Genomic DNA, 56,780 nt, shown 5'->3' on the forward strand with positions numbered 1-56,780 from the left:
CCTGGCGTCCGGCATCAGCGGTGAAATCATGTACGTGGACGGTGGCTTCAACACCACGGCCATGGGCAGCATCGAAGAGTAATCTTCGCTCAGCCAAAAAAACCCGCCGCTTTTGGCGGGTTTTTTATGCCTGCGATTTCCCGGACAAACACAGCCCCCCCGTGGGAGCGAGCTTGCTCGCGATTACGGCCTGTCAGTCGACATCAATGGTGAATGTCAGTCCGATATCGCGAGCAAGCTCGCTCCCACAGGGGATCATGTTCAGTCAGCTATCGGCGTCAGGCATTTGGCAAACAACTGCTGAATCGGCTGCATCCGCTGGCTATAGCGCTGCAACAGCACGATCTCCCGATGGAAGGTCAGTTCGCCCAGCGGGACGATCCGCACCCCCGCCCCTTGCTCCAGCCACAGCCCCGCCTCCGGCAACAACGAAACCCCCAACCCACACTCGACCATTTTGACAATGGCCTCCAGTTCATCCAGCTCCAGCGCCACGTGCACCTCGATCTTCTGTTCGCGCAGAAACCGCGTCACCAGCCGCCCGCCAAACGAATTGCGGTCGTAGCGTACATGAGGGTGCTCGGCGAGCAGTTGCAGCGGATCATCGCCGTCCAGGTCCGCCGGTACGATCAACACGAACGGTTCCCGGCGAATGACCTGCGCAGACAATTCCTTGGGCAACTCAAACGGCGGCTTGATCAGGATCGCCAGGTCCACTTCTCCTGTGTCGACCTGACTCAGCAGGTTCAGTGACACACCGGGCACCAGCTTGGGCTCCAGCAAGGGCGCCAGTTGGCGCAAGCGCAGCAGCGCCTGGGGCAGCAGCCCGGTCTGAGCAGTCGCCACTGCGCCGATTCTCAGTTCGCCACGGTACTCACTGACATCGTCGCTGACGGCCATGCGGCTGAAGGTCTCGAGCATTTCCCTGGCCATCGGCAACGCACGTTGCCCCGCCGCGTTGAGCAGCGCCTGGCGGCCGGTGCGGTCGAACAGACGGATGCCAAGGGCTTGTTCCAGGTTGCGAATCTGCGCGCTGACCGCCGACTGCGTCAGGCCGATGTGCATGCCCGCTGCCGCGAACGTGCCGTAACGCGCCACCGCGATAAAGGTTTTCAGTTCGCGCAGCATGGCGGCCTCGATTGATCGAAATAATTTGAGCTCGATGCAAAAATTATCGTCTTTCAATCAAAAAGCACAGGGCTAAACTCGACACATTCCCACCCACACCGAGGTTCGCCTGATGCAACTGTCCCCTTTTCACCTGGCCATTCCGGTCTACGACTTGCCGGCCGCCCGACATTTCTATGGTTCAGTGTTTGGCCTGGAAGAAGGCCGCTCAAGCGATCAATGGGTGGATTTCAATTTTTTCGGCCATCAACTGGTGATTCACCTGGCACCGAAAAACCCCACGCAAGAAGCCGCGCACACCAATGCCGTGGATGGTCACGATGTGCCGGTGCCGCATTTTGGCGTGGTGCTCGGGATGGCCGAGTGGGAGGCGCTGGCCGAGCGGCTGAAGTCGCTGGAGACACGCTTCGTGATCGAACCGGGGATTCGTTTTCAGGGGCTGGTGGGTGAGCAGGCGACGATGTTTCTGTTTGATCCTTGCGGGAATGCGCTGGAGTTCAAGGCGTTCAAGGATATTGGGCAGTTGTTTGCCAAGTAGGCGTTGCCTGTCGGGACGCCATCGCGAGCAAGCTCGCTCCCACAGTCGATTTGTGGCGTTCATAAATCCTGTGGGAGCGAGCCTGCTCGCGAAGAGGCCCGCTAATACAACACCGCCCTAACGGCTCATCACACGCTCGGCCTCCTCCAGCAGTTCCTCGATTGAGTCATGAACAGTGGGGTTATATTCGACCTGGGTAACGCTGAACCGAATGTCATAACTGCGATGCGCCGTGGCGTTGCGCTCATCGAGTATCTCATTGAGTCGCACCTTGATCGCCTCGATCTCAACGGCACTGGATCCGGTCAGCAGCGCCACAAACCGGTCGCCGTCGAGTCGGCCGACCACATCGTTTTCACGAAAGCCGATACGCAGGACATCGGCGAACGTCTTGAGCGCATCGTCACCTTTGGCCCGGCCATACAGATAGCAGATGAGCTTGAATTCATCGAGGCTGAAGTACAGCAGTGTCGCCGGCGTCTCCAGTTGTCGGCAGGCGTCCAGCCCGAGTTGGGCCAATGCGGTGAAACCATGGCGATTGGACAGCAGCGTCAGCTCGTCCATGCTCGCCATCTGCACCCCTGCCAGTTCTTGTTCGGCCTGGCGAGCCAGTTCGCGCAACCGTTCACGTTCTTGCTGTGGCGTGAGCAACGGGTTGGCTGATTGGCCCGGTTTACCTGTTTTGCCTGAGATCAACATCGTTCACTCCCTTGGCGGGTATGTACGTTAGAGTCGCCCGTACCCACATTGACTCCCTGTAAGCGTGCCGCTGGTCAGCTACCTGCCACCGGGCACGGTCCTCCCGCATCGGCCCAGCGCTTGAACTGGGCGACGAAAGTATCGTGGGGCACCGGCACCGGCGCGCGATTGCCGCCTGGGTTCCAGCCCCACAGCACCAGCTTGTCGTCGCTGACGTGCTTGATCAGCGCGGCAAAATCCCGATCGCCGTTGCTGGAGCGATCCTTGATCATCGCGCACAGCCGGTCGGCTGGCAGGCCGATCCAGGCCATGCGGTGCGCGGCCGGTGGCAAACTCCAGTGCGGCGCACCCGGTGGTGCGTGGGGGCCGTAACTGGCCGGCGGATTGCTTTGCGCATGGCAGGTTGCACAGGGCAACCCGGCCGAACCCTTGCCGTCCATGCCACGCACGACATTCATGGCGTGGGGCACGCCGGCATCAAATTGCAGCGGCGAATCCCCAGGAATATGGCAGTTCTGGCAACGGGGGCTCTGGAAGACCTTCTGCACGGTGTCGAACGCCTGCAAGGCCTCGCGGTCATCGGCGAACACGTGCGATGCGTAGGCAATGAGACAGACCAGGATCACCGCCCCAAGCAACCAGTGATGTCGTTTCATCTCACACCCCCGCCAGCTGCAAGGGCAGCTCCCGCAGGCGCTGCCCGGTCAGGGCAAACACCGCGTTGGCCACCGCTGGCGCCATGGGTGGCACACCGGCTTCGCCGATACCACCGGGTTTGTCGCGGCTGGGCACGATATGCACTTCGACCACCGGCATTTCGTTGAGCCGCAGCACCCGATAGTCGTGATAGTTGGACTGCACCACCTGCCCGTCCTTGAGTGTCAGCTTGCTGTGCAAGGCGAAGCTGAGGCCAAAGGTAATGCACGACTCCATCTGCGCTGCGATGCTCTGGGGGTTTACCGCAATGCCGCAATCCACCGCGCACACCACCCGGTGCACGCGGATGGCAAGGTTGTCCTGGGACACCTCGGCCACCTGGGCCACGTAGCTGCCGAACGACTCATGCACCGCCACACCCAGGGCATGGCCGTCCGCCAGTGGCGCCGTCCAGTTGGCCTTCTGCACCGCGAGGTTCAGCACACCGAGATGGCGCGGATGGTCCTTGAGCAAGGTGCGCCGATATTCCACCGGATCCTTGCCGGCCGCCGTGGCCAGTTCATCGATCAGCGACTCCATGACAAACGCGGTGTGGGTGTGCCCCACCGAACGCAGCCACAACACGCTGATGCCGGTCTGCGGTGAATGCAGTTCAATCTGGTGATTGGCCAACCCTTCGAGGTAGGGGCTGTCCGCCACGCCTTCGACGGAGGTCTTGTCGATCCCGTCCTTGACCATGCTCGCTTCAAGCGAGGTCCCGGCCATGATCGACTGCCCGACCATCACATGCTTCCAGGCCAGTGGCAGGCCGTCAGCGCCGAGCCCGATACGCGCATGGTGCAGGAACGCCGAGCGGTAATAGCCGCCGCGGATGTCGTCCTCCCGCGCCCACACGGTTTTCACCGGTGCACCGGCAGCCTTGGCGACATACACCGCTTCGCTGACGAAATCCGACGTCGGATTGGCCCGACGCCCAAAGCCGCCACCGAGAAACTCGGTATGGATCACCACCTGTTCGGGTTTGAGCCCGGTGATTTTCCCGGCGACCATTTGGTCCAGGGTCTGGAACTGGGTGCCGGTCCAGATTTCGCATTTGTCCTTGGTGATGCTCACCGTGCAGTTCAGTGGCTCCATCGGCGCGTGGGCCAGATAAGGCACACTGTATTCAACGTCGATCTTCTTGGCCGCTTTCGCCAGCGCAGCCTGGGTATCCCCCGCCTGGCCTGCGTTCAGGCCCTGGGTGGTGGCGAGTTTGCGGAAGTTCTCCAGCAACGCCTGGCTGTCGAGCCCGGCGTTCGGCCCCGGATTCCACTCGATTTTCAGCGCATCGCGCCCCAGCTTCGCCGCCCAAAAATGATCGGCAATCACCGCGATTCCGGTCGGCACTTGCACCACTTTGTGCACACCCGGAATCGCCAGCGCTTCGGCGCCTTCAAAGGATTTGACGCTGCCGCCGAAGGTGGGCGAACGGGCAACCATCGCAGTCATCAGCCCGTCAAACTGCACGTCCATGCCGAACTTCGCCCGGCCGGTGATTTTTTCCGGAGTGTCCAGACGTTGGGTGGGTTTGCCGATCAGCTTCCAGTCCTTTGCGTCCTTGAGTTTGATCGAGGCCGGGTCTGGCCGTGGCAATTGCCCGGCCTCATCGGCCAGTTCGCCGTAGGTGGCACGGTGCTCACCGGCCATGACCACCCCCGATTCGGTATGAATCTCGGACGGCGCGACGTTGAAACGCTTGGCCGCTGCGTCGATCAACATCAAACGCGCCGCCGCGCCGGCCTGGCGATAGCGGTCGAACTCCATCCAGGTCGAGGTCGAGCCGCCGGTGATTTGCATCCCGCCAAAACCAGGCAGGCCGTAATCGGCGGCCGAAGCCGGTGCATGCTCGACGCGGATTTTCGTCCAGTCGGCGTCCAGTTCTTCGGCGATCAGCATGGTCAGGCCAGTCCAGATGCCCTGGCCCATTTCCGAGTGCCCCAGCAATACGGTGACACTGTTGTCGTTGCCAATACGCAGGAAGGCATTGGGCGCAAACACGTTGCCCTGGTTTTCCGCGCCCATGGCGAAACGGTGGGCACCGGGCATGGCGAACGCGACCACCAGCCCGCCGCCCAGCATGGCACTGCCCTTGAGAAAACCACGGCGCGATAACGCGTTGATGCTGTTCATGGCGCAAGCTCCCTTCAACCCGGCCTCAACCCAGCTCGGCGGCGCGCTTGACCGCCGCGCGGATCCTCGGGTAAGTGCCGCAACGGCAGATGTTCCCGGACAGCGCCTGATCGATGTCGCTGTCGGTCGGTTTCGGAATTTTCGCCAGCAATGCGGCCGCCGACATGATCTGCCCGGACTGACAGTAGCCACACTGGACCACGTCAAGTTCCGCCCAGGCCTGTTGGACCGGGTGCGAACCATCCGCGGAAAGGCCTTCGATGGTGAGAATCTTTTGCCCATGGGCCACGGCCGTGGCCGGTGTGATGCACGAGCGCAGCGGTGCGCCATCGACGTGCACGGTGCAGGCCCCGCATTGGGCGATGCCGCAGCCGAATTTGGTGCCGGTGAGGTGGGCGACATCGCGCAAGACCCAGAGCAGCGGCATGTCGGCGGGGACATCCAGCTCCTGATCCTGGCCATTGATGTTCAGGGTCAGCATGGCGCGGTTCCTCAGACTCAGGGGGATCTGAAGGGGCGTCGCTGCGGCCTTGTAAAACCTGCGCGCGCCTCGGGTTACCCTTCAGCTAAGCGCAAATTTGCCGGCAGGCCGAGGCGCATCGACCACCGGTCACCTGTAGGAGCGAGCTTGCTCGCGAAAAACGTCAGTACAACGCGGTCATTCAGACAGGGCGCGTTATCGTTGACGTCCGTCGCGAGCAAGCTTCGCTCCTACACCCTCGATTTGAACAAAATACCGGTGTAACGCGACAGAAACAGCCCGAATGCCATACACCAAAGCAGCGCCGACATTCCCAATCCCCACCCAGAATAAGGCACCAGCAACACCCGTGACACACCCGCCAGCAACAACAGGGTAAACCCCGCAACGATCGCCTTTGACGGCTGCAACAAGCGCCCGGTGTGCCCCAGGCTGACCCGCGCGATCATCGCCAGAACCAACCCGCCGATGCCGCCGACGGCCAGCGAATGGGTGGCCAGGCTTTGCTGCGGCATCCAGCCCAGGTGCCACAGCGCCATGGCCAGCGTCGCCACCGCGAGCCAGGTGTAAGCCAGGTACAGCGACCACAGCAGCGGCACGCGCCACAGACCGCGATCATGCCAGCGCCACAATCGCAGCAGATGCAAACCGCTGATCAACGCAAACAACAGCGCCAGCCACACACGTGGGGCGTCATTCAAACCGGCGGCAAAAGACACCGCCGCCAGCATCGCGCTGATCAGCAACACCTTGCCCGGCAACGGATGAGCCGCAGGCGTTGCGGGACGGTTCAAGCCGCGCTGGATGAAGAACGGAATCACCCGCCCGCCGATCACGCTCATCAGCGCGCCCACCAGCCACAAAGCGGCCAGCACGCCATGCCGCTGCAGATTCACGTCTTCATTGAAAATACCCAGCAACGTCAGCGCCTGACAGCCTGCCAACAACGTGACCATCAGTAAAACCGGATAATTTTCCCGCTTGCCGGCGGCGATCAAATCCCGTCCCAGCACACACGCCAGCAGCGGCAGAAAGGGCACTTGCAAGGCCAGCAACAGGATGGCGGGCATCGGCATCAACCAGGCCAGCCGAGCGATCAGCCATACCAGCACCAGCCCGATCAGCGGCCACCCATTGAGCCCTGGCCGGCCGGTCCAGTTAGGTACCGCCGTCAACAGAAACCCGGCAATAATGGCCGCGGTAAAACCGAACGGCATTTCATGGCGATGCCAGGCGAGCATGCCACCCATTGGTTGTGCGCCGGGGAGTCGACCGTACAACCACAACGCCCAGACCGCCACCGCGATGGCCGCGAACCCGGCACCCGCCAGAAAAAACGGGCGAAAGCCGAGGGAGAAAACAGGTGCAGCAGCGATTCCACGCATCACGCCACCACCCTGGCCGGAGTTTGGCTCAGCCCGTACTGCGACAGCAGCCGCATGACATAGCCGATTTTCAGCAGGGTCGGGCCGAGGATGGTCATGGCGTGCATCGACACCAGGGCGCCAATCGACAGGTGGCCTGCGTAGAGATAGGCGCCGTAGACTCCGGCGAAAAACATGACCAGGCCAACGCCGAGTACACGACTGGAGAGATGCAGAACGTTTTGAGGGTTGCTGAAGAAATGGGACATTTTCCGTACGCCTGTAGCCGCTCAGTTGTACGTTTGATGTTTCATGTTCCGTGCCAGCTCATGAGCCCTTGTAAACCGGCACCTCCAGATCAACGAAGTCAATTTGACTCAACCCCGACATTGTCCTTATGACAACATCAAGAGTCATTACGACAACAACGTCCTCCAGACACGATTCAATCAACCTAAAAGCAAACCAATATCATTTGCACAGACATGGGCCATTTGCTTTAATCGCGATCAATTCTTATTTACACAAGGACGCGAACCGCCCATGGACATGCGCTCACGATGACGGTTGCCGATTCCTCCTGCGTCCAGACCCTCTACGCCACGCATCACCGCTGGTTGCACGCGCTGCTGCGCCGGCGTCTGAACAACGCGTTTGATGCTGCCGACCTGGCCCATGACACCTTCATCCGTGTGCTCAAGCGCCCTCAGGTGTTCGACGGCGAAACCCACGAACGTTCGTATCTGGCGACCATCGCCCGAGGCTTGTGTATCGATCACTGGCGTCGTCGGCAACTTGAACAGGCCTGGCTGGACACCCTCGCGGCGCAGTCCCAAGCCGTTCACCCTTCGCCAGAGCAGCGGGCGATCATCGTCGAAACCCTGTATGAAGTGGACGCCATGTTGCAACGCTTGCCCCAACGGGTACGTGATGCGTTCGTGTTGGCCCAGTTGCAGGGGTTGCCCTACCGCGCCATCGCCGAAGAAATCGGCGTGTGTGAGCGCATGGTGAAGAAGTACCTGGCCCAGGCACTGATGCATTGCGCCATGCTCGAAGCAGAACTCGATGGCCTGCTGATTCAATGACACAGACCGCATCGAACGCCATCAGCCATGCCAGTCTCGAACAAGCTGCGCAATGGTATGTCCAACTCAACGACCAACAGGCCGGGGAACAAGACCGCCAGTATTGGCAAGCCTGGCTGACGCAAAGTAGCGAGCATCAGGCTGCCTGGCATTATGTCGAGCGGGTTGGCCAGCGCTTTGCCGCCTTGCAGAACGATCATCCGCAAGCGGTCAGCCATGTACTGCGCAACACCGAACGTGCCGCCATCAGTCGCCGCCACACCGTGAAGGGTCTGCTGGTTCTGGTGTCGGGAGGTTTGCTGGGGTGGAGTGCCTGGGAGGAAACCGCCCTGGCGCCCACCCTGGTTCGCTGGCGCGCCGACCTCTCCACCGGCACCGGCGAAACCCGCGAAACCCGGCTCAGCGATGGCAGCCAGATCTGGCTCAATGCGTTGAGCGCGCTGAATGTTCGGTTCGACAGCACACAACGACTGCTGCTGTTGCGGCTTGGGGAGGTGTTGATCGACACCGCCAAAGACAGCCACCGCCCGCTGCTGGTGCACACCGCCCAGGGCCGGATGCGCGCGCTGGGCACGCACTTCAGTGTGCGCCAGGAGGATCGGCAGACATTGCTCAACGTCTACGAAGGCGCCGTCGAAGTCCGGACTGCCCAAGGCCAGGTTCAGGTGGTGGAAGCGGGACGCCAAGTGGCATTCAGCGAAAACCACATTCCGACACCGACCGCCGCCACGGCGACTCGTGAAGCCTGGCGCCGTGGCCTGCTGCTGGCAGACAACCTGCCGTTGGGCCAATTGCTCCAGGAGTTGAGCCAATACCGTCACGGGCATCTGGGCTGCGACCCGACGGTGGCCGGGCTGGCGGTCATGGGTTCGTTCCCGCTCAAGGACACCGATCAGGCCTTGCGCCTGCTGGAAGCGGCATTGCCGGTACGGGTGCAGAAGCCGCTGGACTGGTGGGTCAACGTCGGCCCAAAAGCCTGATGAAGGTTTTTTCTGTCGCGCCGGTTCCCTTTTGCCTTTTTCGTCCGGTTAACCCTTCAAGTACCTCGATTGCCGATTGATCCGACTCCCGGGAACCCCATGCCGCGCGCCACCGTTACCCGCACCCGCTTCGCCTTGCATCCGCTGATGCTGGCTCTGGCGGTTGTCTTGCCGGGCCTGGACGTGTCGCGGACTCAAGCCGCCCCCCTCGTCAACAGCGAACAACCCGGCAGCCAGGCACGCCATTACACCATCGCTGCCGGATCGCTGGTGAGCGTCCTCAACCGCTTTGCCGAACAGGCCGGGATTTTTCTCGCCGGACACAATGACCTCGCGGCCGGCAAACGCAGCCCTGGTCTTGACGGTGTCTACAGCCAGCAGCAAGCGTTGCAACGACTGCTGCAAGGCAGTGGCCTGCAAGCGCAACGCCAGGGCACCGGCAGCTACGTGCTGCAGGCCACAGCCGTGACACAAGATGCACTGGAACTGGGGGCGACGAACATTTCCGGGCAGGCACCCGGGACGATCAGCGAAGACTCCCGCGCCTACACCGTCGGCTCGACGTCTTCAGCCACTGGTCTGCCGCTGTCCCTGCGCGAAACGCCGCAATCGGTCACGGTCATCACCCGCCAACTCATGGACGATCAGGGGGCCACCAGCATTGTCGATGTCCTGCGCCGCACTCCTGGCATCAGCGTGCAAAACTACGACAGCGAACGCTGGGAGTTTTCCAGTCGTGGCTTGCCGATCACCAATTTCCAGTACGACGGCGTCAATACCGACTACGACGGTGTCTACGACTACGGCACCTCGAGCACCGACATGGCACCCTACGACCGCGTTGAGATCATCAAAGGCGCGACCGGCCTGATGACCGGGGCGGGTGATCCCTCGGCAACCGTCAATCTGATTCGCAAGCGCCCGACCCCGGTATTCAAAGCCTCGGTCACCGGCACCGTCGGCTCCTGGGACAACTATCGCAGCGAAGGCGATATTTCCGGCCCGCTGAGCGCCAGCGCAAATGTCCGCGGGCGTCTGGTCGGGGTCCACCAGGACCGCAGCGCCTACACCGATCACTACCGCAGCACCAAGGACATCGCCTACGGCATTGTCGAAGCCGACTTGACCCCGGACACCCTTGTCACCGTCGGTATCGACCAGCAAGACACCCGTTCCCGGGGCGCCAGCTGGACCGGTTTCCCGATGTACTACAGCGACGGCTCGCGCACCGATTTCTCCCGGTCCTTCAACCCGGCCACCGACTGGAGCCGTCGCGACTTCACCAACCAGACGGTGTTCGCCTCCGTGCAGCAGCAACTGGTCAACGATTGGGCACTCAAGGTCAGTTACGACCGCAAACACCGCCAGCACGATACCTTCCTCGCCTCCGCCAGTGGCGGCAACCCGGACCCGGTCAGCGGTAACGGCATGTTCATGTACATGGGCAAGTTCGAGGGTGATCAGGTTCAGGACAACATCGACGTCAACCTGACCGGTCCATTCACCCTATGGGGTGGCGATCACGAACTGATCGTCGGTTTCATGTCAATGAGCACGCGCCAGGACATACCGGTATACGGTTCGGTGTACCCGCCAGTGGACGGCAGCATCTTCGACTGGCGCGGCGAGTTTGCGAAACCCGGGATCCCACGGGTGGGCACCGACGACATTGTCCAGCGCCAGACCGGTGCCTACCTGGCCACCCGGCTCAAGCCCGTCGATGACCTGGCGCTGATCCTCGGCACGCGTGTCAGCGACTTCTCGGGGCACGACGACCTGGATTACAGCGACCCGCACACCGCCGACCTGCGCGACAGCTATCGCCAGAGCGGTGTCGTCACGCCTTATGCCGGGCTTGTCTATGATTTCGACGACACCTGGTCGGTGTACACCAGCTACACCAGCATCTATCAGCCGCAAATGAGCAAGGACGCCAACCGGCGACTGCTCGATCCGGTACAAGGCAAAAGTCTTGAAGCGGGCATCAAGGCTGAATACTTCGACGGGCGCCTGAACGCCAGGTTCGCCCTGTACCGCATCGAACAGGACAACATCGCCGAGTATGTCAGCGGCGTTGATACCGAGTCGGTGTACCGCGCCGTCCAGGGTGCCACCACCAAAGGCTTCGAGATCGAACTGGCCGGCGAGTTGCGGGACGGCTGGAACCTGTCGGCCGGCTACACCTATAACCACACCCGCGATGCCAAGGGTGATTACGTCTACGGTTCGGTGCTGCAAACCACTGCACCGGAACAGGTGGCGCGAGTATTCAGCACCTACCGCCTGCCTGGACCCTGGGACAGGCTCACCGTCGGTGCAGGCGTGAACTGGCAAAGCGAATTCTTTGGCAATGTGTTCCGTCCCGACCCCGCCGATACGGTGAACTTCGGTCAGTACACGACGATCACCCAGCCCGGTTACGCCCTGGTGGACGCGATGGCGCGCTATCGCTTCAACGAGCACCTGAGCACCACACTGAACGTGAAGAACCTGTTCGATAAAACCTACTACACCGGGCTTGGCAACTTTGGCACCGGGTTTTATGGCGAACCGCGCGCCGTACAACTGACCACCCGATGGGCGTTCTGATCGTGGCCTGAAACGGGTGTTTGGCGATCTACGGTACTGCCGAACGAACTCAGGCTGGCTACGCTGTAATCCAGCATGCATAACCTGCCGAGGAGTGCCCGCCATGCAACGTGTACAAAAACTCACGCCCTGCCTGTGGTTCGACAATCAGGCCGAAGAGGCGGCAAAGTTCTATTGCTCGATCTTCGACCATTCGAAAATCACCGCCATCACCCATTACGGCCACGCCGGATTCGAATTCCACGGCCGGCCCGAAGGTTCGGTCATGACCGTCAGCTTCGAACTCGACGGGCAGAGCTTCACCGGTCTCAACGGCGGGCCGATGTTCACGTTCAGTGAAGCGGTTTCGTTTCAGGTCAATTGCCAGAGCCAGGAAGAAGTCGACCATTACTGGGGCCGCCTGTCGGCCGGCGGCGCGCCCGAGGCCCAGCAATGCGGCTGGCTCAAGGACAAGTTCGGGCTGTCGTGGCAGATCGTCCCCGTTGCGATGATGGACATGATCAAAGACCCCGACACGAAAAAATCCCAACGAGCCATGCAGGCGATGATGCAGATGAAAAAACTCGATATCGCCGAACTGCAACGAGCCTTTGACGGCGAGAGCTAATACACTCGGGCACTGACCTGCCGAGGAGCGAGCATGAAGCACGCCGTTGCCAAGAACGCCGACAAGGCCCCGCGCTTCTGGCGCGATGACGCCCTGCCCTTCATCGAAGCCCGCGCCATCGCCGACGGGCGTGAAGTCTGCTACACACGGCACGCCCACGAGCACTTTTCCATCGGGGCGATCACCGCCGGGCGCAGCACCTATCTCCATGAGCAGTCGGCGTTCGAGGTCAGCGTCGGCACTGTCGTGCTGATGAACCCCGGTGACGTCCACGCCTGCAACCCGATCGAAGACCAACCCTGGTCGTACCTGATGCTGTACGTCGATACGCCGTGGCTGACCGATTTGCAGCATCAGCTCGGGTTCTGCGATGACGCGGCGTTTCGCCGCTTTTCAGTGACCCATACCCGGGACGCCAACCTGTTTGCCGGCCTCGCGGGCTTGTATGAGGTACTGGTCGATCCACAGCAAGACGTGCTGCGTAAACACAGCGTGGCGGTGGAGTTTTTCACTGATGTGCAGCAGCGATTGAACCCGATCGATCAGCCGCTGCGCGAACCCAATTTCAAGCTGGAGCGTGCTGCCGATTACATCCGCGACCACTGCACGCAAACCCTCAAACTCGAAGACATATGCGAGGCGGCGCAACTGTCACCGTCCTACCTGATCCGCGCCTTCAAACAGCATTACGGCATGACGCCCCACGCGTTCCTGGTGAACCGGCGCATCCAGTTCGCCCAGGATCAATTGCGCAGCGGCAAGCTGATTGCGGACGTGGCACTGGAAGCGGGGTTCGCCGATCAGGCGCATTTTCAACGGGCATTCAAACAGCACCTGGCGGCGACACCGGGGCAGTATCGGGGCTGAGGCAACACAAAGAGGCTCTTGAGCCTGACTCTCCCCTGTGGCGAGGGGGCTTGCCCCCGTTGGGCGGCGCAGCCGTCGTAAATCCTGCATGCAATGTATGTCTGAAAGAACGTCGGGGGCCGCTTCGCAGCCCAACGGGGGCAAGCCCCCTCGCCACAAAGTGCTCTCTCGCAACAAAACCTGCAGTGACTGCCGTTACGGCAGCAACAGGTACACCGCGCTCACCACCAGCAGCAACGCCATGGTGCGATTGAACAGGCGCATGCCGGCCGGGTTGTGCAAAAAGCCGCGCAGAAACGTCCCGGCATAAGCCCAGCAACCGACCGACGCATAGCAGATCACCAGGTAGATCGCGGCGAATTGCCAAACCAGGCGTGCCTCGCCATCGGCGACAAACGCGCCCATGCCGGCCACGCAGGCCAGCCAGGCTTTCGGGTTGAGCCATTGCATGATGGCGCCATACAGCATCGACGGCGCCTGCGCCGATTCGCTGGTTTGCACCTGCCCATTGTCGGCCGCCAGCTTGAAGGCCATGTACAACAGAAACGCCACGCCTGCCCATTGCACCCCCTGCGTCAGTGCCGGCCATCGTTGCAACAACTCATGCAGCCCCAACCCCATCAGCACCAACAGCAAAACAAACCCCAGGGTGGCCCCGGCCACGTGACGCTGGCTGGCCCGGAAGCCAAACCGCGCGCCGGAACTCAACGCCACAATGTTGACCGGCCCCGGCGTGATGGACGCGACCAGCGCAAACGCTGCCATGGACATCATCAGACTCATTGCACACCTTCTTCCATCGAGTTGAACAAGGCCCTCAAGGTAAAGACCCCACCGGTTCGCGTATTGAAGAAAACTACCCTTCCCGGCCTCGCTACGAGTAATAGCTGACGATGCTTTTCACTTTGCTCAAGGCAGTGCGCAACGAGTCCATGTCCACCGAACCCAACGCCAGGCGTATCGCGTGTGGCACGTGGGCCGAAATCGCAAAAGGCTCGGCCGGCGACACCGACACCTGCTCGCGCATCAGCGCCATGGCGATCTGGTCGGCCCGGGCGTCCTCCGCCAACGGCAGCCAGATGAAGTAGGAATTGGGGTGACTGATGGTCCTGAGCCCTGCCAGCATCTCGCGGGCCAGGGCTTGCCGGGCCCGGGCGTCTGCACGCTTTTGCGATTCCAGTTGGCTGACGGTGCCATCGTCGAGCCAGGCCGTGGCGATGGCGGTCACAACGCCGGGAGTGTTCCAGGTGGTCGCCATGATCGTGCGCTCGAACGCTGCGACCCATTGCGCCGGTGCGGCGATGAAACCGACGCGCAGCCCGGTGGCGACATTCTTCGACAGACCGGACACATACACCGTCCTCTCCGGCGCCAGCTCGGCCAACGGTGGCGGTACGTTTTCAGCCAGGAACGCGTAGGCGGCGTCCTCGATGATCGTCAGGTCATGCCGGCGCGCAATCGCCACCAACTGCTTGCGCTGTTCCAGGTCCATCACCCAGCCCAAAGGGTTGTGCAGGGTCGGCATCGAGTACAGCGCCCGTACCGATCGGCTGCGACAGAGTTTTTCCAGTGCGGGCAGATCAGGCCCGGTATCCGTGACCGGAATGGGCAAGACTTCCAGATGCAGGGTTTCGGCCAGCGTCTTGAAACCGGGATAGGTCAGCGCATCGGCGGCGATCACATCACCTGGTTTGAGCAGCGTCATCATCGCCACCGCCAGGCCATGCTGGGCGCCGCTGACGATCAACACCTGTTCAGCCGGCACGCTCAGCCCCCGATCAAGCAGATGGCGCGCGACCGAGGCCCGCTCGTGCAGGCGTCCTGCGTGAGGCTGATAGCGCAGGAGAGATTCAAGGTCCCCGGACAACGCCAGTTGACGCAAGGCAGTGCGCAACAGGTCGGCCTGACCGGGCAATGACGGGTAGTTGAAATTCAGGTCGATCATCCCCGCCGCCACCACGTGCTGCGAGATGCCCTGCCCCGGCGGCAGCGAGGTCTCCCTGACAAAGGTCCCGCGTCCGGTTTCGCCGCTGACCAGGCCCATACCCTCCAGCTCGGCATACACCCGGCTGGCGGTGACCAGCGCCAGACCGTGCTCGGTTGCCAGTTGCCGGTGAGTCGGCAGGCGCGTACCGGGCGGCAGATGCCCGGAGCGGATGTCGGCGGCAAAGGCATCTACCAGAGTCTTGTAGCGGGATCGAGGCATGTCGAGATGTATCCATGACAATTTTTTGATTGTATCGATACTCGCTCATAGGATGAGTTTCGTGCAATCAGACAATGAGCGTGAGCCAAATGGAACGGACCTCGAACCTGCAACCCCGGACGCTGGAAAACAGCACCAGCGGCTGGATCAACGGCCTGATCGGCGTGGTGATTTTCAGCGGCTCGCTGCCGGCGACACGGGTGGCGGTGCTGGAGTTTGACCCCGTGTTCCTGACGGTTGCGCGCGCGACCATCGCGGCGGTCCTGGCGTTGTGCCTGCTGTGGTTATTCAAGGAAAAACGCCCGGCGCGCCAGCAACTGATTCCGTTGATGATCGTCGCCCTGGGCGTGGTCATCGGCTTTCCCCTGTTGACCGCGCTGGCGCTGCAATACGTGACTTCCGCGCACTCCATTGTCTTCGTCGGCCTGTTGCCCCTGGCAACAGCGGTGTTTGGCGTTCTGCGCGGCGGCGAGCGGCCAAGGGCGGCGTTCTGGATTTTCTCGGTGCTGGGCAGCCTGCTGGTGGTCGGGTTTGCCCTGTCCCAAGGGCTGACCGCCTCCCCCCAAGGCGACATCCTGATGCTGCTGGCCATCCTCGCCTGCGGCCTGGGTTATGCCGAAGGCGCGAAACTGTCGCGCACCCTCGGTGGCTGGCAGGTGATTAGCTGGGCGCTGGTGCTGTCACTGCCGGTCGTGGCCGTGCTCAGCTGGATGCGCATGCCGGCTTCGTTCACCGGCATCAGCACGCCAGCCTGGTTCAGCCTGGCTTACGTCTCGCTGTTCAGCATGCTGATCGGTTTCGTGTTCTGGTATCGCGGCCTGGCCCAAGGGGGCATCGCCGCCGTCGGGCAATTGCAGCTGCTTCAGCCGTTTTTCGGGCTGACCCTGGCCGCCACCCTGCTGCATGAGCATGTCAGCCTCGGCATGCTGGGTGTCACCGTCGCCGTGATCCTCTGCGTCACCGGGGCGAAAAAGTTCGCCAGATAACCCCGTGTACGGTGGTTTGCGCCCATGACTGTATGGGTCTGGCCAAGGGTGAGCCGTGATAAAAATAGCGCTCTTGCTACAGGAGCCCACCATGGACCTCGCCACCCTCACCCTGTTTCTGCCGGCCTGTTTTGCCCTCAACATGGCGCCAGGCCCCAACAACCTGTTGTCGGTCAGCAATTCGACCCGCTATGGCTACCGCACCGCGTGTGTGGCCGGCATCGGCCGGTTGCTGGCGTTCGCCGGGATGATTGCCCTGGCCTCGGCGGGGCTGGCGGTGGTGTTGCAAACCTCTGAGCTGCTGTTCTACGCCATCAAGATCCTCGGCGCGGCTTACCTGTTCTACCTCGCCTGGCAATTGTGGCGCGCAGATCCGGGTGTGGAAAACGTAGTCACCTCAGGGCCCGTGGGCACGCTGGCGCTGGCCCGGCAGGAATTCCTGGTCGCGGCCGGCAACCCCAAGGCCATCCTGATTTTCACCGCGTTCCTGCCGCAATTCGTCGACTCGACCCACGCCATTGCGCCGCAGTTCGTGGTGTTGGGCGCGCTGTTTCTGGTGCTGGAATGGGTCGCCATCGGCGCTTACGCCTACATGGGCCTGCACATGCGCCGCTGGTTCGCCAGGCCATCGGGCAAGCGGATGTTCAACCGCTGCTGCGCCGGGTTGCTGTCGGCGGCGGCTTCGGTACTTCTGATGGCCAGACGCGCCTGAAGTAGATATTTTTCCCATGTGGGAGCGGGCTTGCTCGCGATTGCTGTCTCACATTCAACATTGATGCTGCCTGATACACCGCCATCGCGAGCAAGCTCGCTCCCACATTGACTCGCAGTGTTCAAAGGAGCGAAATTCGCTGTCGATTTTCCGGTGGAGGTCGCCCATGACGCGATCTATGCTGGGCCCATGAACCTACAAAAAACGCTTCTACCGCCCCGTGCCGAGATGGTTCGCGCCATGCTCGAACGAGACACCTCCTACGAGGGGGTGTTTTTCACGGCGGTCAAGACCACAGGCATCTTCTGCCGTCCCGGTTGCACCGCCCGCAGCCCGAAGCCTGCGAACGTCGAGTTCTTTGCCAGCGCCGAACAATGCCTGGCGGCGGGCTATCGCGCCTGCAAGCGCTGCAAACCGCTGGACACCGCCGCCAGCGCGCCGGACTGGGTGCAGAAACTGTTCAAGTCGGTAGACGCCGACCCGGAGCAGCGCTGGACCGACGCCCGGCTACTGGCTGAAGGCATCGAACCACTGAAACTGCGTCGCTGGTTCAAGCAGCACTTCGGCATGACCTTCCACGCCTGGCTGCGCACCCGGCGCCTGGGCATGGCGCTGGGCGGGATCAAACAGGGCGACTCCATCGATGACGTCGCCTTCGATTCCGGCTACGAGTCCCTGAGCGGTTTTCGCGATGCCTTTCAAAAATCCTTTCACATCACCCCGGGCCGGGCGGCCAACAGCGAGCCGCTGCTGTTCACGCGCCTGACCACCCCCCTGGGGCCGATGATCGCCATGGCCGAACGGCGTGGGCTGGTGCTGCTGGAGTTTCTCGATCAGGCCTCGCTGAACCCTTCGGTCCAGGCGCTGCAAAACCGTTTCGGTTATGCCGTGGCACCGGGGCACAACGCGCATTTGCAGCAGATCGAAGAGCAGTTGTCCGCGTATTTCGCCGGTACGCTCACTGAGTTCAGCGTGGCCTTGCACATGCCCGGTAGCGAGTTCTCCCGCCGGGTCTGGGCTGAACTGGCGAAGATCCCTTACGGCCGGACCACCACCTACGGCGCCATTGCGGCGATTCTGGGCAAGCCCGGTGCCAGTCGGGCGGTGGGCCTGGCCAACGGGCATAACCGCTTATCGATTGTCGTGCCCTGCCACCGGGTGATCGGCGCCGACGGCTCGTTGACCGGCTACGCTGGAGGCCAGCCGCGCAAGGCGTTTCTGCTCAGGCTGGAAAACGCAGCGGTGCAGCTCACGGAGCAGCTGGCGTTCTGATCCCCCCACAGTTTTTTCATAAGGAAGGAAACTCGATGGACAGGCTCGACAATCAACTGCACCAACTGCATCACGAGGGTTTGCTGATCCTCACCAACGTCGCCGATGCCGCCGGTGCGCGGCTGGTGGAGCAACTGGGCAACAAGGCCGTCGCCACCAGCAGTGCGGCGGTGGCCTGGGTACATGGCTATCCGGACGGCAACACCCTGCCCCTTGAGCGCCTGGTCTCGACGGTCGAGTCGATTGCCCGGGTCATTTCGGTGCCACTGACCGTGGACATCGAAGCCGGTTATTCCGATGACCTGGAACGGGTGGCAACAGTGGTTGACGCCGTGATTGCCGCCGGCGCTGTCGGAATCAATATCGAGGACGGCTCCTCGCCGCCGGAATTACTGGTACGCAAGATTGAAACCGCGCGCCAGGTGGCCGATCGACGTAACGTGAACCTGTTCATCAATGCGCGCACCGATGTTTATCTTCGGGGTCTGGTGCCTGCCGAAGATCGCGTCGCCGAAACCCTCGAGCGCGCCAAGCTGTATCAGGCGGCCGGTGCCAATGGCCTGTTTGCGGCGGGCGTTACCGCGGAGTACGAGATCAAGGCGCTGTGCCACGGCACCTCGCTGCCGCTGAATGTGCTTGGCTTCCCGGGCCTGCCGTCACCCGAAGTGCTCAAAGAAATTGGTGTGCGCCGCCTGTCCGCAGGTTCAGGCATCGCCGAATTCCTCTACGGTGCCATGGCCGGCATCGCCAAAAGCTTTCTGCAAACCGGCAAGTTCGATACCCACGACCTGAAGGCCCTCACCTATGGCGAAGTGAACGCTCTGCTGAAACCGTCCGGGAAAGCCTGAGCCCATGGCCGACGGCTATCAGGCGGCCAGTGCGTTCCTGGCGACCATCGATGACGACTGGCGCCGCCACATCGACGCCGTCGGCCCGTGCCTGCACCAGCCGCATGCGGCCCGTGATCCCTATGAGTCGCTGGTGCGGGCGATTGCCTATCAGCAACTGCACGCCAAGGCCGGCGATGCGATTGTCGGCCGGCTGCTGGCACTGTTCGGTTCGGGTGCGTTTCCCAAGCCTGAACAGATCGTCGCGACCGATTTCGACCGACTGCGCAGTTGCGGATTTTCCGCGAGCAAGATCGCGACCATTCAGGGCATCGCCCAGGCGGCGCTGGACGGCGTGGTGCCCGATTACGCCACGGCGTTGGCCATGGACGATGAAGCACTGATCGAGCGCCTGATCACGTTGCGCGGCGTGGGCCGCTGGACCGTGGAGATGCTGCTGATCTACAGCCTGGAGCGGCCGGATATCCTGCCGGCCGATGACTTTGGCGTGCGTGAGGGCTATAGGCGACTCAAGGGCCTGGAGGTGCAGCCGACACGCAAGCAGATGATCGAGATCGGATTGGGGTGGAGCCCGTACCGGACGGTGGCCTCCTGGTATTTGTGGCGGGTGCCTGGCCGGTAGACCGCGTTATCGTTCATCGCGAGCAAGCTCGCTCCCACATGGACTCTGTGTACATAAAATCTTTGGCAGACACAAAACCTGTGGGAGCGAGCTTGCTCCGGGCGGCGATCCGACGATGGCGTCAGTAGCGACACCACATCATCCAAAACCAGTCACAACCCCGACTTCAACCGGCTGAACGCCCTGATCAACGCCCGGTTGAACTCCTTGCCATTGTCATTCTTGCTGTACAGCGAAGCCCGGACCGCGGCCGGCGGATACGTCCCCGGATCGTTGCGAATCGCCGGGTCGATCAAGCCGTCCGCCGCCGTAATCGCATTGGCGTAGTGGATGGTGTCGGTGATCGGCGCGATCACTTGCGGAGTCATCAGGTAATCCATCAACGCCAGGCCGGCCTGCGGATGCGGCGCGTCCTTGGGAATGACCATGGCATCGAACCAGATCAACGTGCCCTCCTTCGGAATCCGGTATTTCAGCGAGTACGGCTTGCCCGCCGCCTCGGCCTGGCCCGCCGCGATGGCCACGTTGCCGTTCCACGACATCGCCACGCAGGTGTTGCCGTTGGCCAGGTCGCTGATGTTCAGGTCGTTGTCGAAGTAGCGGATGTACGGACGAATCTTCGCCAGTTGCTGCTCGGCCAACTTCAAGTCATCGAGGTTCTGGCGGTTGATGTCCAGGCCCAGGTACTTCATGACCGCTGCAAACACTTCGTTGGGATCGTTGAGCAAGCTGACCCCGCAATCGGCGAATTTCGAGACCACGGCCGGATCGAACAGCATCGCCCAACTGTCGGTCGGCGCATCGGGCAGGCGCTGTTTGACAGCCTGTTCCTGATACCCCACACCCGTGGTGCCCCAGGCGTAGATCCCGGCATAGCGGTTGCCCGGATCGAACACCGCCATGTGCTGGCGGAACTCCTCGCCGACGCCGGCAAAGTGCGGCAGTTGCTGCTTGTCGACCGTCTGCACCGCGCCACTCTCGATGGCCCGGGACAGGTGCTGCCCCGCCGTCAGCACCAGATCGTAGCCACTGCGGCCGGTGAGCAGCTTGGTCTCGACGGTTTCCAGGGAGTCGAAGTGGTCGACCACCACATGGATGCCGGTTTTCGCTTCAAAATTCTTCAAGGTGTCCGGGGCCAGGTACTCGCCCCAGATGTACAGGTTGACCACCGGTTTGGCGGTGTCGGCAGCCTGCACACACAGGGGTGCAAGCACCAGCAGTATTGCTTGAGTCAGTTTGTGCAGGCCCACGATCACGCTCCCTTTTTGTTGGAGGTGGTGACGGCGTACTGCGGCATGGTGATGCACGCGACGTTGCCGCCACCGAGGAGGATTTCCCGGGAGTTTTCGATGCCGACGATGCTGTGTTGCGGGAACAGCTCGGCCAGGGTCGCCAGCGCCACTTTGTCGTTGCGATCACCAAACAGCGGCACCACGATGGAGCTGTTACCGGCGTAGTAGTTGATGTACGACGCGCAGATTTTCGTCCCGGCCTGGCGGGTATGGGTGCTGTCCTGCCGGTCCAGGCCTTCGGCTTCTTCGGCGGTCCACTCCAGCACATCCGGCTGCGGCAGCTTGTGCACGATCAACTCGCGGCCACGACTGTCGCGGGTGCTGCGCAGGATGTCGTAGGCCTCCTGATAGATTTCCCATTGCGGGTCGTCGCGGTTGTCGGTCCATTGCAGCACCACTTCACCGGGGCGCACGAAGCACGCGAGGTCGTCGACGTGGCCGTCGGTTTCATCGAACTTGCAGCCCCGCGGCAGCCAGATCACCTGCTCGGCGCCGAGGTAATCGGTCAGGCGGCGGGTGACTTCGTCCTTGCCCAGGTGCTGGTTGCGATTGCGGTTGAGCAGGCATTGCTCAGTGGTCAGGATGCTGCCCTGGCCGTCGCTCTGGATACCGCCCAGTTCGGCGATCAACGGTGCGCGATAGCGGTCGAAGCGTTCGATTTCGAGGATCTTGCCGGCGATCTGGTCGTCCTTGTCCCACGGATAGTACAAGCCGCCGTCGAGGCCGCCGTAGGCGTTGAATTCGAAGTCGACGCCGCGCACTTCGCCACTCTGGTCATTGACCACAAAACACGGGCCGCTGTCGCGGAACCAGGTGTCGTTGCAGGTCATTTCGACCACGCGTACTTGCGGCGGCAACTGGCGACGCGCGGTGGCGAACTGTGCCGCCGAGGCGCACACGGTGACCGGTTCGCTCATGGAAATGGCGGTGACGATCTGCACCCAGACTTTCTGCGCCGGCTTGGCACCGTTGCGCCAGACGTCGGTACGCTCCGGCCAGCCGAGCCAGCAACCGGACTTGGCTTCGAATTCGCCAGGCAGGCGGAAACCGTCCTGTTTGGGAGTGGTGTCGAGCAAACGGGCCATGGTCAAACCTCTTCAACTGGGATTGGAATGACCACAGGCTAAGGGCGACAGCGACTGGCTCGCCAACGATGATTATTTCGGAATACTTGAATTCAACTCATCAATCGAGCAACTGATCGTTGAACCATTCCAGCATTTGCGCCACCGCCGGGCGCTCCAGCCGCAGCCGCTCGCACACCAGCGCATATTGGCCCAGCGCGGTCATGCTCGAGGTGAACGGCCGTACCAGCCGCCCGCTGAGCAAATCTTCCTGGGCCGTCAAGTTGTCGCCCATGGCCACGCCCTGCCCTTGGGCCGCGGCCTCCAGTGCCAGCCCGGCGTGGGCGAAATACAATTGACGATCAGGGCGCTGGTCACCGGCATGGCTGGTAAGCCACGCGGTCCAGGTCTTGCCGTCCTGGTCGTCGTGCAGCAGACAGTGGCGGGCCAGGTCCTTCGGGGTTTTCAGGGTGCCCTGGTTGAACAGGCCGGGGCTGCACACCGGGAAGAACTGCAACGCAGGCAGCGGCCGGACGAAATACGCGGTGCTGTCCACCGGGCCGGTGCCGTAGGTGATCGCCAGGTCGATGTCTTCCCCGGGTGCCGTGGCGTCGATCGGCTGTTCGTACAGATGCAAGGTGATGTGTGGGTAACGCGCGTAGAAATCCGTGAGACGACTCATCAGCCACTTTTGCGCCAGCTCGGCGGTAACCGCCAGACGCAATACCGCCAGGGATGAAGGGTCGCGCAGTTCATCGCAGGCATCGCCAATCAGTTCGAAAGCCTGCTGCAAACTTTGCATCAGGCGCCCGGCAGCCAGGGTCGGGCGAATCTGCCGGCCCTCGCGCACGAACAGCGGCACACCGAGTTGTTCTTCGAGTTGGCGAATCTGGTGGCTGACCGCGCTGTCGGTGACACACAACTCGGCCGCCGCCCGACCGAAATGGGCGTGACGGGCGGCGCATTCGAAGGTTCGCAGGGCTGCCAGGGAGGGTAAGCGTCGCATGGGGGTTATGTCCCGGTTTCGAGGGGGACATGCTGACTTGGCCTTGAGTGGGCGTCCAGTGGGACCGCGTTATCGTTCATCGCGAGCAAGCTCGCTCCCACAGGGGATTGCATTCCAAATGTGGGAGCGAGCTTGCTCGCGATGGGGCCAGTATATTCACCATAAATCCACCGCCCTATCACGCTGGCTGATCAACGATGACATGCCCCCGCACCCGGCGCATGTTGAACCCTCAACCGGAGGGACTCGCCATGCTCAACACACTCAAACAGATCAACTCAACCTCGGCCTTCAACCGCTGGGCCGGCTTTGAAGTCACCCGCGCCGAAACTGGCGAAGCCGAGCTCACCATGGCCTTTCGTGAAAACGACATGGCGCAATACGCCGGTTTCCTGCATGCCGGCCTGATTGGCGCGATGCTCGACACCGCCTGCGGATTTGCCGCCGGGACTGTGGCGGGCAACGTGCTGGCCTCGCACTTTTCAGTGAACTGCCTGGCACCTGCGATCGGTGAAGTGTTCATCGCCCGGGGCCGAGTGGTGAAGGCCGGCAAGAAACAGGTATTTGCCCGCGCCGAACTGTTCGCGCAAACAGGCGGTCAATTGAAACTGGTGGCGACCGGCGACGCGATTCTGGTGCCGGTCGAGTAGCCCTTACGGTCTAGGCTGTTCAGGGTACGCTCAAGTCAGCCGGAGGCTCCCATGCATCTCGAAGGTTCCTGCCATTGCGGCGCGGTGTCGTTCAGTTTGACCAGCGCCCACCCCTACCCTTACCAGCGTTGTTACTGCTCGATCTGCCGCAAGACACAGGGCGGTGGCGGCTATGCGATCAACCTCGGTGGCGATGCCGCCAGCCTCAAGGTTCGCGGGCGCAAACACATCGCGATTTACCATGCGCGGCTCAAGGAACAAGACGACAAGCGCGCCCACAGCAGCACGGCCGAGCGGCATTTCTGCTCGGTCTGCGCAACGGCTCTGTGGCTATTCAGCCCGGAGTGGCCTGAGTTGATTCACCCCTTCGCCTCGGCCATCGACACGCCGCTGCCGGTGCCGCCGGAGCACACGCACCTGATGCTCGGTTCAAAAGCGCCGTGGGTGGAGGTGCAGACGCAGCCCGGGGATCAACAGTTCGATCTGTACCCCGAGGAATCCATCGCCCAGTGGCATGAGCGTCTCGGCCTGGTCTGCCGAGAATAATTATCAGTTTTTTTCATACGGCAGTTCCCCTTTGCGTTTTTCGTTCGGTCAACCCCTCAGAAGCACTTCAACTACCGATCGATTCGATGCAAAGGGATCCCCATGTCGCACCCGCTTGTCGCCCGTTTCCGTTTTGCCTTGTGCCCTCTCGCGCTGGCCTTGCCTGCCGCCCTGCTGAGCCTTGTACCCGTTGTCCACGCCGCTGAAACCGATGCCGAAAAGAACTCGGCCCGGGACGACGGCGTACTGCAACTGGGCGCAACGACCATTTCCGGCCAGGCGCTGGGCGCTACCACCGAAGGCACCCACTCCTACACCACCGGCTCAACATCCACGGCCACCGGCCTGCCCCTGTCGATCCGCGAAACGCCGCAATCGGTGACCGTCATTACCCGTCAGCAGATGGACGACCGCGGTGTGCAGAGCATCGGCGACGCGCTACGCAACACCCCCGGCATTTCGACGCAGAAGTACGACAGTGACCGCACCGAGTTTTCCGCCCGCGGCTTTGCCATCACCAACTTCCAGTACGACGGCGTGAACATTCCGTATGACGGTGTCTACGGTGAAAACCCTAACAACGGCGACGACGCGTCCAGCCTGGACCGCATCGAAATCGTCAAGGGTGCGACCGGCCTGATGACCGGTTCGGGCGACCCGTCCGCCACCGTCAACCTGATCCGCAAGAAGCCGACCAAGGAATTCAAGGCGTCGATCAGCGGCACCGTCGGTTACTGGGACGCGTATCGCAGCGTCGGCGATATTTCCGGTTCGCTGAACGATTCCGGCAGCGTGCGTGGCCGCTTTGTCGGCGCTTATTCCGACAAGAACTCCTACCAGGATCATTACAGCCAGAAGAAAGACCTGTTCTACGGCATCCTCGAAGCCGATCTGACACCCGACACCCTGCTGACCTTCGGCGTCGACAAGTCAAGCACCACCCCGCGCGGCTCGTCCTGGACCGGCAACCCGGTGTACTTCTCGGACGGCGGCCGTACCGACTTCCCCCGTCACTTCAACCCGGGCGCCGACTGGAGCCGACGTGACTTCGACGACATCACCTACTTCGCCTCCCTGGAACAGGCCCTGGCCAACGATTGGAAGTTCAAGGCTAGCGTCGACCAGAAAACCACCGACCACGACACTCGCCTGGCCTCGGCCAGCGGCGGCAACCCGGACCGCGCCACTGGTGAAGGCATGTTCCTGTACTGGGGTCGCTGGGAAGGTCATCGCGTGCAAAACACCGCTGACGTGAACGTCACTGGCCCCTTCACCCTGGGAGGCCGCGAGCATGAACTGGTGGCTGGCTTCATGGCTTCCCACTCGCGCCAGACCGGCGCGACCTACGACACCAGCGCCTTCGAATTGGTCCCGGGCAGCATCTACGACTGGAACGGCAATCTGCCGGAACAGAACTTCCCGAAAAACGGCAAGTACGAACGCATCCAAAGCCAGAATGGCCTGTACCTGGCCACGCGCCTGCACGCGACCGACGATCTGTCGATCATCCTCGGCAGCCGCCTGAGCACCTTCAAGTACAACGAGGATTATTCGTACTATCCGGGTGCGGGACTCGATGACACCCATGCCAGCTACAAGGAACATGGCGTGGTCACGCCCTATGCCGGTGTGGTTTATGACCTGGACGACACCTATTCTGCATACGCCAGCTACACCAGCATCTACCAGCCACAAACCTACAAGGACGCCAACGGTTCGACCCTGGCACCGGTCGAGGGCGCCAGTTACGAAGCCGGCCTGAAAGCCGCTTACTTCGACGGGCGACTGAACGCCAGCCTGGCCTTCTTCCGCATCGAGCAAGACAACCTCGCCGAATCGATCGGAACCAACCCGGTCACCAACGAAGGCATCTACAAAGCCATCGACGGCGCAACCACCAAGGGTGTGGAACTGGAACTGGCCGGTGAAGCGGCCGAAGGTTGGAACCTGTCGGCCGGCTATACCTACGCCCGCACCCGTGACGCTGATGAACAGCGCATCTTTGGCTTCCCGCTGGCGACCTCCAAACCGGAACATGTCGTGCGTACGTTCACCACCTACCGCCTGCCCGGCGCACTGGATCAGGTGACCATCGGTGGCGGTATCAGCTGGCAGAGCGCGTTCTACGGCAAGATCTACAGCCCGACAACGGGCGGCGACACCCGCATCAAGCAAGGTGGCTACACCCTCGTCGACCTGATGAGCCGCTACCAGTTCAACGAAAACCTGAGCTTCACCGTCAACGCCAACAACGTGTTCGACAAACGCTACCTGACGGGCCTGGGCAACTTCGACACCACGTACTACGGCGAACCACGCAACGTGATGTTGACCACCAAGTGGGATTTCTAAGCTGAGCGCCCGCCAGAAAACTGATACCTGTCAGTTAACACCGGAACCTGTGGGAGCGAGCTTGCTCGCGATAGCGGACTGTCAGCCACCTCAGGTGTGGCTGCCTGGTCCGTCATCGCGAGCAAGCTCGCTCCCACAATGGGTTGCGGTGTTTATGCCGCAGCCGGTATGCCGCTATGGAAGCGAAATTCCACATCCGGGGATTCGATCAGTTCCTGCTCGGCGGCACGGACCCTGTCGATCACCTGGGCGATGTCCTTGGCGTCCCCATATTGGTAGGCCAGCTTCAGGTAACCCTGGAAATGCCTGGCCTCGCTCTTGAGCAGACCGAAATAGAACTTGCCCAGTTCTTCGTCCAGGTGCGGCACCAGCGCTTCGAAACGCTCGCAACTGCGGGCTTCGATGAAGGCGCCGACCACCAGGGTGTCCACCAGTTTCACCGGCTCGTGACTGCGCACCACCTTGCGCAGCCCCGACGCATAGCGCCCGGCGGACAGCTGGCGCAGTTCGATCTTGCGCCGTTTCATCAGGCGCATGACCTGTTCGTGGTGCACCAGTTCTTCCCGGGCCAGGCGCGACATCATGTTGATCAGATCGACGTGGGAGTGATACTTGGCGATCAGGCTCAACGCGGTGCTGGCGGCCTTGAATTCGCAGTTCTTGTGGTCGATCAGCAGGGTTTCCTGATCGGCCAGCGCGGCCTGGATCCAGCCGTCGGGGGTGCGGCAGCCAAGGAACTCGTGAATTTCGGGAAGAATCATGGGGCTCACGGAAAAATAGGTTCAAAACGAAGGGCGCCGATTATACCGGCCTGCCCGCAGACCACCAGTCGCCGACCGTTGATATGCATCAAGTCCCCGAATCGCCGACAGCAACTATAGTTGTGCAACGCCGTGCTTTTTCATTTTCAGGAGATCCCGCTCATGCAAGCCATTCGCAGCATTCTGGTGGTCATCGAACCCGAGCACTCGGAAAGCCTGGCGCTCAAACGGGCGAAGTTGATCGCCGGTGTGACCCAGGCGCAGTTGCATCTGCTGGTGTGCGACCCCAAGCATGATCACAGTGGCATGTTGGGTGTGCTCAAGGCCGCTTTGACGGAGGACGGCTACAGCGTCACCACCGAGCAGGCCTGGAACGACAGCCAACACCAAACCATCGTCGATGTGCAGCAAGCCGAAGGTTGCGGCCTGGTGGTCAAGCAGCACTTCCCCGACAGCCCGTTGAAAAAAGCCCTGCTGACCCCGCAGGACTGGAAGCTGTTGCGGTCCTGCCCGACTCCGGTGCTGCTGGTGAAAACCGCCGATTCATGGAAAGACAAAGTGATCCTGGCAGCCATCGACGTCGGTAACACCGACCAGGAACATCGCCACCTGCACAACACCATCATCGATCATGGCTATGACATCGCAACCCTGGCCAAGGCCCGCCTGCACGTGATCAGCGCCCACCCGTCGCCGATGCTGTCGGCGGCCGACCCGACGTTTCAACTGAGCGAAACCATCCAGGCGCGCTATCGCGAACAGTGCAAGGCGTTCCAGGCGGAATTCGACATCGACGATGACCACCTGCACATCGAGGAAGGCCCGGCGGATGTGCTGATTCCGTTCATGGTGCACAAACTGCAGGCAGCGGTGACGGTGATCGGCACCGTAGCGCGCAGCGGGTTGTCAGGGGCGTTGATCGGCAATACGGCGGAAGTGGTGCTCGATGCGGTCGAGAGCGATGTGCTGGTGCTCAAGCCGATGGAAGTGGCGGATCATCTCGAGGAGATTGCGGACAAGCATTGAAGCCGAACATGCTTTTGTGGCGAGGGGGCTCGCCCCCGTTGGGTCGCGAAGCGGCCCCCTGCATTCCGGCAGATGTACTGTGCCAGCTCAATTTGCGACGGCTACGCCGCCGAACGGGGGCAAGCCCCCTCGCCACATATCAGCGGGTCAGCCGCCAAAGGCGTCTTGCAGGAACCCCGGCGCAATATAGCGCTGGTAATGGGCTTCGGAGAGCAGGAAAAATTCCCGATCAATGGCGTCGCGCAATTCCGGCAGGTTCCACTCGCGAAACTCCGGCAGCAGCACCATCCCGTAGGCTTCCAGGTTGTTGATCACCCGCGCACCGCGCGCGATCAACTGGTAGGCCCAGCAATATTCCGACTGATGGGGCACGAAGCGGATCTTGCGCTGCTCCAGCTGCATTCGGAGCAGTGCCGGATCGAAAATTTCCACCTTGGCGGCCATCACCTGTGACAGCAACTGCTCAAGACGCAGCCATACCGCGCGCTTTTCTTCCTCGTTGTAACCGTTCCAGTGGATCACTTCGTGGTGGAAACGCTTGCAGCCACGGCACACCAGGTCACCGTAAACAGTGGAGCAGAGGCCGACGCAGGGAGTCTTGATGGTCTGATTGGGCATAGATAGGCAAAAACGCGAAAAAGCAGAACAGGCCGGCATGTTAGCCCTTTGTCGGCCATTGATCACCCCTCAAAGTTCAGGGCCTGTGGAGAATCGGGCTCTGGTGACCGCCACCACCAAAGTCCAATAAACACTGACTTACCTTTAATTTTTTTTTGCCGTAGAATCAGCCTGCCTTTTTAGGCGCCAATGTCCGTTAGAAGCTGTTTTCAAAGCGTCACGAGCACAGTCGTTCCTTCAGAGCGGTGTTGGCGAGGGGTTTTTCCAGCGGGGAAAAGCCCAACGCCAACCCTCATCAGCTCCCGTTCTGCAGGCGTAAAACTTTGAAAGCAGCTTCTGTAAGGAATTGTCGGTAATTCTGGCTAAGTGGCTCACAACGCCATGCAGCGCATGAGTACGGCAATTTCGGGATGAGCGTCCCGGACACCCATTTGGGACCACTGATGAGGGTAATAACTGTGCTTGAAGCCTACCGCAAACATATCGAAGAGCGCGCAGCACTGGGTATCGTTCCCCAGCCGCTAAACGCCGAACAAACTGCAGGCCTGGTCGAGCTGCTGAAAAATCCCCCGGCTGGCGAAGAAGCATTCCTCGTTGACCTGATCACCAATCGCGTTCCGCCTGGAGTGGACGAAGCAGCCTATGTAAAGGCCGGCTTCCTGTCCGCCATCGCCAAAGGCGAAGCCAAATCCCCCCTGATCGACAAGAAGCGCGCTGTTGAACTGCTCGGCACCATGCAGGGCGGCTACAACATCGTGACTCTGGTTAACCTGCTGGACGACGCCGAACTGGCTCCAGTAGCGGCCGAAGAACTCAAGCACACCCTGCTGATGTTCGACGCCTTCCACGACGTCGCTGAAAAAGCCAAGAACGGTAACGTTCACGCCCAAGGCGTGCTGCAATCCTGGGCTGACGGCGAGTGGTTCGTGAAGCGCCCGACCCTGGCCGACAAGATCAGCCTGCGCGTATTCAAGGTCACTGGCGAAACCAACACCGACGACCTGTCCCCTGCTCCTGATGCCTGGTCCCGTCCAGACATCCCGCTGCACGCCCTGGCCATGCTGAAAATGGCTCGCGACGGCATCGTGCCTGACGCACAAGGCGTCACCGGTCCGATGAAGCAGATCGAAGAAATGCGCAACGCCGGTTTCCCTATCGCCTACGTCGGTGACGTGGTCGGTACCGGTTCTTCGCGTAAATCGGCCACCAACTCCGTACTGTGGTTCTTCGGCGACGACGTTCCTTATGTACCGAACAAGCGTGCCGGCGGTTTCTGCTTCGGCAGCAAAATCGCTCCGATCTTCTACAACACCATGGAAGATGCCGGCGCACTGCCAATCGAATTCGATGTTTCCAACATGCACATGGGCGACGTGATCGACCTGTACCCGCATGCTGGCAAAGTCTGCAAGCACGGCACCGACGAAGTCCTGACCACCTTCGAAATGAAGACTCCGGTGCTGTTGGACGAAGTTCGCGCTGGCGGCCGTATCCCGCTGATCATCGGCCGTGGCCTGACCGAAAAGGCTCGCGCCGAACTGGGTCTGCCACCTTCGAACCTGTTCAAGAAGCCTGAAGCTCCGGCTGAAAGCACCAAGGGTTTCACCCTGGCGCAGAAAATGGTCGGCAAGGCTTGCGGCGTGACCGGCGTTCGTCCGGGCACCTACTGCGAACCGAAGATGACCACCGTGGGTTCCCAGGACACCACCGGTCCAATGACCCGTGACGAACTCAAAGACCTGGCGTGCCTGGGCTTCTCGACCGACCTGGTGATGCAGTCCTTCTGCCACACCGCGGCTTACCCTAAGCCGATCGACGTGACCACCCACCACACCCTGCCTGACTTCATCATGACCCGCGGCGGCGTTTCCCTGCGTCCGGGCGACGGCATCATCCACTCGTGGCTGAACCGCATGCTGCTGCCAGACACCGTCGGTACCGGTGGTGACTCCCACACCCGTTTCCCGATCGGCATCTCGTTCCCGGCCGGTTCCGGCCTGGTTGCGTTCGCCGCAGCCACTGGCGTCATGCCGCTGGACATGCCTGAGTCGATCCTGGTTCGCTTCAAAGGCGAACTGCAGCCAGGCGTCACCCTGCGTGACCTGGTTCACGCCATTCCTTACTACGCGATCCAGGCTGGCCTGCTGACCGTAGAGAAGAAAGGCAAGAAGAACGCCTTCTCCGGTCGCATCCTGGAGATCGAAGGCCTGCCTAAACTGACCGTAGAGCAAGCGTTCGAACTGTCTGACGCCTCGGCTGAACGTTCGGCTGCCGGTTGCACCATCCAGCTGTCCAAAGAGTCGATTGCCGAATACCTGCAGTCCAACATCACCCTGCTGCGCTGGATGATCGGCGAAGGCTACGGCGATGCACGTACTCTGGAACGTCGCGCCCAAGCAATGGAAGCCTGGCTGGCCAACCCTGAGCTGCTGGAAGCGGACAAAGACGCCGAATACGCCGAAGTCATCGAGATCGACCTGGCCGACATCAAGGAGCCTGTGCTCTGCGCGCCGAACGACCCGGACGACGCCCGCCTGCTCTCCAGCGTTGCTGGCGAGAAGATCGACGAAGTGTTCATCGGTTCGTGCATGACCAACATCGGTCACTTCCGCGCCGCCGGCAAGTTGCTGGAACAGGTCAAGGGTCAGCTGCCAACCCGTCTGTGGCTGTCGCCGCCGACCAAGATGGACGCTCACCAGCTGACCGAAGAAGGCTACTACGGCATCTACGGCAAGGCCGGCGCTCGCATGGAAATGCCAGGCTGCTCGCTGTGCATGGGTAACCAGGCACGTGTAGAGCCGAACTCGACTGTCGTGTCGACTTCGACCCGTAACTTCCCGAACCGTCTGGGTGACGGCGCGAACGTCTACCTGGCTTCGGCCGAGCTGGCGTCCGTGGCTTCCATCCTGGGTCGCCTGCCGACCGTCGAGGAGTACATGGAATACGCTGGCAAGATCGACAGCATGGCGGCCGATGTCTACCGCTACCTGTCCTTCGACCAGATCGCCGAGTTCCGTGAAGCTGCTGCGAACGCCAACATCCCGGTCGTTCAAGCCTAACGTTGCAACGCAATGAAAAACGCCGCCCATCGTGAGATGAGCGGCGTTTTTTTATGGCTGTTTTTTGTGTACATATCCGTTTCTGGAGTAATGGCTGCTATTTGTTCCGCCATTACGGCAAACAGACAAAGCGAGCCGACCTGGCTCTGGCTGAGGTCCCCGAACCTCTGTAGGAGCGAGCCTGCTCGCGATGGTCGTCAACGATAACGCAGGCTGTCTGAATCCCCGCGGTGTCCCGGCGTTTTTCGCGAGCAGGCTCGCTCCTACAGCCGACCGCGGCAGACCGAATACCCCCGCCCCCCCAAAAAAAACGGCCAACCCGAAAACCGGATCAGCCGTCATTCACTCATCAAATCAAACAGCAATCACGCACTCAGCGAATAGACCAACGCCGAAATCGCCACCAGGCCCACCGCCGTCACGAAGACATTGGACGCCTGACCGCGATAGCGTGCCATCGCCGGCACCTTGCGGATGGCGTACATCGGCATCAGGAACAGGATCGCCGCGATCACCGGGCCACCGAGGGTTTCGATCATGCCGAGGATGCTCGGGTTCAGCGTAGCGACGATCCAGCACACCACCAGCATGAACGCGGCGGTCATACGGTCCAGGGCCTTGGCGGACGGACGCTTGCCGCTCTTGACGATCAGGCCCTTGAGGCCTTCGCTGGCGCCGATGTAGTGCCCCAGGAACGACTTGGAAATGGCCACGAAGGCAATCAACGGCGCCGCGAAGGCAATGGTCGGATTGCTGAAGTGGTTGGCCAGGTACGACAGGATCGACAGGTTCTGCGCCTTGGCTTCAGCCAGTTGCGCTGGCGACAGGGTCAGCACGCAACTGAAGACGAAGAACAGCACCATCACTACCATCAACAGATGGGCACGGGACAGGATCTGCGAGCTGCGTTCCTCGGCGTGTTCGCCATAACGACGCTTCTGGTCGACCGCAAACGCCGAGATGATCGGCGAGTGGTTGAACGAGAACACCATCACCGGAATCGCCAGCCACAGGGTATGCAGCAGCGCCGACGGCGCAGGCACTTGGCTCGCGGTGGCGAGAATGCCGCCGTTCCAGTGCGGAATCAGGTACACCGCCAGAAACAGCAGCGCCACGATGAACGGGTAAACCATCAGGCTCATGGCCTTGACGATCATTTGCTCGCCGCAGCGCACCACGGCCAGCAGGCCAAGGATCAGCACCAGCGACAACACGGCGCGCGGTGGCGGCGTGATGTGCAATTGATGCTCAAGGAAACTGCCCACGGTGTTGGTCAGCGCCACGCTGTAGATCAGCAGGATCGGGAAGATCGCGAAGAAGTACAACAGCGTGATCAGCGCGCCGGCCTTGATGCCGAAATGTTCTTCCACCACTTCAGTGATGTCGGCGCCTTCGCGACCGGACAACACGAAACGGGTCAGTCCGCGGTGTGCGTAGAACGTCATCGGAAACGCCAGCAACGCCAGGATCAGCAGCGGCCAGAAACCGCCCAGGCCTGCGTTGATCGGCAAAAACAGGGTTCCGGCACCAATCGCCGTGCCAAACAGCCCCAGCATCCAGGTGGTGTCTTGGCGATTCCAGCTCGTAAGCGTCGCGGGTGTCGCGTCTACATAGCGTTCGTTAACGCTATTGGCCTGATCATTCATCCGGTGGGATCTCCACATTCCGGTCACTTGCCACCCGGCCAGGACGCGTCGGAATACCCGACAGGCGGCGCCCGGCCGAAACAGGGGCGCGATTCTGGAGGATTAGTGAGCAGAAGCAAAGACTTAGGTGAGGAACGGTGGTACCAGATAGACGAAAGTCCCCTGTGGGAGCGAGCTTGCTCGCGATAGCTGCGGCACATCCAACATCTACTTGCCAGACACACCGCTATCGCGAGCAAGCTCGCTCCCACAAGGAATTGCAGTGTTTTCGAGGCTACGTTTCATCGCCAGACAGCATCCACCGCTTGATAAAGGTCTACCATCATGTATTTTTAACCGACCTGCATTCCTTCTGGAGTCTGCCCATGCCACTGGTTCGCGTCGACATCCAAAAACACCGGGACCCCACCCACGCCAGACGCATCGGGCAACTGATCTATGCCGCCATGCGCCAGACCATTGGCGTGCCTGAACACGACAACTTCCAGATCCTGGCCGAACACGACGAGCAGCATTTCATCTTTGATCCCGGGTATCTGGGCATCAACCGCACCGATAACCTGGTCGTCATCCAGATCACCCTCAACGAAGGGCGAACCCTGGAGCAGAAAAAAAACCTCTACAAAACCATCGCCGAAAGCCTTAATGCAGAGCTGGCGGTGCGCCTGGAGGACGTTTTCATCAATCTGGTGGAAGTGAAAAAAGAGAACTGGTCGTTCGGCAACGGGATTGCCCAATACGCCCTCTGATAGTCCACCTGAAAAACGAGAATGACCCATGCCCCGAGTTTCCCGCAAACAAGCCGACCTCAACCGCGAGACTATCGTCGATGCCGCCACCCGGCTGTTTCGTGAACGCGGCTTGCACGGGATCAGCGTGGTCGATGTGATGGCCGCCGCGGGCCTGACCCACGGTGGCTTCTACGGGCACTTCGAATCCAGGGAAGCCCTGGCGCAAGAGGCCAGCGGCCGGGCTTTCGAGCAGGCCGCGCAACGCTGGTCAGGACGGGTGGCCGAGCATGACGGCAAGGACGCCGCCCGCTGTGCCGTGGTCGAAACCTACCTGTCCAACGAAAGCCGGGACAATCCGGGCGACAGCTGCCCGGTGGTGGCCTTTGCCGGGGACATGTGCCATGAGGCCGCCGAGAGCGGATTGCGCCAAACCTATCTGCAGGGCCTGAACAACCTGCTCGATTCCCTTGGCTCGCTGCTGGACGCAGAGGACGAAGCCGGTAAACGGCAGCAGGCGCTGGTGCAGTATTCGCTGATGTTCGGTGCGCTGATGCTGTCCCGGGCCACCCGAGGCGACCCGCTATCGGATGAAATTCTCGAAGCTGCCCGGGCCGCCCTCACGCCGTCGAAGTAAATCGCCCGCCCCCACGCAATAAAAAGATCGCAGGCATTACCAGCTCCTACACTCAGCGCAGTGTCCACAATGGCGCAGGAGCTGCCACGGACTGCGATCGCTGGTGGTTGCCAAGCCGCCCTGAAATCAGCAATCTCAAGTGACGTTCGAGCCGATTTTTCGATGCCCACAGGGAGCCAAGCATGCCTGTAACCGTTCTGGTACTGGTTGAAACCATCAATGAGTACCTGCCTATCCTCGAACATCAGGGCTTTCACCTGATCCTGGCCCCGACGCCCGCCGAGCGCGCCGAAGCCATTGCCCACCACGCCGGGCAGATCGACGCCGTCCTCACCCGTGGCCCGTTGGGGCTGTATGCCGATGAAATCGCCGCCCTGCCCAACCTCAAGATCATCTGCGTGATTGGCGCCGGGTATGAACACGTCGACCTGCAGGCCGCAGCGAACCGGGGCATCACCGTCACCAATGGCGCCGGGGTCAATGCCTCGTCCGTCGCCGACCATGCGATGGCGCTGCTGCTGTCGCTGGTGCGCGACATACCCCGCTGTGATGCCGCCGTTCGGCGCGGTGAGTGGCCGAAAATCATGCGCCCTTCCCTCGCTGGCAAACGCCTGGGCATCCTCGGCCTCGGTGCCGTCGGCATGGCCATCGCCAAACGCGCGGCCAATGGCTTCGACATGGCGGTGAGTTACCACAATCGCCAGCATCGCAGCGATGTGCCCTACACCTTCTGCTCCACCCCCACTGAACTGGCCCGTGCTTCAGACTTTTTGATCGTCGCGACCCCCGGTGGTCTCGGGACCAGACACCTGATCAACAAAGCGGTCCTTGATGCCCTGGGTCCTAACGGGTTCATCGTCAACATCGCCCGCGCCAGCGTGATCGTCACCACCGACCTGATCAGCGCCCTTGAACAACGCCGGATCGCCGGCGCCGCACTCGACGTGTTCGACGCCGAACCGAAGGTGCCGGATGCACTCAAGACCCTGAGCAACGTGATCCTCACCCCTCATGTCGCCGGGCTGTCCCCGGAAGCCACCCAGGGCACCGTCGAAATGGTGGGCAAGAACCTCGTGGCGTTTTTCTCCGGCCAACCGGTGCTCACGCCGATCGAACTGCCGTCGGCCGAGAGCCGGCTCGCCCATTGATGGCGATTCATACAGCTGTATCAAAAACAATGATTGGCCGGCAACACGCTCACCTATAAGAGCCGTTCGCGGTTGTAGGTGTGCAGTGTGCGCATTAGATTAGCCAATAGTTTCAGGCCTCCAGAATAAGCAGAAGGGATAAGCATGGCGCTTACTGACCAGTCCACCCGTACCCGCACCGGCGAAGAGCTCGATGCCGGCCTGATCGATCCGTACCTCAAGGCCCATATTCCGGGGCTCAGCGGCTTGCCACGGATCAGCCAGTTTCCGGGCGGCGCTTCAAACCTCACTTACTTGCTGGAATACCCCGAACAGGAATTCGTCCTGCGTCGCCCGCCCTTCGGCCACAAGGCCAAGTCGGCCCACGACATGGGCCGTGAATTCCGCATCCTCAATCAACTGCGCGACGGTTTTCCGTACTGCCCGAAAGCCTACGTGCACTGCACCGACGAATCGGTGATCGGTGCCGAGTTCTATGTCATGGAACGGGTCAACGGCATCATCCTGCGCTCGGACCTGCCGCCGGAGCTGGGCCTGGATTCGGCGAAAACCGAAGCACTGTGCAAGAGTTTCATCGACAAGTTCGTGGAACTGCATCGCGTCGACTACAACGCCTACGGCCTGGGTGACCTGGGTAAACCCGAAGGCTACGTGGCGCGACAAATCAAAGGCTGGAGCGATCGCTACGAAAAGGCCCTGACCCCCGATGCGCCACAATGGGAAGCGGTCAAGGCCTGGCTCAACGACAAGATGCCGGCCGACCATCCGACCTCCAGCATCGTGCACAACGACTACCGCTTCGACAACGTGATCCTCGACCCGAACAACCCGATGCAGATCATCGGCGTGCTCGACTGGGAACTGACCACCTTGGGCGATCCGCTGATGGACCTGGGCAACACTCTCGCCTACTGGATCGAAGCCGATGATCCGGCGCCGGTGCAGATGATGCGCCGCCAGCCGAGCCACGCGCCGGGCATGCTCACCCGCCGCGAGTTCGTCGATTACTATGCCGAACGCTCGGGCATACGCATCGACAATTTCGACTTCTACTACACCTACGGCCTGTTCCGCCTGGCCGGCATCGTGCAGCAGATCTACTACCGCTTCTACCATGGCCAGACCCAGGACAAACGCTTCGCGCAGTTCATTCACATGAACAAGCTGCTGGAGCAGATGAGCTTGCAGGTCATTTCGAAATCCAGCCTCTGACCGTATGCGATCCCTGTAGGAGCGAGCCCGCTCGCGAAGACCGTGAACGATAACGCGCACTGACTGGCCTCAACTGAACAGCATTAGCCGCAACACGGCATTTGACTCGATAACAAGACTTTTCATAAGGGAATCCCATGTCCAAGACTCAGTTGTTCGACCTCGACGGCAAGATCGCTTTCGTCTCCGGCGCCAGCCGTGGCATCGGTGAGGCCATTGCCAAACTACTGGCCCAGCAAGGCGCCCACGTGATCGTGTCGAGCCGCAAGCTTGAAGGCTGCCAGCACGTCGCCGACGCCATCATCGCCGCCGGCGGCAAGGCCACCGCCATTGCCTGCCACATCGGCGAGATGGAACAGATCAGCCAGGTCTTCGCCGGCATCAAGGAACAGTTCGGGCGCCTGGACATCCTGGTCAACAACGCCGCGACCAACCCGCAGTTCTGCAACGTGCTGGACACCGACCTCAGCGCCTTCCAGAAAACCGTCGACGTGAACATCCGCGGCTACTTCTTCATGTCGGTCGAAGCCGGCAAGCTGATGCGCGAAAACGGCGGCGGCAGCATCATCAACGTGGCGTCGATCAACGGTGTTTCACCGGGCATCTTCCAGGGCATCTACTCGGTGACCAAGGCGGCGGTGATCAACATGACCAAAGTCTTCGCCAAGGAATGTGCGCAATTCGGGATTCGCTGCAATGCCTTGCTGCCGGGTCTGACCGACACCAAGTTCGCCTCTGCACTGGTGAAAAACGAAGCCATCCTGAACACCGCTTTGCAACAGATCCCGCTCAAGCGCGTGGCTGACCCAAGCGAAATGGCCGGCGCAGTGTTGTACCTGGCCAGCGATGCTTCCAGCTACACCACCGGCGTTTCGCTGAATGTGGATGGCGGCTTCCTGTCCTGATTGTCTGAACAGTACAAATCCCTGTGGGAGCGAGCTTGCTCGCGATGGCGTTATCAGATTCAACATCGATGTCGACTGATACGCCGCTATCGCGAGCAAGCTCGCTCCCACAGTCGGGGTTGTTGCACATCGCAGCGTCCGGGCTTACTGCGTGACGCAACGAGTCGTGGTGGTGACTCGGGTCACCTGCCCGTCTTCAGCCCGTACATCGCCCAGGACATCGGTTTTATCCATGGCCTGGCAGGTGCGTTCAGGAGGGGGTGGAGTGACCGCTGGAGGGGGTGGCGGACTGGCACAGCCGCCGAGGATCGCCACGCAGAATGCCAGCGACAAGGGTGAGATAACGCGTTTCCCAAGAGTTTTCATAGGTTGACCCGCGATAAGTGATAGACACATTTTTGTGACAACAAAACCGGCGCGCAAAATCCATGCACCTGTCAAAAAAATAAATATCTGCGAATCATTTATAGCCCAATCCGTGACCAGTACCCGTAAAAGCTGACAGTTCTTACATCACCGAATCAGGGCGCTGCAAGGAATTGCTGTCCAGTTCGTAACGCAGTTCTTCGATCAATGCGGTGACCGACTCCGCAGTCTGCAACGTGCTCATGGTCAGGCCACTGACCACCAGGTCCACCTGACCCGACAGCGGGTGATAGAGCTTCACGGTCAGCGAATGGTCGCCGCTGACACTGCATTCGCAAGCCAGGGGTGAAAAACTGCGTTCGATCAGCATCCGCAGCTGCGCCAGCGTGATCATTGCGATGGGGCCTGGCGGGTTGAAGCATCGTGCAAATGGCTCATGGGGCGGTTCCTTTTGGCGGTTTCCGAAGCGGAAGCGCGCGGGACTTGAAGTCACCTGCCGCACGTCCTCAGCCTAAGAGCCGCCTCACCGGATCGACACATGAATTTGCACCCTGCAATCTAGTGCATTTACACCTTTACCCCTGCCCCTTGGTCCGCCATTCACTGGAGAACAGTCCCCGCTCCCGCGCCCAGACGATCGCCTCGCTGCGGCTGTGCACATTGAGCTTGGAGTACGCCATCGCCACATGGTTGCGCACTGTGTTCGGAGCCAGTTTCAGGCGCGCGGCGATTTCCTTGTCGGCCAGGCCTTCGCAGATCAGGCCCAGCACATCGCGCTCACGGGCGGTCAGGTCGGTGAAGGACACACTGGGCAATTTCGGTGAGTTGACGCTCTTCACATTGGCCAGTTTTTCGATCAGCGTGCGGCTGAACCATGAGGCGTCCTTCATCACTTCCTCGATGGCCGACACCAGTTCCAACTCGGTGCGCCTGCGCTCGGTAATGTCCATCAGCACCAGCAGATAACAGGGGATGTCCTGAATGTTCACGGTGTCCGCCGACACCGCGCAATCGATCAGCCCGGCGTCTTTCCTGCGCAGACGTACGTCGATGCGATCCAGGCTACCGGTTTTCTCCAGCGTGGCGAACAGCCAGATGCGCGCGTTTTTGTCATCGATGAAGTCGATCTGCGCAATGCTGCTCCCAAGCACGTCCTCACCGCGATAACCCAAGGTATCGAGGAACGCGTCGTTAACGTCCAGCACCCGTTGATCGGCCGCGCCGCACAGCAGAATCGGCACCGGAGACAGGCGAAACGCCTTGGCAAAGCGTTCTTCGCTCTGGCGCAGGGCGATTTCGGCCTTGTGCCGTGGCTCCATGTCGACGAAGGAAAACAACATGCAGGCTTCGTCGTTGAGCTCCAGCGGCTGGCCGGCCACGATGACCTGTTTACTGCCGCCATCCGCTAGCCGCAACTGGGCCTGCATCTGCGCGATGGTCACCCCTTCGCAAAGACGCTGCCTGGCCAGCTCCTTGTTTTCGGCCAGGTCCAGCACATCCAGCTCGTAGGTCGAAGTACCGATCACCTGGTCACGGGCATAACCGGTCATTTCGAGGAAACCTGGGTTGACCTTGATGTAGCGCAGATCACTGAGTCGACAGATCACTGCCGGTGCCGGGTTGGCGGCGAAGGTTTTCTCGAAACGTTGCTCGGCGCTGGCCCAGTCGGTGACATCGTCCATGATCAGCACCAGCGATTCCGGCTCGCCACGGCTGTCGGCCAGCACCAGGCTGCGCACGCGATGGACCCAGGACCGCTCGTCGTCCGCTGCCGACGCCACGTCCACCAGCACATCGCTGAACGTCTCGCCGCGCGCCAGCCGGCTGATCGGGTAGCTGTCGACTGGCACTACATGATTATTGCGATAGCGCAAGGCAAAGCGTTGGGTGTAGGCCTTGGCATTGGCGCCCAGGTCGCTGATCTGCGAGGCACCGTGCATGGCCAGCGCCGCCTCGTTGGCCCACAGGATGCTCTGGTCGGGATCGAGCAGAATCACCCCGTCGGACAAGCAGGCGATGATTTGCTGCAACTGGCGACGATTGGCCTCCGTGGAAAGGACGTGCTGGCTCATTTCGACTCCACAAGTATGGTGCCCCTGTGAAGAATACGACCGCCGGAGTTTTGGTTAGTGCAACGAACCTTGCGGGAGCGGGCTTGCTCGCGAAAGCGGTGGAGTTGGTCAGCGAAAAGCCTGGAGGGCCGGTGGTCCTTTGACTATTGCACGTTAAAGGACGCGTCAAGCCCCACCAACTTGTCCGGATTACGCATGATGAAAACCCGATTCACCCGCCCGGTTTCATCGAAAGCAAACGTCATCGACGCGGTGATAACACCGTCGGCCTTGATGATGGCGCCTCGGGCCCCATTGATTTCAACGGGCAGCCATTCACAGGTTTGCCAATAGGCGTGCAACGACTGGCCAATGAAATCCAGCACGCTTTCGATGCCAAACAGCGTTTCACGGATCGCCGAAGCCTTGCCGCCGCTGTCGGCGCAGAGTTCGACGTCTTCGCTCAGCATCACGCTCAAGTTTGCCGTGGAACCACTGGTGATGGCGTTGTGGAAGGCACTGAGCAACTGGTTTTGGCGCACAGGTTCCGGTTGATAGCGGGTCTGGGCACTGCCAAGACTCGCCTTGGCCCGAGACACCAGTTTGCGGCAAGCGGCTTCCTGCACACCGACCGCATCGGCAACCTGCGGGTAATCCATGTCGAAGATTTCGTACAGCAGGTACGCGGCACGCTCCTTGGGTGTCAACCGCTCCAGCAACAACACGAACGCGGTGGACAGCGACGAAGCCAGTTCATGCACGTGCTCGGGTGAGTCCTGATGCGCCGTGTGGATCGGCTCCGGCAGCCAGGTACCGATGTAAACTACCCGGGACTTGTGCGCCGACCGTAGCAGGTCAATGCAATGGCGGGTGCAGGCGGTGGTAAGCCAGGCGGCCGGCGTGGCGATGGAGGCCCGGTCGGCCTCCAGCCACTTGATGAACAACTCTTGCACCGCATCCTCGGCTTCGACGCGCGAACCGAGAATGCGATAGGCCAGACCAAGCAAAAAGGGCCGGCGCTGCTCGAACACAGTGGCGGCGTTTTCAGCGCAGTTCATCAATCAGTGCCTCGACACCTGCAAGCGGTTCCACAGGTTGATCATGCCGATCTCGGCTGTCAAGGCGCCGATCTGTTCGTCATTGAAATACGCCCTCAGTTCACCGCGCAGGCTGGCGTAATCGGTTTTTTCATCCAGTATCGTCAAGGCTTCGGTCCACGCCAGCGCAGCGCGCTCCGCAGCACTGAAATCACTGACGTGACGCCAGACGATCAGGCGATCCAGACGCTCGTTGGTTTCATTGGCTTCCCGGGCTTCGCGGGTGTGCATCTTCACGCAAAAACCGCATTGGTTGATCTGCGAGGCGCGCAGGTGGATCAAGTGCTTGAGGCCTGGATCAAGATCATGCTGATCGAGCGCGACATGAACCTGGGTCAGGCTTTCGAAAACCTGTGGAATCGATTGCAGCAGGTTGACCGCTTGGGTGTTGGACGACATCGGGTTGCTCCACTGTTTGAGAGGTTCAACAGGATGACGATTGAGCGTTGGGGTTTGTGACGTGCGCTGATTCATTCAGCGCACGTCACTCGGTTCAAGCAGCCAACTCTCCCTTCGCAATCGCCGCCGAAGCCGCCAGCATTGCCCGCAACAGCACCGCACACCCGGCCGCCAGGTCTTCCGGCGCGGCATTTTCGATTTCGTTGTGGCTGATGCCGCCTTCGCACGGCACGAAAATCATCCCGGCCGGGCCGAGTTCGGCGAGGAAAATCGCGTCGTGGCCCGCGCCGCTGACAATGTCCATGTGCGACAGGCCCAGGCTTTGGGCGGCGCCGCGTACCGCTTCGACGCAGCCCTTGTCGAAGTACAACGGTGGGAAGTCGGCCGTTGGCGTGAGTTCGAAGGTCAGGCCGTGTTCGTCGCAGGTGGTTTCGATGACTTCACGCACTTCGGCAATCATCGAGTCCAGGCGCGCCGGTTCCAGGTGCCGGAAGTCCAGGGTCATGCGCACTTCGCCAGGGATGACGTTGCGCGAGCCGGGATAGGCTTGCAGGCAACCGACGGTGCCGCAGGCATGGGGTTGATGGCTGAGGGCGGCGCGGTTGAGCGCACCGACGATCACCGCGGCGCCGACCAGGGCGTCCTTGCGCAGGTGCATCGGGGTCGGGCCGGCGTGGGCTTCGACGCCGCGCAGTTTGAGGTCAAACCATTTCTGCCCGAGGGCGCCCATGACCACGCCTATGGTCTTGCGTTCGTCTTCCAGTATCGGGCCTTGCTCGATGTGGGCTTCAAAGTAGGCACCGACTTTGTGGCCGCTGACTTTGCGCGGCCCGGCATAACCAATGGCATTCAGTGCCTGCCCCACCGTCACGCCCTCGGCATCGACCTTGACCAGGGTTTCCTCGAGGGTGAATTTTTCCGCGAACACGCCGGAACCCATCATGCACGGGGCGAAGCGCGAGCCTTCTTCGTTGGTCCAGACCACCACTTCCAGCGGCGCTTCGGTTTCGATATTGAGGTCGTTGAGGGTACGCAGCACTTCGACGCCGGCCAGCACACCGAAGCAGCCATCGAACTTGCCGCCGGTGGGCTGGGTGTCGATGTGGCTGCCGGTCATCACCGGTGGCAGATCGGGATTGCGCCCGGGGCGACGGGCGAAGATGTTGCCGACGGCGTCGATGCTGACGGTGCAGCCGGCATCGATACACCATTTGACGAAGATGTCCCGGGCCTGGCGATCCAGATCGGTCAGGGCCAGGCGACACACGCCGCCCTTGACCGTGGCGCCGAGCCTGGCCAGTTCCATGAGCGATTGCCACAGGCGGTCGCGGTTGATGTGCTGATGGCTGGACTGCAGAACGTCTACGGCCGCGTTCATGATGATTTCCTCAGGCTGTTCTTATCAGGCTGTTCTTATCGGTTTCTCTCAAGCATTTTTTGGTGTGTTTGAGGCCCTCTTCGCGAGCAAGCCCGCTCCCACCTTTGGAATGCATTCCCCCTGTGGGAGCGGGCTTGCTCGCGAAGAGGCCAGTCATCACACCGCAGATTTCGCTACAGATGGGTTGGGCCGCATCACACTCAACCCGTAATAAATAACCCCACCCAGCGCCGAGCCAGTGAACCAGCCATAGCTGTAGAACCAGCTGAACGCATCGCTGCCCAGGGACAGCAGCGTCAGCACCACCGGCACACCAAACGCGATGAACCCGCTCCAGTTCCACGCCGGATACACGTCATCGCGGTACAGGCCGGCGAGGTCCAGTTGCTGCTTCTTGATCAGAAAATAGTCCACCACCATGATCCCGGCGATCGGCCCCAACAGGCTGGAATAGCCGAGCAACCAGTTGGAATAGACCGTTTCCAGGCTGAGATCGGAAACGATCAGGCCGAGCTTTTTCAGCAGTTCATGGGCCATCAGCGCAAGTCCGACCAGCCCGGTGAGGATTACCGCTTTGGTCCGGTTGATCGCCTTGGGTGCGATGTTCTGGAAATCGTTGGTGGGCGACACGATGTTGGCTGCGGTGTTGGTCGACAGCGTGGCGATGATGATCAGCGCCATGGCCAGCGCCACCCAGACCGGACTCTGGATATGGCCGATCAGGGTCACCGGGTCGGACACCGTCACCCCCACCAGCTTCACCGAGGCGGCGGTCATCACCACGCCCAGGGAGGCAAACAGGAACATGGTCAGCGGCAAGCCGATGATCTGCCCGACGATCTGGTCCTTCTGGCTTTTCGCATAGCGGCTGAAGTCGGGGATGTTCAGCGACAGCGTGGCCCAGAACCCGACCATCGCGGTCAGCCCGGCCGCAAAGTAACTGGCCACGCCCGCGCCTTCAGGGCGCTTGGCCGGGATCGCCAGCAACTCGGTCATCGACACGTTGGGCATGGCCCACACCAACAACCCTACCCCCACCAGCACCAGCAGCGGTGCCGAGAGCGTTTCCAGCCATTTGATCGACTCGGCACCGCGAATCACCACCCACAGGTTCAGCGCCCAGAACACCATGAAGCCGATGACCTCACCGGTGCCGCCCAGGGACTTCCAGCCCTCGAACACCGAGCCGAGGAACAGGTGAATCGCCAGCCCGCCGAACATGGTCTGGATGCCGAACCAGCCACACGCCACCAGGGCGCGGATCAGGCACGGAATGTTGGAGCCGAGCACGCCGAAGGACGAGCGCAGCAACACCGGAAAGGGAATACCGTACTTGGTGCCGGGAAAGGCGTTAAGCGTCAGGGGAATCAGCACGATGATGTTGGCAAACAGAATCGCCAGCAGCGCTTCACCGACGGTCAGGCCGAAGTACGCGGTCAGCACGCCACCAAGGGTGTAGGTCGGCACGCAGATCGCCATGCCTACCCACAGCGCGGTGATGTGCCATTTGTTCCAGGTGCGTTCGCGCACCTTGGTCGGTGCAATGTCGTGGTTGTAACGGGGACTGTCGAGGACATCGCTGCTGGCTTCAAGCTCGAACAAGCCGTCGCGCTCGGTCACTTGCGATCTGATCTGTTGCATGGCCGCTCCACTGTTCTTTGAATTATTTTTTGCTCATCGGGGGCTGGCGGCATCAATAAACGTGCCGGGTGCCCCGATTACGCATCGGGCAGTTCCATAAACACTCTGTAAGCAACTGATGTTTATCAGTTTTATGCAGTCAACGATGCAGTCCTCAGTTGCATGTCATGCCACTCAGGCCGAATGCCAGACAAGTTGTCCTGACAGTCAGGACTCAATCTGGTGCGTTGATCTTTTTTTCAATGGCTGCGCATCAACCATAGACCATACTCAAACAGCTGATTTCACATAAGAAATCTTGACTATTTTTCGATCCTGTCAAGTGCGTCAAAATGGTGAACGGCCTCACCATTTTGGTGATTCTTGTAATTAATCTTTAAATATCAATTAGTTAATACCTGAATAAGCTTATAAAAAATATTCTTGCCGATTCGGATAACTGCAGCTAGCGTTTAATCCTGACAGCACTGACAGGAATAAATCTGACCGGGCTGTTTTTATATAGAACATCTAGAACCGGCATAAACCGGTCATTGCCTGCGAGGAACTCGGAATGTCTCTGTTGATCCGTGGCGCCACCCTTATTACCCATGATGAAAGTTATCGCGCCGATGTGTATTGCGCAGACGGCGTGATCAAGGCCATCGGCGAAAATCTCGATGTACCTGCAGGCGCCGAAGTGCTCGACGGCAGCGGCCAATACCTGATGCCCGGCGGCATCGACCCGCACACCCACATGCAACTGCCCTTCATGGGCACCGTGGCCAGCGAAGACTTCTACAGCGGCACGGCGGCCGGACTGGCCGGCGGCACCACGTCGATCATCGACTTCGTGATTCCCAACCCGCAGCAATCCTTGCTCGAAGCCTTCCATCAGTGGCGCGGCTGGGCCGAGAAGTCGGCGTCGGACTATGGCTTTCACGTCGCCATCACCTGGTGGAGCGAACAGGTCCGCGAGGAAATGGCCGAACTGGTCAGCCAGCACGGCGTCAACAGCTTCAAGCATTTCATGGCCTACAAGAACGCGATCATGGCCGCCGATGACACCCTGGTGGCGAGTTTCGAACGCTGCCTGGAACTGGGCGCGGTGCCGACCGTTCACGCGGAAAACGGTGAACTGGTGTATCACCTGCAACGCAAGCTGATGGCCCAGGGCATCACCGGACCGGAAGCGCATCCGCTGTCGCGGCCTTCACAGGTTGAGGGCGAGGCCGCGAGCCGGGCGATCCGCATCGCCGAAACCCTGGGTACGCCACTGTATCTGGTGCATGTCTCGACCAAGGAAGCCCTGGACGAAATCACCTACGCCCGGGGCAAGGGCCAGCCGGTCTACGGCGAAGTACTGGCCGGGCACCTGCTGCTGGACGACAGCGTCTACCGCGATCCGGACTGGCAAACCGCCGCCGGTTACGTGATGAGCCCGCCGTTCCGCCCCCGCGGCCATCAAGAGGCGCTCTGGCATGGCTTGCAATCGGGCAACCTGCACACCACCGCCACCGACCACTGCTGCTTCTGCGCCGAGCAAAAAGCCGCTGGCCGCGACGACTTCAGCAAGATCCCCAACGGCACCGCCGGCATCGAAGACCGCATGGCGGTGTTGTGGGATGAAGGTGTGAACAGCGGACGCTTTTCGATGCAGCAATTCGTCGCGCTGACGTCCACCAACACGGCGAAGATCTTCAACCTCTACCCACGCAAAGGCGCGATTCGTGTGGGTGCCGATGCCGACCTGGTGCTGTGGGACCCGCAAGGCACGCGGACCATTTCCGCCAAGACCCACCATCAGCAGGTGGACTTCAACATCTTCGAAGGCAAGACCGTGCGCGGCGTGCCCAGCCACACCATCAGCCAGGGCCGCGTGGTCTGGGCCGACGGCGACCTGCGGGCCGAACGTGGGGCCGGGCGCTACATCGAGCGGCCGGCGTACCCGGCGGTGTTTGATTTGCTGAGCAAGCGGGCCGAGTTGAATCAGCCGGTTGCCGTGAAACGCTGAGAGCGGCCTTCGGCCTATCGCGAGCAAGCTCGCTCCCACAGGTTTTGTGAACACCCGAGATCCCTGTGGGAGCGAGCTTGCTCGCGATGAGGCCCGCACAGACAACACAAAAAACAATGCCCATTCAGAGGCAGCACCTCAAATAACCGTGAGGCCAAAACCGTGATCAAGACCCTGGACCACCTCCCGCATCCCGTTGAGAATGCGGCCGCCCTCGCCGGCCACTTCACCGATCTGGCGCCGCCGCTCAACGAGCGCCAGGCGCACCTGGAAGCCTCGCGCTGCCTGTATTGCTACGACGCGCCCTGCGTGAATGCCTGTCCGAGCGAGATCGACATTCCCTCGTTCATCCGCAACATTGCGCAGGACAACGTGCAAGGCGCCGCGCAGAAAATCCTCTCGGCCAACATCCTCGGCGGCAGTTGCGCCCGGGTGTGCCCGACGGAGATTCTTTGCCAGCAAGCCTGCGTGCGCAACAACACTCACGAATGCGCGCCGGTCATGATCGGCCTGTTGCAACGTTACGCCGTGGACAACGCCCACTTCAGCACGCACCCCTTCCAGCGTGCTGCCGCCACCGGCAAACGCATCGCCGTGGTGGGTGCCGGTCCGGCCGGTTTGTCCTGCGCCCACCGCAGTGCCATGCACGGGCATGACGTGGTGATTTTCGAGGCGCGGGAAAAGGCTGGCGGCCTCAACGAATACGGAATCGCCAAATACAAACTGGTGGATGACTACGCGCAAAAGGAGCTTGAGTTCCTGTTGGAGATTGGCGGCATCGAAATCCGCAACGGGCAGAAACTCGGGGAGAACCTGACCCTCAGTGAACTGCATCAACAGTTCGATGCGGTGTTCCTCGGCCTCGGGCTCAATGCCAGCAAACAGCTAGGGCTGGCCCACGAAGACGCGCCCGGCCTGCTCGCCGCCACCGACTACATCCGCGAACTGCGCCAGGCCGATGACCTGAGCCAACTGCCCCTGGCCGACCACTGCATTGTCCTCGGCGCAGGCAACACTGCCATCGACATGGCGGTGCAAATGGCCCGCCTCGGCGCTCACGATGTGAATCTGGTGTACCGCCGTGGCATCGAGGACATGGGGGCCACCCATCACGAACAGGAGATTGCCAAGGCCAATCAGGTGCGGCTGATGACCTGGGCTCAACCCGAAGAAGTGCTGCTCGATGACCATGGCCGCGTGCGCGGCATGCGTTTCGCCCGCACCCGTCTGGTGGAAGACCGCCTGCAAACCACCGGTGAAACCTTCGAACTGGCCGCCGACGCGATCTTCAAGGCCATCGGCCAGACCTTCGACGGCAGCGCCCTCAGCGATCCACTGGCCCGAGAACTCAAGCGTCAGGGCGAACGCATCGAAGTCGATGAGCAACTGCGCACCAGCATCCCCGGCGTGTATGCCGGCGGCGACTGCACCAGCCTCGATCAAGACCTTACCGTGCAAGCCGTGCAGCATGGCAAGCGCGCCGCCGAGGCGATCAACGCTCAACTGATGCTCAACGTGGAGGCTGCGTAAATGGCCGATCTGTCGATTGTCTTCGCCGGCATCAAAGCACCCAATCCATTCTGGCTGGCCTCCGCGCCGCCGACCGACAAGGCCTACAACGTGGTCCGCGCCTTCGAGGCCGGCTGGGGCGGCGTGGTCTGGAAAACCCTGGGTGAAGACCCGGCGGCGGTGAACGTGTCGTCGCGCTACTCGGCGCACTTCGGGGCTAACCGGGAGGTACTGGGCTTTAACAACATCGAGCTGATCACCGACCGCTCGCTGGAGATCAACCTGCGGGAAATCACCCAGGTCAAAAAGGACTGGCCGGACCGTGCGCTGATCGTGTCCTTGATGGTGCCCTGCGTCGAAGAATCCTGGAAACACATCCTGCCGCTGGTGGAAGCCACTGGCGCCGACGGCATCGAGCTGAACTTCGGTTGCCCCCACGGCATGCCGGAACGCGGCATGGGCGCGGCGGTCGGCCAGGTGCCGGAATACGTGGAACAGGTCACCCGCTGGTGCAAGACCTATTGCTCGCTGCCGGTGATCGTCAAGCTCACGCCGAACATCACCGACATCCGTGTCGCCGCCCGCGCCGCCCACCGTGGTGGTGCCGATGCGGTGTCGTTGATCAACACCATCAACTCGATCACCAGCGTTAACCTCGAACGCATGGTCGCCAATCCCATGGTCGGCAGCCAAAGCACCCACGGCGGTTACTGCGGCTCGGCCGTCAAGCCGATAGCCTTGAACATGGTCGCCGAAATCGCCCGCGACCCGCAGACCCAAGGCCTGCCGATCAGCGGGATCGGCGGCATTGGCAACTGGCGCGATGCGGCGGAATTCATCGCGCTCGGCAGTGGCTCGGTGCAGGTCTGCACGGCGGCGATGCTGCATGGCTTCCGGATAGTCGAAGACATGAAGGACGGCTTGTCACGCTGGATGGACAGTCAGGGCTATGCCAGCATTTCGGAGTTTTCCGGCCGCGCGGTGGGCAACACCACGGACTGGAAGTACCTGGACATCAACTACAAGGTGATCGCGAAAATCGATCAGGAGGCTTGTATCGGTTGCGGTCGCTGCCATATCGCTTGTGAGGACACCTCGCACCAGGCCGTGGCCAGCCTCAAGCAGGCGGATGGCACTCACAAGTATCAAGTGATCGATGAGGAGTGCGTGGGCTGCAACCTGTGCCAGATCACCTGCCCGGTGCAGGACTGCATCGAGATGGTGCCGGTGGAGACTGGCAAGCCGTTCCTGGACTGGAATCATGATCCGAGGAATCCGTATCACGTCGGTCCTTGAAATCTGCGGCGTCTGAACCGGCGCCATCGCGAGCAAGCTCGCTCCCACAGTGGATTTGTGTCGTACATCAAACCTGAGTACACCAATGATCCCTGTGGGAGCGAGCTTGCTCGCGATGAGGCCGGCCACTGCAGCACAAATCTCAAGGCTCCAACCCGATCCCCCGCAAAATCACACTGGTCACCGTCTGCACCGCTTTCTCGAACTGCATGTCCGACAGCGGCTGATGGTCGTTGAGAATGTTCACCTGGTGATCGAAGTCGGCGTAGTGCTGGGTCGAGGCCCAGATCATGTACAGCAGGCTCGAGGGCTCCACCGGCAGGATGCGTTTGTCGTCCACCCACTGGCGGATTTTCGCTTCCTTCATCTTGGCCCAGTCGTACAGGCTCGCATCCAGCGCTTCGCCGAGGGTCGGCGCGCCATGGATGATTTCGTTGGCCCAGACTTTCGAGCCATAGGGCCGGCTGCGGGAATGGTTCATCTTGGCGCGGATGTAGCTGCTGAGCACCACACGCGGGTCATCGAACATCTCGAAGCACAGCGCATCCTGCTTCCAGACTTCCAGCAAGTCGAACAGCACGGCGCTGTACAACTCGGTCTTGGTGCTGAAGTAGTAGTGCAGGTTGGAGCGCGGCAGTTGTACTTCAGCGGCGATGTCGGCCATGGCGGTGCTGCCAAAGCCCTTTTCAGCGAAGACTTTTTCCGCCCCCAGCAGGATTTTTTCGACGTTACTGCGACGAATCTCGATCTTGTGATTGCCCATGCGGATCCCCGACAACAACGTTGAGCAAGACTAGCATCCGCTCTGGATCGCGGCGACAGGGGAAAACGAAACTTCGTGCAGCCACTGTCGTAAAGCTAAACTCTGCGCACTTGGAAACTGCCTGAGGTACCCACGATGTTGCTCAAGAAAACCCTGACCGTCGCGGCCCTGCTCGGCACGCTGCCGCCGATGATTTCCAGCTGACAATCCAATCCCTTGTGGGAGCGAGCTTTTGTGGCGAGGGGGCTTGCCCCCGTTAGGCTGCGCAGCAGTCGTAAATATAAACTCCTCGATATGCCTGAAAGTCGTAGGGGCCGCTTCGCGACCCAACGGGGGCAAGCCCCCTCGCCACAGGGAACGGTGCAAGCCTTGAAAATCACACAGCAGGTCAACATGTCGCTAACACTGATCGAACTCGAAGACGAATTCACCCGCCTCATCCTCGCGCCCGAGCTTGGCGCCAGCATCGTCAACTGGACGGTGCGCAGCACCGGACAGCCCTTGTTGCGCCACAGTGATGCCCATGCCCTGAACACCGGCCTGCCCGGCAAACTCGGCTGCTTTCCCTTGATCCCCTGGTCCAACCGCATCGCCGATGGCGGTTTCGATTGCCCCGATGGCTGGCTGGCACTGGCGCCCAACAGCCTCACCGATCCCCTGCCGATTCACGGCAGCGCCTGGCAGCAGGCGTGGGACATGGTTTCCCGGTCGGAAAATGAAGTGATCCTGCAACTCGACAGTACAGCCCTCTTCGCTTATCGCGCCCGGCAACGTTTCCATTTGAGCGCGGGCAAGCTGAGCATCGAACTGCACGTCACCCACCTGGCCGAGCACGCTGCGTGGCATGGCCTGGGATTACATCCGTATCTGCCACGCACCGCGAACACCCGACTACAGGCACCCGCCCGGCATGTGTGGTTGTGCGACAGGGCAAAACTGCCGACAGAACTCAGCGCATTGCCGCTCGAGTGGGATTTCCAGCATCTGAAGGCATTGCCCGAATCGCTGGTGGACAACGGCTTCTGCGAATGGAACGGTCACTGCCTGATCGAGCAAGCGGATCTTGGTTACACGCTCGACTGCCAGGCCACCGGCAGCGATTACTACCTGCTGTACTGCCCCGTGGGCCTGGAGTTTTTCTGCATCGAACCGGTGAGCCATCCGATCAACGCGCACCACCTGCCCGGTCGGCCGGGGTTGCGTTTGCTGGAACAGGGCCAATCCACCGAACTGGGTTTCACCCTGCAGTATCGACCGCTTCAGGCAGATGCTCCCAACAGTTGACTCAATACCGCTCGCAACTTGCCAGGCTTCACCGGTTTGTTCAGCAAGGGTGCGTTGAGCCGCTGCAACGCACGCCGACATTGGTCGGTGCGGTCGGCGGTAATGATCACCGCGGGAATGTCCTGGTGGAAATGCTCGCGTAAATGTCGCACCACATCACAGCCGACCACCCCGTGATCGAGGTGGTAGTCCGCGAGAATCAGCTCCGGCGCCTGTCCGCGTAACGCTGCCAGTGCGGCCGCTTCATCGGTGGCGACCAGAACGTCGCAGCCCCACTGCCCGAGCAACGCGCCCATGCTTTCGAGAATGCTCACTTCGTTGTCGATCACCAGCAGACGGCGGCCCGGCAGCGGATTGCCGGTACCCGGTTGTGGTACCGCCTGGCTCACGGGCAACGGAACCTCGTCGGATATCGGCACCTCGATGCTGAACATCGAACCCCGCCCCGGCAACGAGTACACGCCGACTTTATAGCCAAGGATCTTGGCGATGCGCTCGACAATCGCCAGCCCCAGGCCCACGCCCTTGCGGTCGGCGGCGCGACCGACATCCAGTTGGTTGAACTCGAGGAAGATCGAATCGAGCCGGTCGGCGGCGATGCCACGCCCGGTGTCCCAGACCTCCAGGCGCAACATCTCGCCCCGACGCCTTACCGCCAGCAGGATGCTGCCTTCATCGGTGTAGCGGCAGGCATTGCTGAGAAAGTTGCGCAGGATCCGCGTCATCAGGCGCAAGTCGGTGCTGATGGCGTAATCGGCCATGCGCACCCGCAGGTTCAAGCCGGCCGCCTGGGCGACGGACTGGAACTCCGACACCAGCGGCCCCAGCAGTTCATCGAGTCGGTACGACGCGATGTCCGGCTTGACCGCGGCCTGATCGAGCCGGGAAATGTCGAGCAGATCCGTCAATAGGTCTTCGGCCCCTTCCAGGGCCTGGTGAGTGCGCTCCACCAGCACCTGTTCGGCTTCCGGCAATTGGCGTTCGCGCAAGGTCGAAACCAGCAACCGCGCGGCGTTCAGCGGTTGCAGCAGGTCGTGGCTGGCGGCGGCGAGGTATTTGTCCTTGCTGTGATTGGCGGCCTCGGCGGCATCGCGGGCATCGCGCAAGGCCTTGGCGATCTGTTTACGCTGGGTAATCTGCTGCTGAAGGTTACGGTTGGCTTCGAGCAGTTCATTGGTGCGCGCGACGACGCGCAGCTCCAGTTCGTCATTGAGTTGCTGCAGGCGTTGCTGGGCCTGTTTGCGCTCGGTGATATCGGAAACGAACCCCTCCACCAGGCCTTCCTGGCCAGGTTTGAGCAGCAGGTTCATCAACACATCGAGATGGCTGCCGTCCTTGCGCCGCAAGCGGGTTTCATAGCCGTGCAGGCTGCGCTGGTGCCTGAGGATCTCGCCGATGTTTTCCAGCTCCTGCGCGCCGTCGACAAACAGGGCGCCGGCCAGGTCGGTCAGGGAGAACAGCACCTCCTGCGGGTCCTGATAGCCAAGCATGCGTGCCAGCGCCGGGTTGGCGGCACGCATGCCATCGTGCAGGCTGGCCTGGAAGATACCGTGCACCGCGTTTTCGAACAGCCACTTGTAGCGGTTACGCTCGGCTTCCAGATCATCCAGGCGCGCGGCCAGTTCCGGGTAATGACTCTTGCGCGCCGAATGGCTGCCCAGCCCCAGCAGCCCGGCCAGGGCGCGTTGTTGCTCGTCAGAGGGCTTCGCCATAGACGACCTCGACATCACGCTGGCTGGATTCGCGCGGGTTGGTCAGGATGCACGGATCGTGCATCGCATGCTGCGACAGGAACGGAATATCCGAGGTCCTGACGCCATGCAAACCGAGGGTTTCGTGAAAGCCGATGGCGTGCTTGAGGGCGATCAGGTGTTCGACCAGGCGCCCACAGATCTGCCGGTGATTCAGGCCTCGGCAGTCGATGCCGAAGGTCTCGGCGATCACCTTGAAGCGCTCCGGTGCCGAGTTGTAATTGAAGGCCACCACATGCTCGACGAGCACCGCGTTGCACAGGCCGTGGGGCAGGTCCAGAAAGCCGCCGAGGCTGTGGGACATGGCATGCACGGCGCCCAGGATGGCGTTGGAAAACGCCAGCCCGGCCTGCATGCTGCCGAGCATGATCTTCTCGCGCAGGGCGATGTCGGTCGGGTTGGCGATCATTTGCACCAGATTGCCATTGATCAGGCGCATCGCCTCCAGCGCATGGGGGTCGGTCAACGGCCCGTGGCCGGTGGACACGAAGGCTTCGATGGCATGCACCAACGCGTCGATGCCGGTACAGGCCGACAGGAACGGGTCCATGCTCAGGGTGGTTTCCGGATCGATCAGCGAAACGTCCGGCACCACGGCCTTGCTGACGATGGAGAACTTCATGCGCTCCTGCTGATTGGAAATGATCACGAATTGCGAGACATCGGCCGAGGTGCCGGCGGTGGTCGGAATCAGGATCAGCGGCGGGCTGGGCACACGGATGGTGTCCACGCCCTCGAAATCGAGAATGCTGCGGCCGTGGGCGACGACGATGCCGATGCCTTTGCCGCAGTCCATCGGGCTGCCACCACCGACGGCGACGATCACGTCGCAGTGGTTTTCCCGGTACATCTCGGCACCGAGCATCACCTCTTCGACCCGTGGGTTGGGCGAGACATCGCTGTACAGGCAGTATTCGATGCCCAGCGCTTGCAGGCTGGCCTCGACATCGGCGACCCAGCCGGCGGCGATCACGCCGGGATCGCTGACCACCAGCACCTTGCGTGCGCCAAAGGTCTTGGCGTAATTGCCGACACTGTGCCGGCTACCGGCACCGAAGATGATTTCAGGGGAAACGAACTTGCGCAGCTGGTTGAGACTCTGGCTCATTGGAAAGCCTGTTTTTATTGTTTTGGAAGGTAGAAACCACACTAAACCATCCAGCTGCGAATGCAATCAGACCAAGGTCATCCGCCCTATTCTGCGAACGCCGCAGCCCCCTGTGGGAGCGAGCTTGCTCGCGATAGCTGCATCACAGTCGACATCAATGTTGATTGTGCCGACCTCATCGCGAGCAAGCTCGCTCCCACAGGGGATTTATGTCGCCAGACTAACCGCGATAGATCAGCTGCGAAGTCTTCGCATTGCGCAGCGTCAGGTGTTCGATCCCCATCCCTGGCACCTCGGCTTCTTCGCGGGCCTTGAGGATCACGCCGTGGTGCGGCGACTTGCTGCACACCGGGTCGGCATTGCTGGCATCGCCAGTCAGCATGAAAGCCTGGCAGCGGCACCCGCCCAGGTCCTTGTGCTTTTCATCGCAGGAGCGGCACGGCTCCTTCATCCACTCATCACCGCGAAAACGATTGAAGCCGAACGAGTCGTTCCAGATGTGCGAGAGGCTGTGCTCGCGCACGTTGGGAAACGCTACCGGCAACTGCCGGGCGCTGTGGCAAGGCAAGGCCGTGCCGTCGGGGGTGATGTCAAGAAACAGGTTGGCCCAGCCGTTCATGCAGGTCTTGGGGCGTTCCTCGTAGTAGTCCGGGGTGACGAAGATCAACTTGCACGGGTGGCCCTGAGCTTCAAGCCGCTGGCGATACTCGTTGGTGATGCGCTCGGCACGTTGCAATTGCTCCCGTGTGGGCAACAGGCCGACGCGGTTGAGTTCAGCCCAGCCATAGAACTGGCACGTGGCCAATTCGACGAAATCCGCTTCCAGCTCCAGGCACAACTCGATGATCTGCGCGATCCGGTCGATGTTGTGCCGATGGGTGACGAAGTTCAGCACCATCGGATAGCCCTGGGCTTTCACCGCACGGGCCATGGCGAGTTTCTGGGCAAAGGCCTTGCGCGAGCCGGCCAGCATGTTATTCACCGCTTCGTCGGCGGCCTGGAAGCTGATCTGGATATGGTCCAGCCCGGCCACCTTGAAGTCGCGCACCTTCTGCTCGGTCAAACCGATGCCCGAAGTGATCAAATTGGTGTAGTAACCCATGTCTCGCGCGGCCTTGATCAACTCGGCGAGGTCCTGACGTACCAGCGGCTCGCCACCGGAAAAGCCCAATTGCGCGGCGCCCATGTCCCGCGCTTCGCGGAATACGCGGATCCATTCTTCCGTGCCCAGTTCCTCACCGTGCCGGGCAAAGTCCAACGGATTGGAGCAATACGGGCATTGCAACGGACAGCGGTAGGTCAACTCGGCGAGCAGCCACAACGGCGGTCCGGGCAGCGTCTCACTCGATCCAGAATTGCGCATGGGCCACCTCCAGAAACGCCAGCACGTCTTCGTCGATCCCGGGTACGCCGGGGAAATTCGCGCTCAATCGATCAATGATCGCTGCCACGCTGCGCTGGCCATCCACCAGGTCGAGAATCTGCCCGGCGCTGCTGTTGAGCTTGATCATGCCTTCGGGGTACAGCAGCACGTGGCAATCCTGACGGGGCTCCCATTGCAGACGAAAACCACGACGCAAGGCCGGTGACTGCTGGCGATTGATCAGGCTCACAGGGCTATCCCCCGGTGCCAGACGTTGTCGCCGGTGACCGTGTGATAAGGCGGGCGCGCAAGTTCGTAGGC

The 56,780-nt window shown here is 61.2% G+C and carries 54 protein-coding genes (2 of these 54 cut by a window edge); 26 read left to right on the top strand and 28 right to left on the bottom strand.

All coding sequences use genetic code 11. The annotated features are described in order from the left end of the window. Nucleotides 1-82: the final stretch of an enoyl-ACP reductase FabI gene (fabI, locus tag PSJE_RS04110; RefSeq protein WP_057715039.1), read on the top strand. 713 nt of this gene lie to the left of the window's left edge; the window shows 82 of its 795 coding nt (coding positions 714-795); its start codon lies beyond the left edge, outside the window; its stop codon occupies nucleotides 80-82. Between the two features lie 179 nt (nucleotides 83-261). Here the strand turns inward: fabI and PSJE_RS04115 are convergent, their stop codons facing one another. Next, the gene (locus tag PSJE_RS04115; RefSeq protein WP_090455007.1) at nucleotides 262-1,128 is read right to left on the bottom strand and encodes a LysR family transcriptional regulator; all 867 of its coding nucleotides are present in this window, start codon (nucleotides 1,126-1,128) and stop codon (nucleotides 262-264) included. Nucleotides 1,129-1,240: 112 nt separating this feature from the next. Between PSJE_RS04115 and PSJE_RS04120 the strand changes: the two genes are divergently transcribed. Continuing rightward, nucleotides 1,241-1,666: a VOC family protein gene (locus PSJE_RS04120; RefSeq protein WP_057715041.1), complete on the top strand. Its 426-nt coding sequence runs from the start codon at nucleotides 1,241-1,243 to the stop codon at nucleotides 1,664-1,666. 117 nt (nucleotides 1,667-1,783) lie between these two features. Here the strand turns inward: PSJE_RS04120 and PSJE_RS04125 are convergent, their stop codons facing one another. The 6 genes from PSJE_RS04125 to PSJE_RS04150 all read right to left on the bottom strand — a co-directional run bounded on the left by PSJE_RS04125 (nucleotide 1,784) and on the right by PSJE_RS04150 (nucleotide 7,305). Further along, nucleotides 1,784-2,365 (bottom strand): GGDEF domain-containing protein, encoded by a 582-nt coding sequence (locus tag PSJE_RS04125; protein WP_090455006.1) that lies wholly within the window; start codon nucleotides 2,363-2,365, stop codon nucleotides 1,784-1,786. A gap of 74 nt (nucleotides 2,366-2,439) precedes the next feature. Then, entirely contained in the window at nucleotides 2,440-3,021 is a 582-nt protein-coding gene (locus PSJE_RS04130) for a hypothetical protein (protein ID WP_057715043.1), read from the bottom strand. Nucleotide 3,022: 1 nt separating this feature from the next. Continuing rightward, complete coding sequence (locus PSJE_RS04135; RefSeq protein WP_090455005.1) at nucleotides 3,023-5,191, bottom strand: xanthine dehydrogenase family protein molybdopterin-binding subunit; 2,169 nt, start codon at nucleotides 5,189-5,191, stop codon at nucleotides 3,023-3,025. Nucleotides 5,192-5,216: 25 nt separating this feature from the next. Further along, nucleotides 5,217-5,672 carry a (2Fe-2S)-binding protein gene (locus PSJE_RS04140; RefSeq protein ID WP_057715045.1) on the bottom strand — a complete coding sequence of 152 codons (456 nt, stop codon included), beginning with the start codon at nucleotides 5,670-5,672 and terminating at the stop codon, nucleotides 5,217-5,219. Nucleotides 5,673-5,902: 230 nt separating this feature from the next. Then, entirely contained in the window at nucleotides 5,903-7,057 is a 1,155-nt protein-coding gene (locus PSJE_RS04145; protein WP_090455004.1) for an NnrS family protein, read from the bottom strand. After that, nucleotides 7,057-7,305 (bottom strand): hypothetical protein, encoded by a 249-nt coding sequence (locus tag PSJE_RS04150; RefSeq protein WP_057715047.1) that lies wholly within the window; start codon nucleotides 7,303-7,305, stop codon nucleotides 7,057-7,059. The genes PSJE_RS04145 and PSJE_RS04150 overlap by 1 nt, the downstream gene beginning before the upstream one ends. Before the next feature lie 291 nt (nucleotides 7,306-7,596). Between PSJE_RS04150 and PSJE_RS04155 the strand changes: the two genes are divergently transcribed. From PSJE_RS04155 to PSJE_RS04175, 5 genes are all read left to right on the top strand, one after another. After that, complete coding sequence (locus tag PSJE_RS04155; RefSeq protein WP_090455003.1) at nucleotides 7,597-8,121, top strand: sigma-70 family RNA polymerase sigma factor; 525 nt, start codon at nucleotides 7,597-7,599, stop codon at nucleotides 8,119-8,121. After that, nucleotides 8,118-9,101, top strand: coding sequence for a FecR domain-containing protein (locus PSJE_RS04160; RefSeq protein WP_090455002.1), 984 nt, complete (start codon nucleotides 8,118-8,120; stop codon nucleotides 9,099-9,101). The genes PSJE_RS04155 and PSJE_RS04160 overlap by 4 nt, the downstream gene beginning before the upstream one ends. 99 nt (nucleotides 9,102-9,200) lie before the next feature. Then, nucleotides 9,201-11,690, top strand: coding sequence for a TonB-dependent siderophore receptor (locus PSJE_RS04165; protein WP_090455001.1), 2,490 nt, complete (start codon nucleotides 9,201-9,203; stop codon nucleotides 11,688-11,690). Nucleotides 11,691-11,793: 103 nt separating this feature from the next. Beyond that, complete coding sequence (locus tag PSJE_RS04170; RefSeq protein ID WP_090455000.1) at nucleotides 11,794-12,297, top strand: VOC family protein; 504 nt, start codon at nucleotides 11,794-11,796, stop codon at nucleotides 12,295-12,297. Between the two features lie 33 nt (nucleotides 12,298-12,330). Beyond that, nucleotides 12,331-13,164 carry an AraC family transcriptional regulator gene (locus tag PSJE_RS04175; protein ID WP_090454999.1) on the top strand — a complete coding sequence of 278 codons (834 nt, stop codon included), beginning with the start codon at nucleotides 12,331-12,333 and terminating at the stop codon, nucleotides 13,162-13,164. A 195-nt stretch (nucleotides 13,165-13,359) separates the two neighbouring features. On the opposite strand, the gene PSJE_RS04185 is transcribed toward PSJE_RS04175, so the two are convergent. Both PSJE_RS04185 and PSJE_RS04190 read right to left on the bottom strand, forming a co-directional pair. Then, on the bottom strand, nucleotides 13,360-13,947 hold the full coding sequence (locus tag PSJE_RS04185; protein WP_057715053.1) for a LysE family translocator: 588 nt from the start codon (nucleotides 13,945-13,947) through the stop codon (nucleotides 13,360-13,362). A 91-nt stretch (nucleotides 13,948-14,038) separates the two neighbouring features. Continuing rightward, complete coding sequence (locus tag PSJE_RS04190) at nucleotides 14,039-15,370, bottom strand: aminotransferase-like domain-containing protein (protein WP_090454998.1); 1,332 nt, start codon at nucleotides 15,368-15,370, stop codon at nucleotides 14,039-14,041. An 89-nt stretch (nucleotides 15,371-15,459) separates the two neighbouring features. On the opposite strand from PSJE_RS04190, the gene PSJE_RS04195 reads away from it, so the two are divergent. The 5 genes from PSJE_RS04195 (at nucleotide 15,460) to PSJE_RS04215 (ending at nucleotide 19,810) form a co-directional block, all read left to right on the top strand. Next, nucleotides 15,460-16,356, top strand: a complete 897-nt coding sequence (locus tag PSJE_RS04195; protein WP_090454997.1) for a DMT family transporter — start codon at nucleotides 15,460-15,462, stop codon at nucleotides 16,354-16,356. 91 nt (nucleotides 16,357-16,447) lie between these two features. Continuing rightward, on the top strand, nucleotides 16,448-17,068 hold the full coding sequence (locus PSJE_RS04200; protein ID WP_090454996.1) for a LysE family translocator: 621 nt from the start codon (nucleotides 16,448-16,450) through the stop codon (nucleotides 17,066-17,068). 189 nt (nucleotides 17,069-17,257) lie between these two features. Next, nucleotides 17,258-18,340: a bifunctional transcriptional activator/DNA repair enzyme AdaA gene (locus PSJE_RS04205; protein ID WP_090457860.1), complete on the top strand. Its 1,083-nt coding sequence runs from the start codon at nucleotides 17,258-17,260 to the stop codon at nucleotides 18,338-18,340. 35 nt (nucleotides 18,341-18,375) lie between these two features. After that, nucleotides 18,376-19,188 carry an isocitrate lyase/PEP mutase family protein gene (locus PSJE_RS04210; protein ID WP_090454995.1) on the top strand — a complete coding sequence of 271 codons (813 nt, stop codon included), beginning with the start codon at nucleotides 18,376-18,378 and terminating at the stop codon, nucleotides 19,186-19,188. A 4-nt stretch (nucleotides 19,189-19,192) separates the two neighbouring features. After that, nucleotides 19,193-19,810 (top strand): DNA-3-methyladenine glycosylase family protein, encoded by a 618-nt coding sequence (locus tag PSJE_RS04215; RefSeq protein WP_090454994.1) that lies wholly within the window; start codon nucleotides 19,193-19,195, stop codon nucleotides 19,808-19,810. A gap of 152 nt (nucleotides 19,811-19,962) precedes the next feature. Here the strand turns inward: PSJE_RS04215 and PSJE_RS04220 are convergent, their stop codons facing one another. The 3 genes from PSJE_RS04220 to PSJE_RS04230 form a co-directional block, all read right to left on the bottom strand. Continuing rightward, entirely contained in the window at nucleotides 19,963-21,060 is a 1,098-nt protein-coding gene (locus PSJE_RS04220; RefSeq protein WP_090454993.1) for an extracellular solute-binding protein, read from the bottom strand. 2 nt (nucleotides 21,061-21,062) lie between these two features. After that, nucleotides 21,063-22,187: an agmatine deiminase gene (aguA, locus tag PSJE_RS04225; RefSeq protein WP_090454992.1), complete on the bottom strand. Its 1,125-nt coding sequence runs from the start codon at nucleotides 22,185-22,187 to the stop codon at nucleotides 21,063-21,065. 100 nt (nucleotides 22,188-22,287) lie between these two features. Continuing rightward, entirely contained in the window at nucleotides 22,288-23,172 is an 885-nt protein-coding gene (locus PSJE_RS04230) for a LysR substrate-binding domain-containing protein (protein WP_090454991.1), read from the bottom strand. Nucleotides 23,173-23,423: 251 nt separating this feature from the next. On the opposite strand from PSJE_RS04230, the gene PSJE_RS04235 reads away from it, so the two are divergent. The 3 genes from PSJE_RS04235 (at nucleotide 23,424) to PSJE_RS04245 (ending at nucleotide 26,720) form a co-directional block, all read left to right on the top strand. After that, a complete protein-coding gene (locus tag PSJE_RS04235; protein ID WP_090454990.1) occupies nucleotides 23,424-23,822 on the top strand; it encodes a PaaI family thioesterase in 399 nt (132 codons plus the stop codon). 51 nt (nucleotides 23,823-23,873) lie between these two features. Then, nucleotides 23,874-24,368 carry a GFA family protein gene (locus PSJE_RS04240; RefSeq protein WP_090454989.1) on the top strand — a complete coding sequence of 165 codons (495 nt, stop codon included), beginning with the start codon at nucleotides 23,874-23,876 and terminating at the stop codon, nucleotides 24,366-24,368. Between the two features lie 102 nt (nucleotides 24,369-24,470). Beyond that, nucleotides 24,471-26,720 (top strand): TonB-dependent siderophore receptor, encoded by a 2,250-nt coding sequence (locus tag PSJE_RS04245; protein ID WP_090454988.1) that lies wholly within the window; start codon nucleotides 24,471-24,473, stop codon nucleotides 26,718-26,720. Nucleotides 26,721-26,872: 152 nt separating this feature from the next. On the opposite strand, the gene PSJE_RS04250 is transcribed toward PSJE_RS04245, so the two are convergent. Beyond that, complete coding sequence (locus PSJE_RS04250; protein ID WP_090454987.1) at nucleotides 26,873-27,481, bottom strand: MiaE family protein; 609 nt, start codon at nucleotides 27,479-27,481, stop codon at nucleotides 26,873-26,875. Nucleotides 27,482-27,643: 162 nt separating this feature from the next. On the opposite strand from PSJE_RS04250, the gene PSJE_RS04255 reads away from it, so the two are divergent. Then, nucleotides 27,644-28,507: a universal stress protein gene (locus PSJE_RS04255; RefSeq protein WP_057715063.1), complete on the top strand. Its 864-nt coding sequence runs from the start codon at nucleotides 27,644-27,646 to the stop codon at nucleotides 28,505-28,507. 147 nt (nucleotides 28,508-28,654) lie between these two features. Here PSJE_RS04255 and PSJE_RS04260 read toward each other — a convergent pair whose 3' ends face one another. After that, on the bottom strand, nucleotides 28,655-29,125 hold the full coding sequence (locus tag PSJE_RS04260) for a DUF1289 domain-containing protein (protein WP_057715064.1): 471 nt from the start codon (nucleotides 29,123-29,125) through the stop codon (nucleotides 28,655-28,657). A gap of 458 nt (nucleotides 29,126-29,583) precedes the next feature. On the opposite strand from PSJE_RS04260, the gene acnB reads away from it, so the two are divergent. Beyond that, on the top strand, nucleotides 29,584-32,184 hold the full coding sequence (gene acnB / locus PSJE_RS04265; RefSeq protein WP_090454986.1) for a bifunctional aconitate hydratase 2/2-methylisocitrate dehydratase: 2,601 nt from the start codon (nucleotides 29,584-29,586) through the stop codon (nucleotides 32,182-32,184). Nucleotides 32,185-32,549: 365 nt separating this feature from the next. Here acnB and PSJE_RS04270 read toward each other — a convergent pair whose 3' ends face one another. Beyond that, nucleotides 32,550-33,830, bottom strand: coding sequence for a serine/threonine transporter (locus tag PSJE_RS04270; RefSeq protein WP_057715067.1), 1,281 nt, complete (start codon nucleotides 33,828-33,830; stop codon nucleotides 32,550-32,552). Between the two features lie 365 nt (nucleotides 33,831-34,195). Here PSJE_RS04270 and PSJE_RS04275 point away from each other — a divergent pair, with 365 nt between their 5' ends. The 5 genes from PSJE_RS04275 (at nucleotide 34,196) to PSJE_RS04295 (ending at nucleotide 38,460) form a co-directional block, all read left to right on the top strand. After that, nucleotides 34,196-34,579: a tautomerase family protein gene (locus tag PSJE_RS04275; protein WP_090454985.1), complete on the top strand. Its 384-nt coding sequence runs from the start codon at nucleotides 34,196-34,198 to the stop codon at nucleotides 34,577-34,579. 28 nt (nucleotides 34,580-34,607) lie between these two features. Beyond that, nucleotides 34,608-35,195 carry a TetR/AcrR family transcriptional regulator gene (locus PSJE_RS04280; RefSeq protein ID WP_090454984.1) on the top strand — a complete coding sequence of 196 codons (588 nt, stop codon included), beginning with the start codon at nucleotides 34,608-34,610 and terminating at the stop codon, nucleotides 35,193-35,195. 182 nt (nucleotides 35,196-35,377) lie between these two features. After that, nucleotides 35,378-36,343, top strand: a complete 966-nt coding sequence (locus PSJE_RS04285) for a 2-hydroxyacid dehydrogenase (protein WP_090454983.1) — start codon at nucleotides 35,378-35,380, stop codon at nucleotides 36,341-36,343. 144 nt (nucleotides 36,344-36,487) lie between these two features. Further along, nucleotides 36,488-37,555, top strand: coding sequence for a phosphotransferase family protein (locus PSJE_RS04290; protein WP_057715177.1), 1,068 nt, complete (start codon nucleotides 36,488-36,490; stop codon nucleotides 37,553-37,555). A gap of 137 nt (nucleotides 37,556-37,692) precedes the next feature. Continuing rightward, complete coding sequence (locus tag PSJE_RS04295) at nucleotides 37,693-38,460, top strand: SDR family oxidoreductase (RefSeq protein ID WP_007976320.1); 768 nt, start codon at nucleotides 37,693-37,695, stop codon at nucleotides 38,458-38,460. Between the two features lie 144 nt (nucleotides 38,461-38,604). Here PSJE_RS04295 and PSJE_RS30290 read toward each other — a convergent pair whose 3' ends face one another. The 7 genes from PSJE_RS30290 to PSJE_RS04325 form a co-directional block, all read right to left on the bottom strand. Next, nucleotides 38,605-38,826, bottom strand: coding sequence for a hypothetical protein (locus tag PSJE_RS30290; protein WP_139212678.1), 222 nt, complete (start codon nucleotides 38,824-38,826; stop codon nucleotides 38,605-38,607). 142 nt (nucleotides 38,827-38,968) lie between these two features. Beyond that, nucleotides 38,969-39,220, bottom strand: a complete 252-nt coding sequence (locus PSJE_RS04300) for a DUF1652 domain-containing protein (protein WP_090454982.1) — start codon at nucleotides 39,218-39,220, stop codon at nucleotides 38,969-38,971. Between the two features lie 181 nt (nucleotides 39,221-39,401). Continuing rightward, the gene (locus PSJE_RS04305; protein ID WP_090454981.1) at nucleotides 39,402-40,898 is read right to left on the bottom strand and encodes a helix-turn-helix transcriptional regulator; all 1,497 of its coding nucleotides are present in this window, start codon (nucleotides 40,896-40,898) and stop codon (nucleotides 39,402-39,404) included. 143 nt (nucleotides 40,899-41,041) lie between these two features. Then, nucleotides 41,042-41,935: a sigma-70 family RNA polymerase sigma factor gene (locus tag PSJE_RS04310; RefSeq protein WP_090454980.1), complete on the bottom strand. Its 894-nt coding sequence runs from the start codon at nucleotides 41,933-41,935 to the stop codon at nucleotides 41,042-41,044. A 3-nt stretch (nucleotides 41,936-41,938) separates the two neighbouring features. Beyond that, nucleotides 41,939-42,373 (bottom strand): carboxymuconolactone decarboxylase family protein, encoded by a 435-nt coding sequence (locus PSJE_RS04315; RefSeq protein ID WP_090454979.1) that lies wholly within the window; start codon nucleotides 42,371-42,373, stop codon nucleotides 41,939-41,941. 94 nt (nucleotides 42,374-42,467) lie between these two features. Further along, nucleotides 42,468-43,751: a Zn-dependent hydrolase gene (locus PSJE_RS04320; RefSeq protein ID WP_090454978.1), complete on the bottom strand. Its 1,284-nt coding sequence runs from the start codon at nucleotides 43,749-43,751 to the stop codon at nucleotides 42,468-42,470. A gap of 156 nt (nucleotides 43,752-43,907) precedes the next feature. Further along, nucleotides 43,908-45,392 (bottom strand): NCS1 family nucleobase:cation symporter-1, encoded by a 1,485-nt coding sequence (locus tag PSJE_RS04325; RefSeq protein ID WP_090454977.1) that lies wholly within the window; start codon nucleotides 45,390-45,392, stop codon nucleotides 43,908-43,910. A gap of 553 nt (nucleotides 45,393-45,945) precedes the next feature. Here PSJE_RS04325 and hydA point away from each other — a divergent pair. The 3 genes from hydA (at nucleotide 45,946) to preA (ending at nucleotide 50,190) form a co-directional block, all read left to right on the top strand. Continuing rightward, complete coding sequence (gene hydA / locus PSJE_RS04330) at nucleotides 45,946-47,385, top strand: dihydropyrimidinase (protein WP_090454976.1); 1,440 nt, start codon at nucleotides 45,946-45,948, stop codon at nucleotides 47,383-47,385. 162 nt (nucleotides 47,386-47,547) lie between these two features. Next, nucleotides 47,548-48,915, top strand: a complete 1,368-nt coding sequence (locus PSJE_RS04335; RefSeq protein WP_090454975.1) for an NAD(P)-dependent oxidoreductase — start codon at nucleotides 47,548-47,550, stop codon at nucleotides 48,913-48,915. Beyond that, nucleotides 48,916-50,190: an NAD-dependent dihydropyrimidine dehydrogenase subunit PreA gene (gene preA / locus PSJE_RS04340; RefSeq protein WP_057715185.1), complete on the top strand. Its 1,275-nt coding sequence runs from the start codon at nucleotides 48,916-48,918 to the stop codon at nucleotides 50,188-50,190. It abuts the gene before it with no gap. A gap of 142 nt (nucleotides 50,191-50,332) precedes the next feature. Here preA and PSJE_RS04345 read toward each other — a convergent pair whose 3' ends face one another. Continuing rightward, nucleotides 50,333-50,953, bottom strand: a complete 621-nt coding sequence (locus tag PSJE_RS04345; protein ID WP_008046717.1) for a TetR/AcrR family transcriptional regulator — start codon at nucleotides 50,951-50,953, stop codon at nucleotides 50,333-50,335. A gap of 393 nt (nucleotides 50,954-51,346) precedes the next feature. Between PSJE_RS04345 and PSJE_RS04350 the strand changes: the two genes are divergently transcribed. Then, entirely contained in the window at nucleotides 51,347-52,237 is an 891-nt protein-coding gene (locus tag PSJE_RS04350; protein WP_090457858.1) for an aldose 1-epimerase, read from the top strand. Here the strand turns inward: PSJE_RS04350 and PSJE_RS04355 are convergent. The 5 genes from PSJE_RS04355 to pqqC all read right to left on the bottom strand — a co-directional run. Next, a complete protein-coding gene (locus PSJE_RS04355; protein ID WP_090454974.1) occupies nucleotides 52,213-53,949 on the bottom strand; it encodes a PAS domain-containing hybrid sensor histidine kinase/response regulator in 1,737 nt (578 codons plus the stop codon). The genes PSJE_RS04350 and PSJE_RS04355 overlap by 25 nt on opposite strands. Continuing rightward, nucleotides 53,933-55,096, bottom strand: a complete 1,164-nt coding sequence (gene ercA, locus PSJE_RS04360; protein WP_057715188.1) for an alcohol dehydrogenase-like regulatory protein ErcA — start codon at nucleotides 55,094-55,096, stop codon at nucleotides 53,933-53,935. Before ercA ends, PSJE_RS04355 begins: the two co-directional genes overlap by 17 nt. Before the next feature lie 220 nt (nucleotides 55,097-55,316). Beyond that, nucleotides 55,317-56,459, bottom strand: a complete 1,143-nt coding sequence (pqqE, locus tag PSJE_RS04365) for a pyrroloquinoline quinone biosynthesis protein PqqE (RefSeq protein WP_090454973.1) — start codon at nucleotides 56,457-56,459, stop codon at nucleotides 55,317-55,319. Further along, the gene (gene pqqD / locus PSJE_RS04370; protein ID WP_057715190.1) at nucleotides 56,437-56,709 is read right to left on the bottom strand and encodes a pyrroloquinoline quinone biosynthesis peptide chaperone PqqD; all 273 of its coding nucleotides are present in this window, start codon (nucleotides 56,707-56,709) and stop codon (nucleotides 56,437-56,439) included. The genes pqqE and pqqD overlap by 23 nt, the downstream gene beginning before the upstream one ends. Then, a protein-coding gene (gene pqqC / locus PSJE_RS04375; protein ID WP_090454972.1) for a pyrroloquinoline-quinone synthase PqqC crosses the window boundary here: on the bottom strand, nucleotides 56,706-56,780 show its end. The gene runs 678 nt beyond the window's last position; 75 of the gene's 753 nt are visible here — the last part of the coding sequence; the start codon falls outside the window, past its right edge; the stop codon is at nucleotides 56,706-56,708. The genes pqqD and pqqC overlap by 4 nt, the downstream gene beginning before the upstream one ends.

It is taken from the genome of Pseudomonas jessenii (assembly GCF_002236115.1).
GTDB lineage: Bacteria > Pseudomonadota > Gammaproteobacteria > Pseudomonadales > Pseudomonadaceae > Aquipseudomonas > Aquipseudomonas jessenii.

Coding starts and splice junctions, on each gene's coding strand:
- PSJE_RS04115 (WP_090455007.1), bottom strand. CDS start 1,128: ATGCTGCGCGAACTGAAAACCTTTATCGCGGTGGCGCGTTACGGCACG.
- PSJE_RS04120 (WP_057715041.1), top strand. CDS start 1,241: ATGCAACTGTCCCCTTTTCACCTGGCCATTCCGGTCTACGACTTGCCG.
- PSJE_RS04125 (WP_090455006.1), bottom strand. CDS start 2,365: ATGTTGATCTCAGGCAAAACAGGTAAACCGGGCCAATCAGCCAACCCG.
- PSJE_RS04130 (WP_057715043.1), bottom strand. CDS start 3,021: ATGAAACGACATCACTGGTTGCTTGGGGCGGTGATCCTGGTCTGTCTC.
- PSJE_RS04135 (WP_090455005.1), bottom strand. CDS start 5,191: ATGAACAGCATCAACGCGTTATCGCGCCGTGGTTTTCTCAAGGGCAGT.
- PSJE_RS04140 (WP_057715045.1), bottom strand. CDS start 5,672: ATGCTGACCCTGAACATCAATGGCCAGGATCAGGAGCTGGATGTCCCC.
- PSJE_RS04145 (WP_090455004.1), bottom strand. CDS start 7,057: ATGCGTGGAATCGCTGCTGCACCTGTTTTCTCCCTCGGCTTTCGCCCG.
- PSJE_RS04150 (WP_057715047.1), bottom strand. CDS start 7,305: ATGTCCCATTTCTTCAGCAACCCTCAAAACGTTCTGCATCTCTCCAGT.
- PSJE_RS04155 (WP_090455003.1), top strand. CDS start 7,597: ATGACGGTTGCCGATTCCTCCTGCGTCCAGACCCTCTACGCCACGCAT.
- PSJE_RS04160 (WP_090455002.1), top strand. CDS start 8,118: ATGACACAGACCGCATCGAACGCCATCAGCCATGCCAGTCTCGAACAA.
- PSJE_RS04165 (WP_090455001.1), top strand. CDS start 9,201: ATGCCGCGCGCCACCGTTACCCGCACCCGCTTCGCCTTGCATCCGCTG.
- PSJE_RS04170 (WP_090455000.1), top strand. CDS start 11,794: ATGCAACGTGTACAAAAACTCACGCCCTGCCTGTGGTTCGACAATCAG.
- PSJE_RS04175 (WP_090454999.1), top strand. CDS start 12,331: ATGAAGCACGCCGTTGCCAAGAACGCCGACAAGGCCCCGCGCTTCTGG.
- PSJE_RS04185 (WP_057715053.1), bottom strand. CDS start 13,947: ATGAGTCTGATGATGTCCATGGCAGCGTTTGCGCTGGTCGCGTCCATC.
- PSJE_RS04190 (WP_090454998.1), bottom strand. CDS start 15,370: ATGCCTCGATCCCGCTACAAGACTCTGGTAGATGCCTTTGCCGCCGAC.
- PSJE_RS04195 (WP_090454997.1), top strand. CDS start 15,460: ATGGAACGGACCTCGAACCTGCAACCCCGGACGCTGGAAAACAGCACC.
- PSJE_RS04200 (WP_090454996.1), top strand. CDS start 16,448: ATGGACCTCGCCACCCTCACCCTGTTTCTGCCGGCCTGTTTTGCCCTC.
- PSJE_RS04205 (WP_090457860.1), top strand. CDS start 17,258: ATGAACCTACAAAAAACGCTTCTACCGCCCCGTGCCGAGATGGTTCGC.
- PSJE_RS04210 (WP_090454995.1), top strand. CDS start 18,376: ATGGACAGGCTCGACAATCAACTGCACCAACTGCATCACGAGGGTTTG.
- PSJE_RS04215 (WP_090454994.1), top strand. CDS start 19,193: ATGGCCGACGGCTATCAGGCGGCCAGTGCGTTCCTGGCGACCATCGAT.
- aguA (WP_090454992.1), bottom strand. CDS start 22,187: ATGGCCCGTTTGCTCGACACCACTCCCAAACAGGACGGTTTCCGCCTG.
- PSJE_RS04230 (WP_090454991.1), bottom strand. CDS start 23,172: ATGCGACGCTTACCCTCCCTGGCAGCCCTGCGAACCTTCGAATGCGCC.
- PSJE_RS04235 (WP_090454990.1), top strand. CDS start 23,424: ATGCTCAACACACTCAAACAGATCAACTCAACCTCGGCCTTCAACCGC.
- PSJE_RS04240 (WP_090454989.1), top strand. CDS start 23,874: ATGCATCTCGAAGGTTCCTGCCATTGCGGCGCGGTGTCGTTCAGTTTG.
- PSJE_RS04245 (WP_090454988.1), top strand. CDS start 24,471: ATGTCGCACCCGCTTGTCGCCCGTTTCCGTTTTGCCTTGTGCCCTCTC.
- PSJE_RS04250 (WP_090454987.1), bottom strand. CDS start 27,481: ATGATTCTTCCCGAAATTCACGAGTTCCTTGGCTGCCGCACCCCCGAC.
- PSJE_RS04255 (WP_057715063.1), top strand. CDS start 27,644: ATGCAAGCCATTCGCAGCATTCTGGTGGTCATCGAACCCGAGCACTCG.
- PSJE_RS04260 (WP_057715064.1), bottom strand. CDS start 29,125: ATGCCCAATCAGACCATCAAGACTCCCTGCGTCGGCCTCTGCTCCACT.
- PSJE_RS04270 (WP_057715067.1), bottom strand. CDS start 33,830: ATGAATGATCAGGCCAATAGCGTTAACGAACGCTATGTAGACGCGACA.
- PSJE_RS04275 (WP_090454985.1), top strand. CDS start 34,196: ATGCCACTGGTTCGCGTCGACATCCAAAAACACCGGGACCCCACCCAC.
- PSJE_RS04280 (WP_090454984.1), top strand. CDS start 34,608: ATGCCCCGAGTTTCCCGCAAACAAGCCGACCTCAACCGCGAGACTATC.
- PSJE_RS04285 (WP_090454983.1), top strand. CDS start 35,378: ATGCCTGTAACCGTTCTGGTACTGGTTGAAACCATCAATGAGTACCTG.
- PSJE_RS04290 (WP_057715177.1), top strand. CDS start 36,488: ATGGCGCTTACTGACCAGTCCACCCGTACCCGCACCGGCGAAGAGCTC.
- PSJE_RS04295 (WP_007976320.1), top strand. CDS start 37,693: ATGTCCAAGACTCAGTTGTTCGACCTCGACGGCAAGATCGCTTTCGTC.
- PSJE_RS30290 (WP_139212678.1), bottom strand. CDS start 38,826: ATGAAAACTCTTGGGAAACGCGTTATCTCACCCTTGTCGCTGGCATTC.
- PSJE_RS04300 (WP_090454982.1), bottom strand. CDS start 39,220: ATGATCACGCTGGCGCAGCTGCGGATGCTGATCGAACGCAGTTTTTCA.
- PSJE_RS04305 (WP_090454981.1), bottom strand. CDS start 40,898: ATGAGCCAGCACGTCCTTTCCACGGAGGCCAATCGTCGCCAGTTGCAG.
- PSJE_RS04310 (WP_090454980.1), bottom strand. CDS start 41,935: ATGAACTGCGCTGAAAACGCCGCCACTGTGTTCGAGCAGCGCCGGCCC.
- PSJE_RS04315 (WP_090454979.1), bottom strand. CDS start 42,373: ATGTCGTCCAACACCCAAGCGGTCAACCTGCTGCAATCGATTCCACAG.
- PSJE_RS04320 (WP_090454978.1), bottom strand. CDS start 43,751: ATGAACGCGGCCGTAGACGTTCTGCAGTCCAGCCATCAGCACATCAAC.
- PSJE_RS04325 (WP_090454977.1), bottom strand. CDS start 45,392: ATGCAACAGATCAGATCGCAAGTGACCGAGCGCGACGGCTTGTTCGAG.
- hydA (WP_090454976.1), top strand. CDS start 45,946: ATGTCTCTGTTGATCCGTGGCGCCACCCTTATTACCCATGATGAAAGT.
- preA (WP_057715185.1), top strand. CDS start 48,916: ATGGCCGATCTGTCGATTGTCTTCGCCGGCATCAAAGCACCCAATCCA.
- PSJE_RS04345 (WP_008046717.1), bottom strand. CDS start 50,953: ATGGGCAATCACAAGATCGAGATTCGTCGCAGTAACGTCGAAAAAATC.
- PSJE_RS04350 (WP_090457858.1), top strand. CDS start 51,347: ATGTCGCTAACACTGATCGAACTCGAAGACGAATTCACCCGCCTCATC.
- PSJE_RS04355 (WP_090454974.1), bottom strand. CDS start 53,949: ATGGCGAAGCCCTCTGACGAGCAACAACGCGCCCTGGCCGGGCTGCTG.
- ercA (WP_057715188.1), bottom strand. CDS start 55,096: ATGAGCCAGAGTCTCAACCAGCTGCGCAAGTTCGTTTCCCCTGAAATC.
- pqqE (WP_090454973.1), bottom strand. CDS start 56,459: ATGCGCAATTCTGGATCGAGTGAGACGCTGCCCGGACCGCCGTTGTGG.